The organism is Bradyrhizobium sp. KZN70725 (assembly GCF_055264925.1).
In genome coordinates this window covers 1-54,512 of sequence record NZ_JBUYWT010000017.1, presented here as the reverse complement: position 1 = coordinate 54,512, position 54,512 = coordinate 1, and the positions used below count along the sequence as shown (strand labels likewise).

Here is a 54,512-nt window from a genome sequence, read left to right as displayed (position 1 = left end):
TCATCCGGATGACGGCACGGGCGGGCGCCCCGAGGTGCCGCGGGGCGAGCTGCGCCGGATCCTGCTCAATTCGTTGCCCGAAGGCACGGTGCGGTGGGGACACAAGGTCATAGCGGCCTCACCGCTCGGCGGCGGGCGGCATGTATTGAGCTTTGCCGACGGCACGACGGTGACGACCGACCTTCTGGTCGGGGCCGACGGTGCCTGGTCGCGCGTGCGATCGCTTCTCTCCGCAGACAAGCCGACCTATGTCGGCACTTCGTTCATCGAGACATATCTGTTCGACGCCGATGTCCGTCACCGAGCGAGCGCGGAAGCGGTTGGCGGCGGCGCCATGTTCGCGCTGGCGCCGGGAAAGGGCATCGCCGCGCATCGTGAGCCGAACGGCGTGCTGCACACCTATGTGGCGCTGACCAAGCGTGAGGAATGGTTTGCCAACCTCGACTTCTCCAACCCTGCGAGCGCCCTCGCCCGCGTCGCCGAGGAATTCGATGGCTGGGCCCGGGCGCTGACCGCGCTGATCACCGATGGCGAGACGGCGCCGGTGCTGCGCCTCATCCATGCGCTTCCGGTCGCACATCAATGGGACCACGTGCCCGGCGTCACGCTGCTCGGCGATGCAGCGCATCTGATGGTTCCATCGGGCGAAGGCGCCAATCTCGCAATGTACGACGGTGCCGAACTCGGCGCGGCGATCGCTGCCAACCCAGGTGACGTCGAGGCCGCGCTCGCCGCCTATGAAAAGGACCTGTTTCCCCGCAGCGCGTCCGAAGCGGCTGATGCGGAGGAGCTCCTCGAGTTGTGCTACGGCGCTAACGCGCCGCAGAGCCTGATCGACTTTTTCGGCAGTCACCTCCCCGCCGAGAACCGTAGCGAGTAACGGAGAAGCCGCCGCGTACAGGGTCCCCGATCGAGCCGAGGGACGACACAGGAGCGAGCGCCACTACGCCTTCTTCTTCACGTCCTTGACGTTGGAGAAGGTGATGCCCTCGGCGCGCTCGCGGGTGTAGCCAAGATAGAACTCGTTCTTGGCCATGAACACGGGATCGCCGTCGACGTCGTCGGCGATGCCGGAATTGTTGGCGGAGATGAAGGCGTCAAGCTGCTTGCGGTCGTCGGACGAGATCCAGCGCGCCAGCGAAAATTCGCTGATCTCGAACTCGACCGGCAGCGAATATTCCGCATCGAGCCGCGCCTTCAACACATCGAGCTGCAGCGGGCCGACCACGCCGACCAGCGCGGGCGCGCCGTCGCGCGGGCGGAACACCTGCACGACGCCCTCCTCCGACATCTGCTGCAAGGCTTCCTTCAGCTTCTTCGCCTTCATCGCATCGGTCAGCCGGACGCGGCGGACGATTTCCGGCGCGAAGCTCGGTACGCCGACGAAGGTCAGATCCTCGCCCTCGGTCAGGGTGTCGCCTATCCTGAGCGTGCCGTGGTTGGGAATGCCGACGACGTCACCGGCAAAGGCCTCGTCGGCGACCGAGCGGTCCTGCGCGAAAAAGAACTGCGGGCTCGACAGGCTCATGTTTTTGCCGGTGCGTACCAGCTTGGCCTTCATGCCGCGGCTGAGCTTGCCCGAGCACAGCCGGGCGAAGGCGATGCGGTCACGGTGGTTCGGATCCATGTTGGCCTGGATCTTGAACACGAATGCGCTCATGCGCGGCTCCGATGCCTCGACCTTGCGCAAATCCGAGTCCTGCGCGCGCGGCGCCGGCGCGAACTTGCCGAGGCCTTCGAGCAAATCGCCGACGCCGAAATTGCGCAGCGCGCTGCCGAAATAGACCGGCGTCAGGTGGCCCTCGCGGAACGCCGCGAGCTCGAACGGCTTGCAGGCTTCCGAGGCCAGCGCGAGCTCGTCCTTGACCTCGGCGACGTCGAGATTGGGATTGCGCTTGCCGAGATCGGCGATGTCGATCTGCTCGGTGGCGCCGGTCTTGGCGCCGCCGCCCTCGAGTAGCCGCACGCCGCCATTGACGACGTCATAGGTGCCGAGGAAGTCGCGGCCACGGCCGACCGGCCAGGTCATCGGCGTCGTGTCGAGCGCCAGCGTCTTCTCGATCTCGTCCAGAAGCTCGAACGTGTCGCGGCTCTCGCGGTCCATCTTGTTAATGAAGGTGATGATCGGGATGTCACGCAGCCGGCACACCTCGAACAGCTTTCGCGTGCGCGCCTCGATGCCTTTCGCCGCGTCGATCACCATCACAGCGGAATCGACCGCGGTCAGCGTGCGATAGGTATCTTCCGAAAAGTCCTCGTGGCCCGGCGTGTCCAAGAGGTTGAACACGAGGTCGTTGAACTCGAAGGTCATCACCGAGGTGACGACCGAGATGCCGCGCTCGCGCTCGATCTTCATCCAGTCCGAGCGCGTGTTGCGCCGCTCGCCCTTGGCCTTGACCTGGCCCGCGAGATTGATGGCGCCCCCGAACAGCAGCAGCTTTTCCGTCAGCGTGGTCTTGCCGGCGTCCGGGTGCGAGATGATCGCGAAGGTACGCCGTCGCGCCACTTCCTCTGAAAGCGGCGAGCGGGACGGCGATTCGGCTGAAACTGAAATGTCGGACATGGCGGGGCATTTGGCAGGGAAAACGGGCGCAATCAAGGGCGTTTTGTCGCAATGCGGAACGCCCGCACCATCCCCATATGGGCACCGGAAGGACGACCTTCTCCTCACCATACCATTCGCGGGGACGACCCTGCCTTATCTGGAGGGTTCGTGATGGCTTGGACCATTCTGTTCACCGCTGGCCTGCTCGAGATCGGCTGGGCGATCGGGCTGAAATATACCGAAGGTTTCTCGCGGCTGGTGCCGTCGGTGCTGACGCTGGCGGCGATGGCCGGCAGCGTGATCCTGCTCGGCCTCGCGCTGAAGACGCTGCCGATTGGAACCGCCTATGCGGTCTGGACCGGGATCGGCGCGGTCGGCACCGCGGCGCTCGGCATCATCCTGCTCGGCGAACCCGCGACCGCGATGCGGCTTGCCAGCATCGGACTGATCGTTGCCGGCATCGTCGGGCTGAAGCTGGTCGGCTGATTACTCCTTTTTGGGACGCGTTTTCTTAACGCGAACCGGCTTCCACTTCGCTCGAAAACGCTACTTCAGAATCTGCACCGCCCAATAGCTCGCGGCTGCGACCGCGGCCGACGCCGGGATCGTGATCACCCAGGCGTAGACGATCGAGCTCGCCACATTCCAGCGCACGGCGGAAAGCCGCCGTGCGGCGCCGACGCCGACGATGGCGCCCGTGATGGTGTGCGTGGTCGATACGGGAACCCCGAGATAGGTCGCCATGAACAGCGTCACGGCGCCGCCGGTTTCGGCGCAGAAACCCTGCATCGGCGTCAGCTTGGTGATCCGCAGCCCCATGGTGCGGACGATCCGCCAGCCGCCCATCAGGGTACCCAGCGCCATCGCGCCCTGGCAGGCCAGCACCACCCAGAACGGAATTTCGAAGGTGTCGCCGAGATGGCCCTGCGAATAGAGCAGCACGGCGATGATGCCCATGGTCTTTTGCGCGTCGTTGCCGCCATGGCCGAGCGAATAGAGCGACGCCGAGGCGAATTGCAGGATGCGGAATGCGCGATCGACCGCGAACGGCGTCGAGCGCACCGAGAGCCAGGACACGATCGCGACCAGCACCAGCGCCAGCAGGAAGCCGACCAGCGGCGACAGCACGATCGCGAGCAAGGTCTTGGAGAGCCCGCTCCACACCGCCGCCGAAATCCCCGCCTTCGCCATGCCGGCGCCGACCAGGCCGCCGATCAGCGCGTGCGAGCTCGACGACGGAATGCCCAGCGCCCAGGTGATCACGTTCCAGACGATCGCGCCGACCAATGCTGCGAAGATCACGGTCGCATCCACCACCGACGGCTCGATGATCCCGGTGCCGATCGTGTTGGCAACGTGCAGGCCGAACACGAGGAACGCGACGAAGTTGAAGAACGCCGCCCAGACCACCGCATATTGCGGCCGCAGCACGCGGGTCGAGACGATGGTCGCGATCGAGTTCGCGGCATCGTGCAGGCCGTTCAGGAAGTCGAACAGCAGCGCGACCGCGATCAGGATGGTCAGAATCGGAAGACCCAGCGTGGCGTCCACGTGATGGCCCTGCCCTATTGTGCTTTGTTGAGCATGATCGCCGCGCAAACGCTTCGTGTTTGTCGCAGGGAAAACCGCATCACACTTTTCCGGATCATGCTCAGACTTGCTCGATCACGATCGAGTTGATCTCGTTCGCCACGTCGTCGAAACGGTCGGCCACTTTCTCGAGATGGTCGTAGATCTCCGCGCCGACGATGTAGTCCATCGTGTTGGCGTCGCGGTGCTTCAGGAACAGCTCCTTGAGCCCGATATCCTGGAGATCGTCGACCCGGCCCTCGAGCTTGGTCAGTTCCTCGGTGATCTGGGTCAGCATCGAGACGTTGTGGCCGATCGACTGCAACAGGGGCAGCGCGCGGCCGACCAGATTGGCGCATTCGACGATCAGGCCGCCCATCTCGCGCATCGGCGGCTCGAACTCGCGCACCTCGAACAGCATGACCGCCTTTGCGGTCGCCTGCATCTGGTCGACCGCGTCGTCCATCGAGGTGATCAGGTTCTTGATATCGCCACGATCGAACGGGGTGATGAAGGTGCGGCGAACCGCGGTCAGGACCTCGCGGGTGACGCTATCGGCGTCGTTCTCGAACTGATTGACGCGCTGGCAAAAGACCGGAGTCTCCTCCCCGCCCTTCAGCATGTCCTGCAACGCCAATGCGCATTGCACGGAGGTCCGGGCGTGTCGGGCGAACAGGTCGAAAAACCGCTCTTCCTTGGGCAGGAAGGCGCGAAACCAGCGCAGCATGTCTCAGTTCCATCATTCCGGGACAGCCCTTTTAGCGACTGTCACAGAACTGTCATAGAGCATCTGGCGGGGAAAGCATCGGGGTCGACCGCCCGAGCGGGCGGTCGTCCACCGCTATGTCGGCCGAAAGTCGCCGGGACCTGCCCTACAGCGACCGCCGCAACAAATGGGCCAGCTCACCGACCAGGCCACGCCGGAACAGCAGCACGCAGGCCACGAAGATCACGCCCTGGATCACCGTCACCCACTGGCCGAAACCGGCGAGATATTGCTGCATGGCGATGATCACGAAGGCGCCGACCACCGGGCCGAAGATGGTGCCGAGACCGCCGACCAGCGTCATCAGCACGATTTCACCGGACATCGACCAGTGCACGTCGGTGAGCGAGGCATTCTGCGCCACGAACACCTTCAGCGAGCCGGCAAAGCCCGCCAGCGTGCCCGACAGGATGAAGGCGAGCAGCTTGTACTGGTCGGTCTTGTAGCCAAGCGAAATCGCCCGCGGCTCGTTTTCGCGGATCGACTTCAGCACCTCGCCGAACGGCGAGTTGATGGTGCGGTAGATCAGCAGGAACCCGGCGAGGAAGCCGACCAGCACGACATAGTAAAGCACCAGCGGCTTCGAGAGATCGAAGATGCCGAGCAGGTGGCCTTGCGGAATGCCCTGGATGCCGTCTTCACCATGGGTGAACGGCGCCTGCAAATAGAGGAAGTAAAGCAGCTGCGACAGCGCCAGCGTGATCATCGAGAAATAGATGCCCTGCCGCTTGATCGAGATGTAGCCGGTGACCAGGCCGAGCAAGGCCGCGGCCGCGGTGCCGACCAGGATGCCGAGCTCCGGCGTCAGCCCCCACACCTTCAGCGCGTGGGCCGAGACGTAGCCGGCGGTGCCGAGGAACATCGCGTGGCCGAACGACAGCAGGCCGCCATAGCCGATCAGGAGGTTGAAGGCGCAGGCGAGCAGCGCGAAGCACAGCGCCTGCATGACGAAGAACGGATAGATCCCCGTCCACGGCACGATCGCCAGCAGCAGCGCCATCGCGGCGAATACGATCATCTCGTCGCGCATCGCGCGCGGCGTGATCGGAAGTGTATCGTCGGTCAATGCTGACATATCAAGCCGCCCGTCCCGTCAGTCCCGTTGGCTTCACCAGCAACACCACCACCATCAGGACAAACACCACGGTGTTGGAGGCCTCGGGATAAAAATACTTGGTCAGTCCCTCGATCACGCCTAGCGCGAAGCCGGTGATGATCGAGCCCATGATCGAGCCCATGCCGCCGATCACGACCACCGCGAACACCACAATGATGAGATCGGCGCCCATCAGCGGACGGACCTGGTTGATCGGCGCCGACAGCACGCCGGCAAGCGCGGCAAGACCGACGCCGAGCCCGTAGGTCAGCGTGATCATGCGCGGCACGTTGATGCCGAACGCGCGCACCAGCGTCGGGTTCTCGGTCGCGGCGCGCAGGTAGGCGCCGAGCTGCGTCTTCTCGATCAGGAACCAGGTCGCAAGGCACACCACGAGCGAGAAGATGACGACCCAGCCACGATAGATCGGCAGGAACATGAAGCCGAGATTGACGCCGCCCTTGAGCTGATCGGGGATCGAGTAAGGCAGGCCCGAGGAGCCGAAATAGTTCTGGAACACGCCCTGCACGATCAGCGCGATGCCGAAGGTCAGCAGCAATCCGTAGAGATGATCGAGGCCGGTCAGCCATTGCAGCATGGTCCGCTCGAGGATCATGCCGAAGATGCCGACCACGACGGGTGCGATGATCAGCGCCCACCAGTAATTGATGCCGCCCAGGTTGAGCAGGAAATACGCCACGAAGGCGCCCATCATGTAGAGCGCGCCATGCGCGAAATTGATGATGTTGAGCATGCCGAAGATGACGGCGAGCCCCAGACTGAGCAGCGCGTAGAACGAGCCGTTGATCAGTCCCACCAGAAGCTGTGCGTAGAGAGCCTGCATCGAATGAGCTTTCGCTAGATAGATGAAGCCCGCCGGCCACGCGCATGGCCGGCGGGCATGATCGTCACTTCTTCAGAAGCGCGCAGGCGCTCTTGTCGAGCGGCGTGAAGGCCTGGTTGCCCGGCACGGTGCCGACCAGCTTGTAGAAGTCCCACGGTCCCTTGGACTCCGAAGGCTTCTTCACTTCGAACAGGTAGGCGTCGTGGGTGACGCGGCCGTTGGGCTCGACCTCGCCCTTGCCGAACAGCGGATCGTCGGTCGGGATCGTCTTCATCTTCGCGACCACCTTGGCGCCGTCATGCGGATTGCCGCCGAGCGCTTCCAGCGCCTTGAAGTAATGCATGAGGCCCGCATAGACGCCGGCCTGCACCATGGTCGGCGGCGCGCTGTTCTTCATCCGCTCCGAGAAGCGCTTGGAGAAGGCGCGGGTCTTGTCGTTGAGGTCCCAGTAGAACGTCTCGGTGAAGTTGAGGCCCTGCGCAGTCTCGAGCCCGATCGCCTTGACGTCGGTGAGGAACAGCAGCAGCGCCGCGAGCTTCTGGCCGCCCTTGACGATGCCGAACTCGGCCGCCTGCTTGATCGAGTTGGTGGTGTCGCCGCCGGCATTGGCGAGACCGATGATCTTGGCCTTGGAGGCCTGCGCCTGCAGCAGGAAGGAGGAGAAGTCAGCGGTGTTGAGCGGATGCTTGACGCCGCCGACCACCTTGCCGCCATTGGCGGTGACGACGGATGTGGTGTCGCGCTCGAGCGCGGCGCCGAACGCGTAATCCGCGGTGAGGAAGAACCAGGTGTCCCCGCCCGCCTTCACCAGCGCCTGGCCGGTGGCGTGGGCGAGCATGTAGGTGTCGTAGGTCCAGTGCACGGTATTCGGCGAGCACTGCGCGTTGGTGAGATCCGAGGTGGCGGCGCCCGAATTGATGTAGACGCCGTTCTTTTCCTTCACGACGTTGTTGACCGCGAGCGCGACGCCGGAATTCGGCACGTCGACGATGGTGTCGACCTTGTCGACGTCGAACCACTGGCGGGCGATGGTGGTGCCGATATCGGGCTTGTTCTGGTGATCGCCGGAGATCAGGTCGATGGTCCAGCCCTTGGCCTTGAGGCCGGAGTCCTCGATCGCCATCTGCGCCGCCAGCGTCGAGCCGGGGCCGGCGAGATCCGCGTAGAGGCCGGACTGGTCCGACAGCGCGCCGATCTTGACCGTCTTGTCGAGCTTTTCCTGGGCGGAGGCGACGCTTGCGGCGGACAGCACCATCGCGGTGCCGAGCAAGAGCGCCGAAATCTTGTTCTTCATGTCGTATTCCCTCGTCCTAAATTTTCTGGTTCTGGCGATATCAGACGCCGAGATAGGTATGGAGCTTGTCCATGTTGGCCGACAGCTCCGAATTCGCGAAGCCGTCGATCACCTTGCCGTGCTCGACAATGTAATAGCGGTCCGCAACGGTCGAGGCGAAACGGAAATTCTGCTCGACCAACAGGATCGTGAATCCCTGCGACTTCAGGCGCGCAATGGTGTGCCCGATCTGCTGGATGATGACCGGCGCCAACCCTTCGGTCGGCTCGTCCAGCATCAGGAAGCGCGCGCCGGTGCGCAGGATGCGCGCAATCGCCAGCATCTGCTGCTCGCCGCCCGAGAGCTTGGTGCCCTGGCTGGTGAGGCGCTCCTTCAGGTTGGGAAACAGCGTGAAGATCTGGTCGAGCGGCAGGCCGCCCGGCCGCACCACCGGCGGCAGCAGCAGGTTCTCGCGCACGTCGAGGCTGGCGAAAATGCCGCGCTCCTCGGGACAGAATGCGATGCCGAGCCGCGCGATCCTGTCCGAGGTAGCGCGGATGATTTCCTGATTGTCGAAGCGGATCGAGCCGGAGCGCTTGTTGATGACGCCCATCACCGACTTCAACGTGGTGGTCTTGCCGGCGCCGTTGCGGCCGAGCAGCGTCACCACCTCGCCGGCCTTCACGTTGAAATTGATGCCGTGAAGGATGTGGGATTCGCCGTACCAGGCCTGCAGATCCTTGACCGTCAGCACGTCGGCGCCGGCCGCAGCGACGGGCTTCTCCGCCAGTTTTGCCTCAGCCATGACCCGCTCCCAGATAGGCTTCCTTCACGCGCTCGTCCTTGGAGAGGTCGGCGTAGTTGCCCTCCGCCAGCACCTGCCCGCGCGTCAGCACGGTGATGATGTCGGAGAGGTTGGCCACCACCGAGAGGTTATGTTCGACCATCAGGATGGTGTATTTCGCGGAGATCCGCTTGATCAGCGCCGCGATCTTGTCGATGTCCTCGTGGCCCATGCCGGCCATCGGCTCGTCGAGCAGCATCATCTCGGGGTCGAGCGCGAGCGTCGTTGCAATTTCAAGTGCGCGCTTGCGGCCGTACGGCATCTCGACCGCCGGCGTATTGGCGAATTCGCTCAAGCCGACGTCGTTCAGGAGCTCGTGGGCGCGCGGATTGAAGCGGTCGAGCACGCTTTTCGAGCGCCAGAAATCGAACGACGAACCGTGCTGCCGCTGCAGCGCCACGCGAACGTTCTCGAGCGCGGTCAGATGCGGAAATACCGCCGAAATCTGAAACGAACGGACCAGCCCGAGGCGCGCCACGTCGGCCGGCGGCATCGCGGTGATGTCGTGGCCCTTGTAGCGAATCTGGCCTGCCGACGGCTTCAGGAATTTGGTCAGCAGATTGAAACAGGTCGTCTTGCCGGCGCCGTTCGGCCCGATCAACGCATGGATACTGCCCCGACGCACTTTCAACGCGACGTCGCGAACGGCGAAGAAACCCGCGAATTCCTTGGTCAATCCGCTGGTTTCGAGGATGAACTCATCGGCCAAATAGATTCCCCCATACGCCATCGCTGCGAAGCCCCTCGCCCGCGTGGCCAGCTTTTTTCGTGTCCGACAGGCGTCCGATCCGTCTTGGAAACCGTCCGGGGCCCGTCGCCTCCGGGCCGGAATATGCCGTCATCTGCGGCAGTTACGCAAGGTGGAAAGCTGTGCAGTGCGGCATCAGCGTGACCGGTTCCGGTTGATCCTTAGTCGAATGGCATTTCCGTGCGCTTTGCGCCTCGGGAAAGCGGTCGTTAACGGTGTTTTGCTCCGGACTCCCACTTTCATAGAATATTTGCGCCTCTCGCCGAAGCTCCGGCCATTGCATGATGAACGGCTAGAGCCTTGCATTTCAAGCGCGCCAATTCTTCGGTCGTCAAATCGATCCCGCAACGTGATTTCCTCGGCACGTGGCTGCGACTTTATGCCCGCAGCCAAACCATCCCGCAGATCGATGAACTTGTCCCTGGCCGCATCCCGTCCGGGGATGTGCCTGAATTCGGCTAGCCGATGCAATTCCGAAGCGCCGATCCATCGATGGTCAAATCGATCACGCAGCGGGTGCTGCTGAACGCCTGGCTGCGCGGGCTGCGCCTGCCGGACGCGCTTCCTCTGTTGTGCGACTTCCATACCGAGGGCACCGCCGACGAGCGCGCCGACATGATGAGCTTTGACGTGGTCGGCAGTGGCGAGGCGGCACGTTTCCTGATTACGCAGGAAGGCGCGAGGCTGACGACGGCCTATGGCAACGAGCACATCGAGCCGCCGCTGCGCACCAACCGCTTTCTTGACGATGCGATCGGACCCGAGCGCTACGCAGGAGTGATCCTGTCATATCGTGCTTGCCTCGCGCTCAAGCGTCCAACCTATACGGTTGCGGAGGTCACGGACGCCGACGGCAAGGACGTGTCCTATGAGCGGCTGCTGCTGCCGTTCGGACGCGGCGACACCGTCGAGCACATCATCGGCTCCTACAAGGCGATCAGCATCGAAGGCGGCTTTCGGCTGCACAATCTGATGGGCGTGAAGGCGAAGTCGGTCCCGGTCGTCACCATCAGGGCGGTGATCGACCGCAGGTCCGTGCCCGCGGATCGTCCGGCAAGTCAGGATTCAGTCGAGCTGATCTAGACTCGTCACTTCTCGCGAAGCGGTCGCGGCATCGCTGGAAGCGCCTTAGCCCTTCTTGCGCGCCTTCGCCGGCACTTCCTTGGCGTAGATGTCCGGCTTGAAGCCGACCACGCGCTTGCCCCCGAGATCGAGCACCGGGCGCTTGATCATCGAGGGCTGCTCGGCCATCAGCGCCAGCGCCTTGCGCTCGTTCAGGCCTTCCTTGTCGGCATCGGGCAGCTTCTTGAAGGTGGTGCCGGCGCGATTGAGCAGTGTCTCCCAGCCGACCTCGTCGCTCCACTGCTTGAGCTTATCCTTGGCGATCCCGGCGGTCTTGTAGTCGTGGAAGTCGTAGGCGACGTCGTGATCGTCGAGCCAGGCCCGCGCCTTCTTCATGGTGTCGCAGTTCTTGATGCCGTAGATGGTGATGGTCAATGCCGTTCCCCGCATGCGATTGCGGCGGGAAATTAGCCTCGCGGCAATCCCGGCGCCAGATCGGAGCCATCAGGTCTCCACACCGATATTGCCGGCATTCAATGCGCATAGTGCGTGAAGACGAAATCGTGATCGCTGGCATGGGCCTCGTGGCAGGCGAAACAGGTCTCGTGCTGAGCGGCATCGACCGGCTTGCCGTCGACGAAGCGGCCGAACCCCCAGCCTCCGGTCGATGCATATTTGGCCGCGTCCTTGACCATGACCTGCACCGTGGTCGCCGGCCCCGCGATGAAGGCGCCGTTGAGGCCATCAACGGGCTTGCGCTTCCAGGCCAGCTTGACCAGCACGGTGCCGTCGGGGAAACGCGCGGCGCCGTCCTGATAGGCCTTCACGACGGTGGCGTTGCCGAGCACGCTGCGAAGCTCATCGAGCCCGGTCTCCTCGCCGACCGCGATCAGCTTCCAGTCGCGATAGCCGTCAGGGATTTTCACGCCGAAGATCGGCGATGCCGGTGCAGCATCATCGGCATGCCCGACGGCGAACGGCAATGACGCGCTGATGCAGGCTGCTGCGGTCGCGGCAGCTGCCCATTTCACAATTTGTCTCATGATCCCCGATCCGCTCCGTCTCAGACCTTGCTGACGTCGATGATGGCCTGGACGAAGGCCTGCGGCGCCTCCTGCGGCAGATTGTGGCCGATGCCGCCGGTCAGAAGCCGATGCTCATAGTGGCCGGAGAATTTCTTGGCATAGGCCGCGGGCTCCGGATGCGGCGCGCCGTTGGCATCGCCTTCCATCGTAATGGTCGGGATCGCGATGACGGGCGCCTGGGCGAGCGTCTTCTCGAACGCGTCGTACTTCGCCTCGCCCTCGGCGAGACCAAGCCGCCAGCGGTAATTGTGGATCACGATATCGACGTGATCAGGATTCTCGAAGGCCGCCGCGCTGCGGTCGTAGGTGGCGTCGTCGAACTTCCACTGCGGCGACGCCAGCTGCCAGATCAGCTTGTTGAAATCGTGCCGGTTCTTGGCATAGCCCTCGCGGCCGCGCTCGGTCGCGAAATAGAACTGGTACCACCATTGCAGCTCGGCCTTCGGCGGCAGCGGCATCTTGCCGGCCGCCTGGCTGCCGATCAGATAGCCGCTCACCGAGACCATGGCTTTACAGCGCTCGGGCCAGAGCACCGCCATGATGTTGGCGGTGCGCGCGCCCCAATCATAGCCGCCGAGCACGGCCTTCTCGATCTTCAACGCGTCCATCAGCGCGATGATGTCGGCTGAGACCGCGACCGGCTGGCCGCTGCGCATGGTGTCGCTGGAGAGGAAGCGCGTGGTGCCATAGCCGCGCAGATGCGGCACGATCACGCGGTAGCCGGCCTCGGCCAGCGCCGGCGCGACGTCGGCATAGCTGTGGATGTCGTAGGGCCAGCCGTGCAGCAGGATCACTGCGGGACCGGACGCAGGACCCATCTCGACATAGCCGGTATTAAGCACGCCGGCATTGATCTGCTTGACCGGATCGATCGTGGTGTGGGCGCCGGCCTTGATCGCAGGCAGCGCCGGCTTGGACTGAGCCTGAGCGGAACCGACAAACCCGAACCGGGAAGCGGCAAGGATCCCGCCGGCGATGCCAAGGAAGCGGCGGCGCTGCTGATTGATGGACTGCGACATGGCGATCTCCTTAAGTTCTGGTGTCGGGATTGAATATTGCAGAGACCGCCCCCGTCCGCTTTCAGAGGACGTGGATTTGTCCTTCAGAGCGTCGTGATTTTGGCTCCACCCAGCCTGTGCTAGGTTCCGCCACGAACTCAGCCGCCGGCCGCCGGACTCTTCGATTTGACTTACCATTTCAACGACTTGACCCTCGATTCCGAGCGCCGTGAGCTGCGCCGCGGCGATGCTCTGGTGGCCGTCGAGCCGCAGGTCTTCGACCTCATCGAGTTCCTGATCCGCGCCCGCGATCGGGTGGTCAGCCGCGACGAGGTGCTGGCCGCCGTCTGGCACGGCCGGATCGTCTCGGAAGCGACGCTGAGCAGCCGGATCAACGCCGCGCGGACGGCGATCGGCGACAATGGCGAGGAGCAGCGGCTGATCCGCACCCTGCCCCGCAAGGGTCTCCGCTTTGTCGGCGATGTCCGCGAGGTCACCGCGCACGATCGCCCTGTTGCAGACAATGCCAGCCCGCCGCGGCCGAGCGAGGGTCCGTCGATCGCGGTGCTGCCCTTCACCAATATGAGCGGCGATCCCGAGCAGGATTATTTCGCCGACGGCATCGCCGAGGACATCACCACCGCGCTGGCGCGTTGCAGCCGCCTCACGGTGATCGCGCGCAACTCCGCCTTCACCTACAAAGGCAAGGCGGTCGACATCCGCCAGGTCGGCCGCGATCTCGGCGTCGGCTATGTGCTCGAAGGCAGCGTCCGCCGCGGCGGCGATCGGTTGCGGATCACCGGGCAGTTGATCGACGCCAGCTCTGGCGCGCATCTGTGGGCCGACCGCTTCGACGGCGCGGCCGCCGACGTGTTCGACCTGCAGGACCGCATCACCGAGAACGTGGTCGGCGCGATCGAGCCGACCCTGCTCGTCGCGGAAGCCGAACGGCTGCGGGCAGCGCCGCCCGACAGGCTCGACGCCTACGACCTGCTGCTGCGCGCCTACAGCCTGCGTTACGAGTTCACGCCCGAGAGCATGGAAGCGGCGCTCGATTGCCTCGACCAGGCGCTGGCGCTCGACCCCGCCTACGCGCCCGCACTGGCGGCCTCCGCCTATTGTCATGCGATGCGCCATGTCCAGGGCTGGCTGAAGCTGAACGATGCCTACCGCGAACGCGCGGTCGCGCAGGCCTGGCGCGCGGTCGAGCTGGCGCCCGGTGACCCGCAGGTGTTGTGGATGGCGGCGTTCGCGATCTGGAACATGGCCGACGAGATTGAGCCTGCGCGCGACCTGTTCGAGCGGTCGCTTGCGATCAATCCGAACTCGGCGATGGCGCTCGTGCTCGGCGGCTGGATCGAGGCGATGCGCGGTAATCAGAAAGCCGGCCGCGCCATGATCGAGCGCGCGCAACGGCTGAACCCGCGCGACCCGCGCGGCTGGTTCGCCGCCGCGGCGCTGGCGATCTGCGCAGTGCTCGACCGAAATTTTGCCGAAGCAGTGATGTGGGCCGACAAGGCGCTGGCGCAGAACCGCCGCTTCGCGGTGGCGCTGCGCGTCCTGATCGTGGCGCTGGTCAGGACCGGCGACACCGCACGCGCGGCCCAGATCGCGCGCGAGCTGCTCAAGGTCGACCCGGAGTTCACGATCTCCGGCTTCCTGTCGCGGATTCCCTTTCCGGTGGAAGCGATGTCCGCGACCTATCGCGAGACGCTGAAGGCGGCCGGCGTCCCGGACTGATGCTGCTCTGGCGGCGCGACGTCATTCACCCGCTGGTCAGGCCAAGATACCTCCATCGACCACCAAGGCATGGCCGACCACAAAGCTTGCCGCCGAACCGCATAACCATAGAACAGCGGCAGCGATTTCTTCAGGTTCACCAAGGCGTCCGATCGGTTCGGCTGCTACGAACGCCTTGACCATCTCTGGATCGTTGTTCCTTGTTACCCGCTTCGCCATCGGAGTATTGCCGATAATGCCCGGGCATACTGCGTTGATACCGATGCCCTTCCCGGCATAATCGAGTGCGGAGGCGCGGGTGAGACCTATCACCCCGAATTTGCTGGCGGAATAGGCGGCGCGCCCTTTGGAGCCCCTCATCCCGCCGATCGACGAGCAGTTGACGATTGCGCCGCTTCCTTGTGCGGTCATGTGGCGAAGCTCCGCCTTCATGCAGTTCCACACACCGCGCAGATTGACATCGATGATGTTGTCAAACTCGGCATCTTCCGTTTCAACCAATGGCGCAGCATCGCAGTTGATGCCCGCATTGTTGAAAGCTGCATCGAGCTTCCCGTAAGTCTCGATCGCCTGCTCGATCATTGCGTTCACCTGGCCCCGATCCGTTACATCGCAGCCGACGGCAAGGACGTCATGACCCGCGGATCGCAGTTCAGCAGCGGCAGTTTCGAGCAACGCTGTGTTGCTGTCTGCAATGACCACGGACGCGCCTGCAACACCAAATGCCCTGGCTGTCGCCAGACCAATGCCACCAGCGGCGCCGGTAACAAGCGCAACCTTTCCTTCGAAGCTCTCTACCATTGCTGACCTTTCAAAATGCTGGATCTCGTCGAATAGGCGGCGCTGCTCAGAGTGACGGAATTGGCTTACTCAGCTTGCTCAGTGTCATCACACGCGCATGCGGGTGATCCAGTATTCCAGAGACGCCGATTGTTGAGCCGAGAGGCCGCGGCGTACAACCGCACCACGCGAAGCGTTGCGCCGACTCCGGCGGGAGAGCGCCTGCTCCGAAGCGTCGGGCCGAAATTTGAGGAAATGGACGCCGAGCTGTCGGCCCTTGGCGAGTTGCGGGAGAAACCGGCCGGCAACATCCGGATCACGGCGACCGAACACGCCGCCGAAGCGATCCTGCTGCCCGCCCTGGCGAAGATCCTGCCGAATTACCCGGACATCAGTGTCGAAGTCATTGTCGACTACGGCCTCGCGAACATCGTTGCGCAGCGATACGACGCCGGTATCCGACCTGGCGAGCTGGTCGCCAAAGACATGATTACCGTTCGCGTCGGACCGGATTTGCGGTCCGCGGTCGTGGGCGCTCCGTCATATTTTGCCAACCGAAAGAGGCCGCGCCCCCCCCAGGATCTGAACAGCCACAACTGCCTGAACCTGCGCCTGCCGACCCATGGCGGGCTCTACGCTTGGGAATTCGAGAAGGACGGGCGCGCGCTCAACGAGCGGGTCGACGGGCAGCTCGTCTTCAACGGCGCAGGCCCGCTCCTGCAAGCGGCGTTGAACGGCTTTGGCCTCGCATACCTGATGGAGCGTAACGTGCAGCCCTACGTCTCCGACGGACGGCTCGTTCGGGTACTGTCGGATTGGTGTCCTCCATTTTCCGGATACCACCTGTACTACCCTAGCCGTCGTCAACCTTCACCGGCATTCTCGCTGCTGGTTGAAGCTCTTCGGTATCGAGGGAAGTAGGCGGCACTCCCGCTTGCGGCCGTTCGGCGATCTCGGGAGATGACCGCTTTTTCGCCGCTGTGGGGGTTGAGCGCACATCAGCGCCAGCCGCTAATGAGTACACAGCCCGGGCAGTGGACTTGTAAGCGTGGAGCCACAGGCGGCTTGAAGCGAGCACTACAATCCCGGTGATCTCGCCGCCCAAGCCTTGGTGGCCTGGCAGCTTTCCATCGCTCGCGTGTAGGCAGGGCGTGCCGTCGTGCGGGCGAGATAGTCCCGCTCGGTAGGACCGGGGACGTAGTTGCCGGTTCGCATGCCGAGCAGAAGGGCGTAGCTCACCGAGATATCGGCAGCGGTGAATCGGTCGCCGGCGAGATAGGGGCAATCCGCGAGGCGGCGGATAACCAACCCCAGCCGGCTCTCGAAGGTCTCGAATGCCCAGCAGGTAACCCGGGCATCTCGCTCGGCTTCGGGCGCCAGTTGGCGACCGACAATGACGGCGTTCATCGGCCCGGCGAGCCCGGCCTCGCCCAGATGGAGAAATTGCAGATAGGACGCGAAGGCGGGATCGTCCGGAGCGACGGCAAGCGAACCTGAGCCGTGCCGGGCGAGCAGGTACTCGAGAATCGCGATCGATTCGACCATGATCGTCTCGCCGTCCTGCAGTACCGGAATGAAGCCGGCAGGGTTGATGGCGAGGAAATCGCGATCATTCTCGACTGCGAACAGATCGACCGGGCGCAGCCGATAAGCCAACCCTAGTTCCTCGAGCAGCCAGACAACACGGAAGCCACGACCTTCGCCATAGACGGTGAGCATAGTTAAGCGTTCCTGGATTGGGCTGGATGGACGAACTCGCTGAGGTGAGCCAGTCCCGCCACGGACTATCGATGGAGCATCATGCACGCAAGGCTTGGCGCATAGTCGTCATCCTACAGTGCGGGCCCTTCCCACTTCATGGGTTCACGACCTGGGCTGCGGCCGCGAACGAGACGCGTTCCCCTCTCCCGCCTGCGACGCAGTCAGTTGCAGAGGCCCGCAGATGCCATATGCGACAGCCTTGGGACGAGCGGATACCTGCGCAATTTCGGAATATTAGAAGAGTATCCCTGAGTTGCCCGACATGTCAAGTTGCCTGCTCGAATACCGGCCGCCGCCGGCTGCTTTGCATGGGGTTGTTTTCGATATTTTGGCAGCGCCCATCCGACGGCCCCTTAACTTCATATTGCTCTAGCCTGAGCCGCCCGGCTCCAGCGCCTCGCCGAGCTCGAGCGGATGCGCCATCGTCTCGTGCAGCGCCTGCTTGTCGAGCTCGCCTTCCGACAGGCTGATCACGACGCAGGCGACGCCGTTGCCGATCAGGTTGGTGAGCGCGCGGCACTCGCTCATGAACTTGTCGATGCCGACCAGGATCGCGATCGACTGGATCGGAATATCGGGCACGATCGACAGCGTTGCGGCGAGCGTGATGAAGCCGGCGCCGGTGACGCCGGACGCGCCCTTCGAGGTGATCATGGCGATGCCCAAAATGCCGAGCTCCTGCCAGATCGTCAGATGCGTGTTGGTGGCCTGCGCCAGGAACAGCGTCGCCAGCGTCATGTAGATGTTGGTGCCGTCGAGATTGAAGCTGTAGCCGGTCGGCACCACGAGGCCGACCACCGAGCGCGAGGCGCCGAGATGCTCCATCTTCTGGATCATCTGCGGCAGCACCGTCTCCGACGACGACGTGCCGAGCACGATCAGGAGCTCGTCCTTGATATAGGCGATGAAGCGGATGATCGAGAAGCCGGCGAGCCGCGCGATGGCGCCCAGCACGATCAGCACGAACAGGATGCTGGTGAGGTAGAAGGTCGCGATCAGCGCTGCCAGATTCAGCAGCGAGCCGAGGCCGTAGGCGCCGACCGTGAAGGCCATCGCGCCGAATGCGCCGAGCGGCGCGACGCGGACGATGATCCGGATGATGCCGAAGAACATCTTGGCGGCCGTGTCGATCGCTGACGCAATCGGCTCGCCGACCTTGCCCATGAGAGCGATGGCGAAGCCCGAGAGGATCGAGATCAGCAGCACCTGCAACAGGTCGCCGCGCGCGACCGCGCCGAGATAGCTGTCCGGAATGATCGCCATCAGATGGGCAACGATGCCCTGCTCTTTGGCCTGCGTGACGTAATTGGAGACCGATTTCGGATCGATCGTGGAAGGATCGATGTTGAAGCCGTGGCCGGGCTGTAGCAGCTCGCCGACCAGAAGACCGACCGCAAGCGCCACCGTCGACACCGCCTCGAAATAGATCAGGGTCTTCAACCCGACCCGGCCGACGCGCTTGAGGTCGCCCATCGAGGAGATGCCGTGCACCACGGTGCAGAAGATGACCGGCGCGATCATCATCTTGATCAGCGCGATGAAGCCGTCGCCCAGCGGCTTCAATTCCTTGCCGAGATTCGGATAGAAATATCCGATCAGGACACCTGCCACGATCGCGATCAGCACCTGGACGTAGAGGATCTTGTACCAGGGCTGATGACGGGGATGGGCAACGGGCTTGATGGCGGCTGTGGTCATGAGGTGCCCCGGCTGGGATGAACTCAACTGGTGATGCCATCTTGGCGGAGCCGCGCGCAAGCGACAATGCCCATTCGCACCGTCGCGAGCGCACACGAATCTGTCATAGACTGCGGCCGGCTCGCATCGGGAGGCTGGGAATGGAATTCACGGCATTGTTTCTCGCCATCACCATCGCCCTGCTGGTGGCCTGGCGTGGCCCGCGTCCCGTCGCGATCGGTCTGTTCGCGGTGATCCTGATCGCCTGCGTCGCGACCTTGCTGCACCACGCCACCGACCGTCTCACTTTGTCGTTCTGAGGCCGGCCATGAACGACACGCAGGCCGTCACCCTCAATGCCGTCGCGCTCTATGGGCTGGCGCTGGTACTGGCCGCCGCCTTTGCCGCGCAGCTGCTGCTCCACGAGCTGCCCTGCCCGCTCTGTCTGTTGCAGCGCATCCTGTTCGCCCTGCTGGCGATCGGGCCGATCCTCAATATCCGCTTCGGGCCACGGCCGAGTCATTATGCGTTGTCGCTGCTGACGGCCGTCCTTGGCGCCACGGTCTCGGCCCGGCAGGTGCTGCTGCACATCCTCCCCGGCGACGCCGGTTACGGGTCGGCGCTGCTCGGCTATCGTTATTATACGTGGGCGCTGATCGGATTTGTCGTCGCGATCGTGCTGCTCGCTGCGATGCTGCTGTTCGACCGCCAGTTCGAGCACCGCGCGGCGCCGGGCAGCTCGCCCGGCAGGTTCGCGCAAGGTGCGGTGTGGCTGGTGGTCGGGCTGACGGCACTGAATGTGTTCTCCACCCTGCTCGAGTGCGGCTTTGCCGCCTGTGCCGACAATCCCATCGTCTATGAGCTGCTGAAGTAGGTTGCTTAGGGACGCTTCGGAATGTTCAATCCGCGCTCCACCGCCGGCCGCTTGAGACCGCGCTCCAGCCAGGCCGCGACCTGCGTGAACTCGTCGAATTCGACGAGCTCGCGCGCACCGTAGAAGCCGATCAGATTGCGCACCCAGCCGAGCATCGAGATGTCGGCGATGCTGTATTCATCGTCCATGAACCACTGCCGTCCGGCGAGATGCGTCTCCATCACGCGGAGCAGGCGCTTCGACTCGGCGACGTAGCGCTGCAGCGGCCGCTTGTCCTCGTAATCCTTGCCGGCGAATTTGTGGAAGAACCCGACCTGGCCGAACATCGGTCCGAGGCCGCCCATCTGGAAATGTACCCACTGGATCGCCTGATAGCGGCGCGCCGCGTCCGCCGGCAGCAGCTTGCCGGTCTTGTCGGCGAGATATTGCAGGATAGCGCCGGATTCGAACAATGGCAGCGGCTTGCCGCCGGGGCCGTTGGGATCGACGATCGCCGGGATCTTGCCGTTCGGGTTCAGCGACAGGAACTCCGGCGTCTTCTGGTCATCCTTGTTGAAGTCGACGAGATGGACCTCGTAGGGCAGCCCGATCTCCTCGAGCATGATCGAGACCTTCACGCCGTTCGGCGTCGGCAGCGAATAGAGCTGCAGGCGGTCCGGATGCTGGGCGGGCCAGCGTTTTGTGATGGGAAAGGCAGACAAGTCGGTCATGTCGACATTCTTTTGCAGGGTTGTTGTTGGACGGCTAATGTACGGAGCTCAGTGAAAGCCGCAAGGTCTGCAACCGGCCATGAACGATCAACAGACGGGCGCAACGACAGGCGCAATGCTCGGCCTCTCCGACGACGAACTCGCAACGCACCCGACCGTGTTCGCCCCCGATGCGCTCGCCGGTCGGGTGGTCGTGGTGTCCGGCGGCGCCGGCGGCATCGGCCGCGCCATCGCATGGCTGTTCGCGCGGCTCGGCGCGCATGTCGTCGTCGCAGGCCGCAATGCCGGCAGGCTCGACGCACTGGTCGATCGTCTCGTCCATCGCGGGCTCAAGGCGTCCGCGCATGTCGCCGACATCAAGGATCCCGACGCGGTCGATGCAATGTTCGAGGCGCTGTGGACTGAGCACGGCCGCGTCGATCATCTCGTCAACAGCGCCGGTGGCCAGTTCCCGCAACCCGCGATCGACGTCTCGATCAAGGGCTGGAATGCGGTCATCAACACCAACCTCAACGGCACCTGGTACATGATGCAGGCCGCGGCGCAGCGCTGGCGCGACCGCAAGCATCCCGGCAGCATCGTCAACATCGTCGTGGTCACGACGCACGGCCTCTACGGCATTGCGCACTCGATCGCGGCACGCTCCGGTGTGATCGGCCTGTCGCGCGCGCTCGCGGTCGAATGGGCGCCGCTGAACATCCGCATCAACTGCATCGCGCCCGGCGCGATCGAGACCGAGGGCTGGAACGTCTACAGCGAAGCGGCGCGCGCCGCCTACCCGCGCTCCAATCCGATGATGCGCCCGGGCACGCCCTGGGACATTGCGGAGGCCGCCGTCTACCTCGCCGCGCCCTCCGGCAAGTTCATCACCGGCGAGACGCTGACCGTCGACGGCGGCGGCCAGCATTGGGGCGAGACCTGGACGACCGGCAAGCCCGACTATTTCAGAGGCGGCGAATAGCGCCCGCATGGCGGTCGCCCGACGCGCTTCCCTCACTTGCCGTCGTCGAAGCTGACGATGACGGCGGCGTTCGCGATCAGGATCGGGTCGTTGCCGAGATCGGACGGAATCTCGAGCCCGCCTGCGATCGCCTTCACGGTCTTGGTGCCATAAGGCAACTCCTTCGCGACCGCTGCGGTATCGACATCTTCGGGATTCGGCACGGCGATCGTGACGTCGACGAACATGTCGTTGGCGGTCTTGCCGAGCATGCGGAAGAAGCCGAGGCTGGAATGGCGGATGGCGTCCGAGACGGCCCGCTTGGCGGCCTTGGTGGCGTCGCGGCCGTGGACGTCGACGCCCATGCCCATTTCGGTGATACAGCGCACGCGTGTCATGAAGGTTCCTGTTGTCGTTGGCGTGAGAGACCTTCACTCCTTCGGCTCCTGCGCGCGCGGCGTCAAGCCGGGTCCGTCGCCTCGCTTACGCGCTTGTGATCGCCGCGCGCCAGCATCCATGCCGCAATACCGGCAAGGATCGCCGCAGCCACCACCATGATGCAGGCCGCGCCCCAGCCCCATGCCGAGACCACGGCGCCGACCGCGATTGGACCGGTGACCTGGCCGAAATTGCTGCCCGTCATCAACAGGCCCATCATGACAGGCACCATCGCCGCCGATGGCGCCGCGGCGGGTGCGGTTGCAAGCAACGTCGCCGGGATCAGGCCGCCGATCGCGGAGAACAAAAGGCACAGCCAGAATGCGCCCCAGCCGCCGAGCACCGGCAGGAAGATTCCAAGCGCGGACGCGCCCATCACGAATGCCGCCACGGCAATCAGCAGGTTGCGGCTGACGCCGCGCGCGAGCAGATGACCGGCGGCGAGATTGCCGACGATGTTGCCGGCCGCGGCCAACGCACTGAGCCCGCCGGCGCCTTGGCTGGACACGCCGAGCCGCTCGGTCAGCAGGATCGGCAGGAAGCTGAACAGCGCAAAGAACATCAGGCTGTAGAGCGCAAACAGCACCATCAGGAGCGCCGGGGTGCGGCGCCGCGCCAGCGCGGTGGCTTCCTGCATCAGGCCGCTCCGCGCCGGGCCGGTCCGCGATGCCACTTCAGGCACAATGACGCCGGCGAGCACGAACAGCACGGCGACAAAGGCAGCACTGGCCCACCAGATCGTGCGCCAGCCATCGAAGATCGGACCGGCGACCAGCGCCAGCGCGATCCCGAACGGCATCACGCAGCTCCACACCGCCATGGTGACGTCGCGCGCGCTGACATCGACGACACGATCCAGCAATGCAGGAGCCGCGACCATCACCAGCAGGAAGCCGAGCCCTTCCAGCAGGCGCGACGCCAATAGCACCGCTAGCTGTGGCGCGAGCGCGCCCGAGGCTGCCCCCAGCGTGATGGCCGCGAGCCCGCACAGCAGCACCTTGCGAGCACCAACCGCGGCAATCACCACGCCCGCCGGCACGCTGCCGACAAGCCCGAGGACCGCAAAGATGCCGGCGATCGTTCCGACCGCGGCAAGGTCGATGCCGAGGCTCTGTTGCAGCATCGAGGCGGCAATCGGAACCTTGCCGACCTGCAGCGCCGCGCCGATCCCGCAACCGATCACGATGGCGACCGTGGCCCATCGCTTCGCCTCGGTCTGCTGCATCACGGCCGTCTCGATCGTCATGCGTCCACTCCGCCCTGGGTCAGAGCACAGAGATAGCGTTTCCCGACCATCGACAGGAGTGATATGTTTTGCATCCGATTGATCGATTTCATAGATCATGCTCGACAACCTCACGCTCGATCAGATCCGCACCTTTGTCGCCATCGCCGAGCGCGGCAGCTTCCGCGCCGCCGCGGCCAAACTGGCGCGGGTGCAATCCGCGGTCAGCCATGCCATCGCCAACCTCGAGGCCGAACTCGGCCTGACGCTGTTCGACCGCTCCAGCCATCGCCCGGCGCTGACGGCCGAGGGCAAGGCACTGCTGGGCAACGCGCGCGACCTGCTGCTTCGTGTCGACGCGATGCGGGCGCGGGCACGCGGCCTGGGCGATGGCGTGGAATCGGAACTGTCGCTGGTGGTCGATACGCTGTTTCCGATCGCCGCCGTCGGCGCGGCGCTGACGGAAATGCGGGCGGCCTATCCGTCCGTCAGCGTGCGGCTCGCGGTCGAACCGATGGGCGGTCCGATCGCTGGCTTGACCGAACGGCGCAGCACGCTCGCGGTCACGGTCGGCGAGGATTTTCGCGATCCGCGTCTTGCGCTCGATGCGATCTGCGCGGTGCAGATCGTCGCCGTCGCCTCCGCCGGCCATCCGCTCGCGCGCCGCGGCCGCAAGAGCGTGGCGGATCTCGCCGATCATCTGCAGATCGTGCTGTCGGATCCGACCCCGCTGTCGGAGGGCCGCAGCTTCGGCGTGCTCTCGCCGCAGATCTGCCGGGTGAGCAATCAGGACACCAAGCACGCCATGATCCTGGCCGGGCTCGGCTGGGGCCGGCTGCCGCTCTGGCAGGTGGCGCGCGACCTGAAGGAGCGCCGCCTGGTGCGGGTCGAAACCGGCGCGCTCGGCCGCAACGCCGCGCTCGCGATGGAGGCCTATCTCGCCCACCGGCTCGATGAACCGCTGGGACCTGCGGCACGTGCATTTGCCGATGCATTGACGCGGATCGCTGCGGGCACGCATGCGCCGAAGATCAGGGCGAAGACGGCGAAGAAACACTGAGCCGCAGCTATCGCTCGCCCGGCCCTGTGGCGGCCGACCGCAAGCGCCTCAGTCCTCGATCTCGCCGCTGCGGATCGCAAGCCGGATGGCCTGCGCGGTCGTGGCGACGCCGAGCCGAAGCCGCGCACGCCGCAAATGGTTCTCGACCGTGCGTTCGGACAGGCCGAGCGATGCCGCGATGTCGGCCTGGCGTCGTCCCGCCGAAATCCAGCGCAACACCTCGCGCTCGCGCGGCGACAGGCTCGACGCACCGTTCGGCTCGTGCGCTTCCATCAGCCCGCGGGCGGCGCGGAAGGCCGCGGCGCCGATCATCGTCAGCGCCGCACGCGTCCGCGGCGACGCATCGATCCGCGTTCCAGCGAAGCTCATCGCGCCTTCGAGGCCGCTGCGCCCGAACACCGGAACCTGCAGCCCATGGAAACCGGGCCCGCGCGGCGTGCGCACCACGCGATACTTCTCGCCGCGCGCCGACATCACCTTGGTCCAGAAAAACGCCTGGTCCACATTGAGGAAATTGCGCGTCACCGGACAATGCCGGACATAGGTCTCGGCATCGACGGTCACGCCTTTGCCGAACCAGTCGCCTTCGACCCAGTAGATCCGGTCAACCAGGTCCTCGCGTGCCGGCGACGCCGAGAACATCACGAACCGGTCGTAGCCGAGCGGCACGCTCGCGGACCGCACCGCCGCCTGGATCGCGGGCAAGCTCTCGCTGCCCTCGATCGCAACCACGGCTTCGATGTAGCGGTCCATGCGGTGCCATCGTGTCGTGCGGAAGGCCGGTCGCGCGCGGCCGAGCGCGTTGAGGATTTTCCCTCAAGCGAGGTCGGCCTGCAAGGCGCGCGACATTGAGCCGCCACCGGCGGCGGGGCGAGGTTCGCCCGCCCGCAGGTTGAGCCGCCGTCCGCTCAACGCCCGCCGAGCGTATCGAGCAGAGCCTTTGCGGCTGCCTTGCCGACATTATTGGCGGCGAAGGGGCTGTCACCGGTGATCAGCTTGCGATCCTGATGGGTCTTGCCGGTGATGTCCTTGTTCAGGATCTCAACCCCGAGCGCCTGCAACTGTTCGCCGAACGCCCAGGTCAGCGCGCCCGGCATGTAGCCGATATCGGGCGTGGTCCGATCGATGGCGTCGGGAAATGCGCAGATCTTGTAGCCCTTGAAGGGATAGTCGCCCTTGGCTTCGCCGACCGCGGACGCCAGCAGCGCCGCCGGGCCATGGCAAAGCGAGATGATGTGCTTGTCGTTGTCGAGCGCCCATTTCAGGGCGGCCTTCACGTCGGTGCTTTCGGGCAAGCCGATCAGCGCACCATGGCCGCCGGGAATGAACACCGCGATGTAATCGGAATCCTTGCCGAGCTTGTTTTCGATCACGTCGGAGAGCTTCAGCGGCTGCTTCAGCCTGGCGAGATATTTCTGGTAGATGCTCTTGACCGCGTCGTCCTCCTTCGGAAACGCCCAGAGCTCGAATTTGACCGGATTGCCCGACACGGTCGCGATATCGAATTCGAAGCCCGCCTTGTCGAGGTGATACATCGGCAACAAGGTCTCGACGGGATGGTTGCCGGTCGAGAACATCGTGCCCTTCTGCAACAGCAGATAGCGCTCGTCCGCGGCGATCATCAGAATTTTCCAGCGGCCGCCTCTGTAGGCGTTGGGATAGTCAGCGCCGGAGAGATCCGACTTGGCCGAGGTGAATTGCCCAAGCGAGTAAGGCGACGGAAAGAAAGCATTGCTCTCCGCCGGATCGGGTACGGGACGCTTGTCCTGGGATTGCTCGGACATCGAGATATCCTCTCTCATCGTGTTGCGATCCGGCAAAGGTAAGCACGAGATCCGCGATGAGGAATGAGGGATTTCCCTCAACCCACTTTCCCGGGCATCCCTATCCCTGTTTCTGCAACACCGTGATGTGCAGGCGGCGGCGGATCTCCATGCCCTGGCGGCGATAGAGCGCGATCGCCGAGACGTTGCTGGTGAAGACGTGCAGGAATGGAATTTCGCCACGCGCCACGATCTGGCGGGCGACCGCCGACAGCAGCGCCTGCGCGTAGCCACGGCCGCGATGCTCCGGATGCACGCAGACGGCTGTCATCTCGGTGTAGTTCCCCGGCTTCATCCGTTCGCCGGTCATCGCGACCAGTTCGCCATTGATGCGGATGCCGAGAAAGCTGCCGAGCTCATGCGTCCGCACGCTGAACGGGCCGGGCTTTGTCAGCTCCGTCAACGCCATCATCGCAGGAACATCGGTAGCGCCGAGCGTGACGATCTCGACGCCGGGCGCAGAATGGTCCGCGGGCACGCCGATCATCTGCTCGCCGGTCTCGGCCAGCAGCACCTTGAACTGCGGCGGCACCGGGACAGGATCGGGCGTGAACAGCACCGCGATGTCAGGTCCCGACAGCAGTGCACCGAGCGCGGCAAAGCTCCTTGGCGACATGTCGACCATGTCGGCGAAGGGTGCGATCGCGAGCGGGAAGCGCCGCGCATCGGTGCCGCCTTCCGCCAGCTCGCGTTGTCTCGTGGTCAGCGCGCTCCAGATTGGGCGATCGAGCGGATGATTGGGCGGGACTTCGGACATGCGGCGCTTCGCTCCTGATTTTCCTCGAACAGAGCAAGAAGCGCCGGCAAAATCCAGCATGGCATGGTGCGGTTGCGGCTCACAATCCCGACAGCCGTCGATCAAGTGATGCCGTCCACCGGGTCAGGCCACCTTCAGGCAGAGCTCGGTGCCACCTTTGAGCGGCAGCGTGATCGACACGAAGCCGTTGTCGGGATCGCGCACGAACTCCAGGAAATCCGCCTCGGCATTGTCGTTCATGACGTAGCCGCCGACGCGCAGTTGCGGCGCCACGATCTCGATCACCTGGCGCGCCAGCGTCGGCCCCTTGTCGCCCGGCCAGCCGTCGATCAGGATGAAGTCGACGGGACTACCAAGATCGCGCAACGTCTTGCGCGCATCGCCCTCGCGGATGTCGGCGTAATCGGCAAGGCCGGCGTCCGCGAGATTGCGCTTCGCCGCTGCGACCTTAGCCGGCACGATCTCCGACCCGATCACGGTGCCGCCGCCATTGTCGCGCATCGCGGCGGCGAAATAGAGCGTCGACATTCCGACCGACGTCGCGAACTCGGCGACGCGCTGGGCGCGCAGGCCGCGGCACAACAGATAGATCAGCTCGCCCTGCTCCGGGTGGATCGAGAATCCCTGCTCGGCATAGTCGTGGGGGTCGCGGCTGCCGCTCTGCGTCGGATTGCCCCTCACGGGCGCCCGGCGGGTGGCCTGCAGGCGCTCGATGACGGCGGTGACGCGGGCATCACGGATCGCGCTGTGCGGTTCGGCGTTGTACATGAAAGGTCTCCTTTGCTGCGACGGCGTCATTGCTGCAGGATCTCAGCGGCCGCGCGGTCGAGGATCTTTGCGATCCGCCGCGCCTCCGCGGCATCGCAGCCGCGCTTCTGGCGCAGCGCGCTCTTCAGCGCGTGACGGGCGCGGTGCACCTCGTCGGACGCCTCGCCGTCGAGATCGCTCACGCCGGCGAAGGCTTCGCGCACCTCCTCCATGCGGCGGCCTATCCGCGACAGCGCCTCGAGGATGGTATCCGCGGTCGTGCGGTTCTCGCCGAGATACGCCCTGCCCTGCTCGGTGATGCTGTAGAGTTTGCGTGCCGCGTCCTGGGTGACGCTGGCATTGCCGATCTCCTTGAGGTATGTCAGCGCCGGATAGATCACGCCCGGGCTCGGGCTGTAGAAGCCGTCCGACCGCTCTTCGATCCTCTTGATCAACTCGTAGCCGTGCGCCGGCTGCTCGCCGAGCAGCGCCAGGATGACCAGTTGCAGATCCTGCGACGAAAGCCGCCGCGATCCCGGAAAATCACCGCCGCCACCCCGCCCGAAGAAGCCATGGCCGCCGCGGCCGAAGCGATGGCCGCCCCGGCCGTGCCGGCCCATGGCGAAGAACCCAAACCGGAAGCCGTCATCGTCCCGGTCGCGAAACATCGATCGTCTCATTTGCTCATTCCTTACTAAAAACATATCTTACGATATATCTACAGATGGAAAAGCGACTACCCACATTTTCGTGAGATTTCCGAAATGGGCGGCGACCAGAGCTGGCCAAGGATGGCCGGCTCGGCCCCGGGGGCTTGTCGACCCTCGCGCGGCTGGCCTATGGCTTTGAACGCCTTCCAGCCCTGCGACTCATGCGCCCCAAGACCTTCGAAGCCCATTGTCTGCGCCTGCCCGCCGCCACCAAGGTGGTGCAATGGGAAGGCACGTCGGTGTTCAAGGTCGGCGGCAAGATGTTCGCGCTGGCCGGCGGCTACATCGAGAGCACCGGCGGCTTCATGTTCAAGACCTCGAACATGGCCTACCAGCTGCTGATCGAGCAGGGCTTGGCGCGGCCCGCGCCATATCTGGCGCGCGCCACATGGGTGCAACTGGTGAGGAACGACTCCCTGCCCGACGCTGAGCTCAAGGCCTATCTCGGCCAGGCGCATGCGCTCATCGTCGAAAAGTTGACGCGGAAGTCGCGCAAGGCGCTCGGGCTCGATTGATCGGCCAAGCTGCGACGCTATTCAGCCACCCAGCGGCTTGTCGGAATCGCCCGACAGCAATTTCGGAAACAGCTCCTTGAAGGCGAACTTGTCGTCGCCCTTGGCGCGGTCGAAGCGCAGCACGACGTCGAACCGGCTGCCCTCCCATTTGGTCGGCGGGGTGCCCTTGCTGACCGGGATCAGCGGAAGGATATCGGAGATGATCGCCTTGTGCTCCCAGCACAGCAGCACGACGCCCTTCAGCGCCAGCACCGCAGGCACCAGCCTCGGCTCATCGCCCTTGCCAAAGCTTTCGTTCGGGGTCAGGCCGCGCCGTGCGGCAAGCGCCGAGATCGTCTCGGCCGGACGGCTCGACGGCGGCTGATTGGCCGTGGTGCCCGGTGTCGCGGCATAGATTGCATCGGGCTTGGCATAGTCACCGCCGGTGAGATCGGTGCCGAACAACGCGGTCCACGCGCCCGCACGCTCCCACCCACGGAGTACAAGCGACTCAGTGTCGGAGACGCCATCCGCGGTGAAACCGGGTCCCGGCCAGGAATCGCCCGGCTTCTCGGCATGACGGATGATGAAGAGCGTGAGCGCGTCCATGGGTGGCCTCTCGGGAGAAGATGTGTGGCAGGATCCGGCGTCGGCGACGTCGATCCTATCCCCGATACAGCCTCCGGTTGATGAACCGCATCACAGTTTGCGAAAACTCGCGCGGTACTGCGCCGGCGACACGCCGAGCCGCTCGGTGAACACGATCCTCATCCGGTCGGCCGAACCGAAGCCGCAGTCGAATGCAACCGCCTTCAGCGGCCGGTCTGAGCCCTCGAGCAGCCGGCGCGCGGCGTCGACCCGCGCCCGCTCGATGAATTCGTGCGGCGTGATTCCGGTCTCCTGCGCAAAGGCGCGGCCGAAATTGCGCACGCTCATGCCGACGGCTTCCGCCAGCGACTGCAGCGTGTGGCGCTCGCCGACATGCTGCATGACATGCGCCTGCGCGCGCGCAATCGGCGAATCCTCATCGACCGGCGCGGTGAGATAGGGACTGAATTGCGACTGCCCGCCCTGGCGCTGCGCCACCACGACCAGGCGCTTGGCCACCGCGACCGCAACCTGCGGCCCGTGCCGCTCGGCGACCAGCGCGAGCCCGAGATCGATCCCCGCGGTCACGCCGGCCGAGGTCATCAGATGTCCGTCGCGAATGTAGATGCGGTCGAAGATCACCTCGGCCGCGGGAAAGCGCGCCGCCAGCCGCTGCGCGTTCTGCCAATGCGTCGTCACCTTGCGGCCGTCGAGCAGCCCGGCATGGCCGAGCGCGAAGGCGCCGGTGCAAATCGAACCATAGAGCTCGGCGCGCGCGGGCGCCCCACGCAGCCACTGTGTCAGTTCGGGATCCGGCGCGGCATCGGGCAATGCCGGCCCGCCCGCCACCAGCAGGATATCGAACCTCTCTTGTGCCTCGGCGAAGCTGAGATCGGCCGATATCTTCATGCCGTTCGACGCGCGGAGCGGTTCGCAGTCGGCACCGACCATCACGGTCTCATAGCCATCGCCCGCTGGCACAAAGCCGTTCGTCTCCGCGAACACGTCGACGGGACCCGCGACATCGAGCGCCTGAACCCCTTCGTGAATCGCGATCGCGACCCTCTGAACCGCCATGCCTTCTCCCTGCCCGCTGGCGCGAAACGACGTCTGGTTGGCCCGATCCGGCGGCGCGCGATCGTTGCGGGATCGGGCCAAAACGGGCGACAAGCACCCCACGGATCGCGCCATCCGGCGATCCGCACACACCGCAGAGACAAGCGCCGGGCTCGCGTGTTCGCACGCCACGGCATCGTCTTGCCACATCGAGGAGCGTCTTGAAATGACCGAGATCATCGCCGGCATCCGCGTACCCGACAGCGCGATGGCCCGCGCCGCCACCCAGCTGGTATGGGATACCGAGGACGCCCTGCTCTACAATCACAGCCGCCGCGTGTTCTTCTGGGGCGCGCTGACCGGCAACCGCCGCAAGCTGAAATTCGATCCCGAACTGCTCTATATCGGCGCCATGTTCCACGACATGGGCCTCACCGCTGCTCACGCGAGCCCCGATCTGCGCTTCGAGGTCGACGGCGCCAACGCTGCACGCGACTTCCTCAAGGGCTATGGCGTTCCGGAGCGCGACATCGAGGATGTCTGGACCTCAATCGCCCTGCACACCACGCCTGGCGTCCCCGAGCATATGCGTCCGACCATTGCGCTGGTCACCGCCGGCGTCGAGATGGACGTGCTCGGCATCGCCTACGACGATTTCTCGCACGAGCACCGCGACCATGTCTGCGCGCACCATCCGCGCGAGGCGAATTTCAAGGAGAACATCATCGATCATTTCGCCGCCGGCACCATCAGGAAGCCGCTGACGACCTTCGGCAACGTCAAGGCCGACGTGCTGGCGCTGAAGGACATGAACTATAGCAGGACGAACTTCTGCTCGATCATCCTCGGCTCGAAATGGCCGACATGACGCGACGTCAATGGCGGTTGGCAGGACCGTGGTCGGGGCCGGGATCCCGACCGGCGGCCGCGTGGGAGAGCCGGCCCATGTAATGCGCCCAACCCTTGTCGTGGCTCTCGCACTGCGCGGCGTTCGGCAGGCCGCTATGGGTCATGCGGAGCAGCGTGCCGTTGTCCTGCTCCATCAGGTCGATCTCGATCAGGCTCGATCCCGGCGGCACTTCCTCGCTGCCCTCCCAGCCGAAGCTGTAGGCGAGACGATGCACCGGCACGACCTCGCGGAACGCTCCGCGCGCGGCGCGGCTGCGATCACTGCCGAGCCCCTTGAGGAAGTAGAGGCCCCCGGGATGCGTCTCGGTCGCGGCTTCCAGCCCCATCCAGCTTACGATCTTTTGCGGATCGGTCAGGAAGGCGAACACGGTTGCAGCCGGGGCTGCGATCTGGATCTCGCGTTGAACGATGAAGGCTTCAGTCATCGATCCATGCTCCATTGACAGTCGGCGCTCAGGGATAATTCGTGACAAGGGTGGTGCGTCAACCCCATGATACAAGGGTGGTGCGTCAACCCCATGATGGTGTGATGCAATTGTCCTCGACGTTGAGCTGGCTGGTCGACGCCGCCGCCGAGACCGCGGGCGCCAACCGGTTGTTGGCGGACCTCGGTAGCCACCTTATCACGGATGGCCTGCCGCTTGCCGGCGGCGCTCTGACGCTCGAGGTTCCGCACCCCCTGATTGCAAGACGAACCTGGCTGTGGCGTGCCGACAATGGCGAGGTCATCGAAGCGCTCGGATTCGCGCCGGAACAACCTTTTGCGATGCCCGATATGGTGGGATCCGGCGACGCCGGCCGGCGCTGGCTCGGAACTCTCGCGCCCGGCCCGATCCACGAGGGCACGATTGGAACGCGGCCGGACGGCCCGACCCTCGGTTGGATCGGGACACGCGCCTTCACGCCTGCCGAGGCGGATCAATTGCGCGAGGCGGCGCGGTTCATGGCCGCGCCGCTCGCCGCGCTCGCGGCGCGCGCGACACTGACGGCGGCGCTGGAGGCGTATCTCGGCCGGCGCAGCGCCGCGCGCGTTCTGGCATCGCCATTGCGGCGCAATACCGGCGAAACCATCCGGGCGGCACTGCTGTTTGCCGACCTCCGCGGCTTCACCGCGCTGTCGGAAAGCCATCCGCCTGCCGAGGTGATCGCGGCGCTCGATGCCTGGTTCGACCGCATCGCGGGCGCCATCCACGCCTTCGGCGGCGAGGTGTTGAAATTCATCGGCGACGGCCTGCTTGCGATCTTTCCGGTCACGACCAGCGCGCGCAGCGCATCCGAGGCGGCATTGCGCGCGGTGTCGGCGGCGCGCGTCGGCATGGCGCATCTCGATGCAGAGCGACGCAAGCAGGGCTTGCCGCCGTTGCCATTCGGCGCGGCGCTGCATCTTGGCGAGGTGCACTGGGGCAATATCGGCGCCGCCGACCGCCTCGACTTCACCGCGATCGGCGCCGCGGTCAATCTGGTGAGCCGGCTCGAAGGGCTCTGCAAGCCGCTCGAGCAGACCGTGCTGGTTTCGGGCGCCCTCGCCGCCGAGACCGAGACGCCGCTGGTCGCGCTCGGCAGTCATGAATTGCGCGGCATTGCGCGGCCATGCGCGGTCTTCACTTTGCCGGAGACTTGAACCGGTCATCTGAACAGGCGCAGCCATGGCGCCAGATGAAATGCGCTCATCAGCGCGTACATCGGGACCATGCCCTGCAATGACAGCGGTCCCTGCATCGCGCCGCAGATCATGTCGGCCGGCGCCATCGCGGCAATCAGCGCCATCACGGCGAAGGTCGGCGCCGCCGCCAGCGACAGAAAGCGCGCCACGATGGGCCCGCGTCCGCTGAGCCGCCCCCTCACCCAATCTTCTCGTGTTTCGAAACCGGTCATCGTTCGATCTCTCTGGAGATGATCCATGTCGTCATGTGCTAGGTTAGGACCGGGCCTCGGAGGGTGAGAGTGACAAGTGTGTCGGGATTCGAATGGATTCGTTGATCATAGCTGCGGCGCGCGCGCTCGCGGCGGGTGATCCCCTCGGCGCACTGAAACGGGTGGCCCTGCGCGACGATGCGCCGGCGCTGGCGCTGCGCGGCATCGCGATGGCCCGGCTCGGCGATTTCGCCCGCGCCAAGGAGCTGCTGCGGCGCGCAGGCCGCGCCTTCGGCCCGCGCGAAGCGGTCGCGCGGGCACGTTGCGTGGTGGCGGAGGCCGAGATCGCGCTGGTGTCGCGCGACCTTTCCTTTCCCGGCAAGAGCCTCGCCGCGGCGCGCGCAACGCTCGCGGCACGAGGCGATGCACTCAATGCCGCCCATGCCGGCTATCTCGAAATCCGCCGCCTGATGCTGATCGGGAGCCTCGATGCGGCCGAGCGCATGCTTGCTGGCCTCGACCCGGCACCGTTCCCGCCGGCGCTGCGGGTCGGCCATGAACTGGTCGTCGCCGGAATCGCGATGCGGCGGCTGCAGACCAAGCCGGCACGCGATGCGTTGGCCCTCGCAAGGGAAGCCGCGCGCCGCGCCGGCATCGCCGAGCTCGCGGCCGAGGTCGAGAGTACCGCGCGCCTGCTCGCCACGCCCGCGGCGCGCCTGATCGCGCGCGGTAGCGAGCGGCCCCTCCTGCTCGAGGAGGTCGAAGCCCTGATGGCGTCGAAGGCGCTCGTCGTCGATGCCTGCCGCTACGTCGTGCGCGATATCGGCACGACGGTCTCGCTGACCCGGCGGCCAGTGCTGTTCGCGCTTGCCCGCGCGCTGGGCGAAGCGTGGCCGCAGGACGTGTCGCGCGGCACGCTGATCGCGCGGGCGTTTCGCGGCAAGCATGCCGATGAATCACACCGGGCGCGGCTGCGGGTCGAGATCGGACGGCTGCGCCGGGCGCTGCGGCCGCTGGCCGATCTCAGCGCGACACCGGACGGCTTTGTGCTCCAGCCGCATGGCCGGCGCGAGGTGACCGTGCTGGCGCTGCCGGTCGAGGAGGAGCATGCCGCGGTGCTGGCTTTTCTCGCCGACGGCGAGGCCTGGTCGAGCTCGGCGCTGTCGGTCGCACTAGGGGCGAGCCAGCGCACCGTGCAGCGTGCGCTCGACGCGCTGGCCGCCACCGGCAAGGTGCAATCGGTCGGCCGCGCCCGCGCCCGGCGCTGGATGACGCCGCCGGTGCCGGGATTCACGACGACGTTGTTACTCCCTGCCCCGCTGCCGAACGGCTAGCATCGGGGCGCAATCGGAAGCGTTTTCGAGCGAAGCGGATACCGGTTCGCGTGAAGAAAACGCGTCAAAGCAGGATTCTGGAGCCTCGATTCTGATTCAATCAGAATTGAAGCTCCAGGCGACAGGAGCGCACATGAAAAAGGCCACGGCCGAGATCATCCGGGAATACGGTCCCTTCGACGGCGTCGAGAACGTCGGCGGCGTCAGCTTCGACGGCGAGCAGGTCTGGTTCGCGGCCGGCGATCGCCTGGTCGCCTTCGATCCCGACAGCGGCAACACCACCCGCACCCTCGAGATCGCGGCTCATGCCGGCACCGCCTTCGACGGCAAGCACTCTATCAGATCGCCGAGGACCGCATTCTGAAGATCGAGCCGAACAGCGGGCGCGTGATATCCACCATCCCCTCACCCGGCGGCGGCCGCGACTCGGGCCTCGCCTGGGCGGAGGGCTCGCTGTGGGTCGGCCAGTATCGCGACCGCACCATCGTTCAGATCGATCCGGAAACCGGCAAGGTTCTGCGCACCATCGAAAGCAACCGGTTCGTCACCGGCGTCTCCTGGGTCGATGGCGAACTCTGGCACGGCACCTGGGAAGGCGATGAAAGCGACGTGCGGCGCATCGACCCGCAGACCGGCGAAGTCATGGAAAAGCTGGAGATGCCGCAGGGCGTGTTCGTCTCTGGCCTCGAGTCCGACGGCGCCGACCGCTTCTTCTGCGGAAGCGGCTCCGCCAACAACAAGGTGCGTGCCATCCGGCGACCGAAGCGCAGCCGCACGTGAAGCGATTTGCGATCACCTTTCGGCCAGTGAAAGAATAGAGCGGATCACCTGGCGCTTCTCGTCCGACAAACCCGCGAGCAGCGCCTCGTCGAGATGCTGTTCTCGGATGAGCCGTGCGAAGACAAGCGGGAGCTGCGAGTATCGATAGTCGAACATCTCATCGAGCTCCCTCCTTCGCTGGTGCAGATACTCGCCAACTTCCCACATCTCCGACGGCGTCGCTGCCGCAACGGCCCTGCTCTTGAATTCGACCATCACCTTGGCGAGTGCGCACTCCACCGCCGAATCATAGGCCTTGCGCGCAATCTTCTTCTCGGCCGGGGACCATTGGAGATCACGGTACATAGTGGGCTCTCGTGCGCCTGACGTCGTGCCAACAGTCATGGCATTCAGCCGTAGACGCCCGACCGATGCAATGACACCACAACGTTGCCCCTTTTGCCCGCCGCTCGGCAAGACCAATGCGTCGGTCCGAGCGGCGCGCTGCATGACGGAGTTAAAACCTCATGCCGGCGCAGGCACCGCCGTGGGCCGCGCCGCCGGCATCGGGCGGAAGGTCATCATGATCAGGAACGCGCCGATGCCGACCGCCCAGGAGCCGACATAGAGCCACGTGTAGCTCGCGAAGGTGTCGTAGATCAGCCCACCGGCGAGCGGTCCGGTCGCCATGCCGAGGCTGCCGGCCATCGCGGTGCCGCCGATCACCGTACCCATCATCCGCAGCGGAAAATTCTCGCGGATCAGCACGGAATACAGCGGCATGGTGCCGGCATAGATGAAGCCGAAGATCGCGGCGACCGCGTAGAATGCGGCGAGCTCGCGCACGAAGACGTAGCCGAGCGCGCCGAACGCCTGCGCCAGCAATCCGAGCACCAGCACGCGCTTGGCGCCAAAGCGGTCGCCGAGCAGGCCGAAGGCGATGCGGCCGCCCATCCCGGCGAGCCCTTCGACGCTGTAGATCGTCACCGCAGCAACCATCGGAATGCCGCAGGTGACCGCGTAACTCACGGTATGGATGATCGGGCCCGAATGGGTCGCGCAGCAGAAGAAATTGGTCGCGATCAGGATGATGAATTGCGGCGAGCGCAGCGCCTGCGCCAGCGACATCGGCGGTTCGCCGTTTTCGGAGACCGCTTCAGCGTGGTCGCCCTGCAGCGCCGGCGGGCGGCGCACCAGGAATGAGACCGGGATCATGATCGCGCCGACCACGCCCGAGACGATCAGCATCGCGGTGCGCCAGTCGTGGTGGGAGATCAGCCAGGCCGCAAGCGGCGACATCGTCATCGGCGCCATGCCCATGCCGGCCGACACCAGCGAAACGGCGAGGCTTCGATGGGTGTCGAACCAGCCGGTGACGCAGGCCATCATCGGCGCGAAGATCGCCGCCGTTGCCGCGCCGACCACCGCGCCGAACACGAACTGAAAGGCCAGCAGCGATGTTGTCTGGCTGGCCAGCGCGAGGCTTGCCGCCAGCACGACCGATCCGGTCAGCACCACCGGAAGCGGCCCGAAGCGGTCGGACAGCGTGCCCCAGATCATGCTGGTGAAGGCCATCGCGAGAAAGCCGATCGTCATCGCGCTGGAAATGCCGGTCACCGACCAGCCGGTCTCGCGCGCCATGGGCTGGAGGAACACCGGCAGCGAAAACATGCCGCCGATCGCGACGCAGCCGAGCAGGCCGCCGGCCGCGACGATCACCCAGCGGTAGGTCGAATTGCTCATTCCGGAACTCCCATGCAGTTCGTTCTGGCTGCAAGACGAACGGACCGGAGCGGAACCGACAGCCGGCGTGCCCGCCAGCTCACTTTTTTGCGAGCATGGCGTCTGGCGCGGCTACCGAGATATTCCAGCTGGTCAGCGGCCAGCCAGACTGCACCCCGGCTCCGGCGCGATCTCACCGAGCGCGCGGATCTGCACAAGCTTGGAACCTTGTGTCTTGGCAATGAACATGTTCATCGCCGCGTGATGATCCTGGCCGAGCGTGACAGGGCCGGTCGGCGACGGAACGGTGAGACCCGCCATCGCGTCGATGATCGCCTCCTTGTCGAGCTTGCCGGCCTTCTCGGCCGCCGCCTTGAGCGCGATCAGCGTGTTGTAATGCGTCATCACATAGTTCGACACCGCGACACCCGGCTCCGCGGCGGCGCGGGCCTTCGCGACGAATGCCTTGACGGCAGGATCCTCGCTCGCCGCGACCGCCGGCACCACGGTCACCATGTTCTGCCCCTTGCCGCGGAAGATGCCGAGGTCGACTTCCGACAATCCAAGAAAAGCGACGGTGATGTCCTTCAACAGCCCAGCCTCGTCGGCCTGCCGGATGAAATCCATCCCGTCGCCCTTCAGCGCGAACAGCAGCACCTTGGCCTTGCTCGCCGCGATCTCCTTGATCAGCGGAGAGAAGTCGGTCTCCGTCCCCAGCGTGTATTTGGTCTCGACCACCTTGCCGCCGAGCTTCTCGATCAAGGGCTGCGCGATGCCGAACATCTGATGCGGCCAGACCCGGTCGGCGCCGAGCAGGAAGTAGGTGTTGCCGAAGGTTTGCGTCATGTAGGGCAGCAGCTGGCCGAGCTCCTGGTTCGGCACCGCGCCGAACGAAAGCAGATAGCGGCTGCATTTGCCGCCCTCGTAATTGGTGGCATACAGCAGCGGCGTCTTCGAGCTCTCGGCAATCGGCACCAGCGCATTCAGGTTGCGCGAGGTGATCGGACCGACCACCGCCAGCACGCCGTCCTTGTCGACCAGCGAACGCATGGCGTCAGCGGCCGCCTCCGGCCGCGTCTTGTCGTCGGCATATATGATTTCGACCGGCCGGCCGAGAATGCCGCCGGCCGCGTTGATGTCCTTGGCGGCGAGATCGAGCCCGAGCCGCGCCTGCTGGCCGTAGAGCTCGACACCGCCGGAAAACGGCAGCACCGCGCCGACGCGGATCGGTTCGCCGGGTTCAGCGGCGCGCGAAGGCTGAAGCAGCGCACCGCAGAGCAGAAGCGCGAGCGTCGTGCAGATGATCGAGCGTGATGCCATATACGTCGTCCCTTCAAGCTTGATACAACCATGCTTGATCGAGGTTATCGGCGTGGCACTGAAGAATTCGTCAAGCGCCCCCCATTTGCGTCACATTCGAGGCTATGCTCATTCCGCGCGTCGAGACATTTCCGCGCGCCTTCTTCCCCAAGATTTCTGGCCTATCCGGCAACCCGCATCCGCGGAGTGCCGGCCCACGCCTTGTCATGATCGATGAAAGGACCCCCTTTGCAAAACCGCTTCGTCCTGATCTCCGGCTGCTCCGGCGCCGGAAAATCGACGCTGCTGGCCGATCTGCGTGCGCGCGGCTATCCGGTCGTCGAGGAGCCCGGCCGCCGTATCATCGCCCATGAGCTCGCGTCCGGCGGCAAGGCGCTGCCGTGGGTCGATGCGGCAGCATTCCTGCATCGCGCCATTGACGTCGCACTGAAAGATATGGAGATGGCCAAAGCCCATTCCGGATGGGTGTTCTTCGATCGCGGCCTCGTCGACGCGGCGTCGGCGCTGCAGGCGTTGACAGGCGAGCCGGTGCTGCACCCGACCTGCTCCATCCATCGCTACCACGGTCGTGTGTTCATGACGCCGCCATGGCCCGAGATCTACCTCACCGATTCGGAGCGGCGGCACGGCTTCGAAGCAGCCACGGCGGAGCATCGGCGGCTGATGGAGACGCTTCCGACGCTCGGCTACGACGTGATCCACCTGCCGAAGCTATCGCCGTCCGCGCGCGCCGATTTCGTGCTGGCGACGCTCGGCGGCGGCATCCTGACTGAGGCCTGATCAGGCCGTCACTCCGCGGCCTCACGCTGCGGAACGCCCTGCTCGACATCGAGCTGCAAGATGTCGTTGAAGCGATTGAACGCGCCGCACAGCGCGATCCGCCAGGTCAGCTCGACGATCTGCGCTTCCGAGAAATGTTCGCGCAGCCGTGCGAATATCTCGTCGCGGGTCTTGTTCCAGTTGTTGGTTACGGCGATCGCATATTCGACCACAAGCTTGTCGAGCGCATCGAGCTCGGGATGATCCTGATAGTCGAGCAGCCGTTCGGCGCCCGCTTCCGAAACTCCCTGGATCGCGAGCTTCGGCGCATGGTGCGACACGCAATAATCGCACTTGTTGAGCAGCGACACCGTTACCAGCGCGAGCTCGAGATGCCGCTTCGAGACCACCGCCTCGTCGGCGAGATCGACCAGCAGCGACCACATGTGCTTGAAGATCGGCGGGCGCTGCGCCATGACGCCGGCCTGGTTCTCGAACGCGCCATAGGTGGTCATCTTGTCCCACAGCGGCTTGAGCTCGCTCGGCAGGTCGTTCCTGGTCTTGATTGACACGCGTGACATGGATTGCCTCGGATCGGAAATTGAACCAATGCAGCCTGCCCCGCTTCGCCTGATACTGCAAGCCGCAGGGCGGCATGGCAGGCGTCACGCTGGCCGCAACCCGCGGCGCGGTCCGGCAAGCGGAGCAACCGTCGGCTCAGAACGACGTCCCGCCTCCGAACCGGAACTCCTGCACGATGTCGTACTTGCCCTTCGTGATCGGCACGGCGTAATCGAACCGCAGCGGGCCGAACGGCGAGGCCCAGATCAGGCCGACGCCGACCGAGGTTCGTACCACGTTCCCGTCGTCGTATTGAAGGCCGCATTTGCAAGCAGCCGTATTCACCTCGCCGGTTGCGGCCCACGACGTCGGGCCTTGATAACCCCACAGCGAGCCGGCATCCGCATAGACAGCCCCCTTCAGCCCAACCTCGGAGGGCAGGAACCAGAACGGCATCTGCAGCTCCATCGACGCACCCCAGTATTTGGTGCCGCCGAGCGCATCCCCGACCGCGCCAAGGCTCGCATAGGTGATGTCGCGCGGGCCGATGCCGTTGGTGGCAAAGCCGCGCACCAGATTCGGCCCCATCTGGAAATGGTCCAGCATGCGCAGATCATTGTCGCCGACCTTGGTGAGCAGGCCGCCCTGCAGGTGGATCAGTCCGATCAGGTCGGACACCAGCGGCGTGTAGTATTTCGCGTCGACCGCGCTCTTCAGATACGTCACGTCGCCGCCGACGCCGGCAAAGTCCTGCTTGAAGTCGATCAGCAGGCCATCGGTCGGGTTCTTGTTGTTGTCGACGGTGTTGTAGCTCAGGGTGTAGCCGATCTGCGAGGTCCAGGTCGCCCCTGCGGCCAGCTCCTTGCGCACCGGCAAGGTGGATTCGCCGTCGCCGTAGCAGCCATATCCATACAGCCCCGACGAGACCGAGTTGGTGGGATCGACGCCGCCGAGCACACTCTGGATGTAGGCAGGCGTCGGATTGAACGCGAGCAACGGGTTGGACGGATTGTTGTTGCAGTTCGCGTAGGCGCTATCGAGCGAGATTTCCTGCTGATAGAGCGAGTATCGCAACTGGAGGGTCAGGTCTTCGCGCAAGGCCAGGCCGAGCCGCGGCGAGAACCCGATCGTCTTCACGCCATAGGTCGTGTAGTCCGTCGGCAATTGCTCCTTGTAATACGCATCGAGCCCGAGAGCGACGCGATAGTCGAGCAAATACGGTTCGACAAAGGACAGCGACAGGCCGCGCGAGTACTGGCCGTAGCTGACCGTTGCCTTGGCAAACAGGCCACGGCCGAGCAGATTTCGCTCCGAGATGCTGACCTCGGCGAGCGCGCCGTCCGTCGTGGAATAACCGCCAGACACGGAGAAGTCGCCGGTCGACTTTTCCTCCAGGTTGACGATCAGAACGACGCGATCGCTCGTCGAGCCGGGCTCGGTGGTGATCTTGACCGTCTTGAAATAGTCGAGATTCTTCAGCCGCCGCTCGGCGCGATCGACCAGCGCACGGTTATATGCATCGCCCTCGGAGAGATCGAACTCGCGCCGGATCACGTAGTCTCGGGTGCGGTCGTTGCCGCGAATGTCGATCCGCTCGATATAGGTGCGCGGCCCCTCCTCCACGCGAAACATGATTCCCACCGTGTGGGCCTCGAAATTCCGTGCGCCGTCCGGACGGACCACCGCGAAGGCGTAACCGCGGCGTGACGCTTCGATCTGCATGTCCTCGACCGACTTCTCGACCGCCTCGACATTGTAGAGCGAGCCTTCGCCGACGCGCGACAATGAACGCAGCGTCGTCGGATCGAAGCCCGCAATGTTCGAGCGGAAACTGACCGTCGCAACGCGGTACTGCTGCCCCTCATCGATCTTGAACATCACCTGAAAGCCCTTGCGCTCCGGATCATACTCGGCGAGCGCTGCCACGATTTGGACGTCCGCGTAGCCGTGCTTCAGATAGAAGCGGCGGATCAGGTCACGGTCGGCCTCGACCCGATCCGGGTCGTAGATGTCGGCATTGCCGAGAAAGCTCAGGAAGTTTGTCTCATGGGTCTTGATCACGTCTTTCAGGCGCGCCGCCGAAAAACTGTTATTGCCCATGAACGCGATGGTCTTGATGCCGGTCTTCGCTCCCTCGTCGACGGTGAAGACGAGATCGACGCGATTGTTCGAGCGCTCGATGATTTCCGGCGTAACGTGCACGTCGTAGCGGCCTGAGCGCCGATAGATCTCGGCGATCCGCAGTGCATCGGACTGCACCATCGGCCGCGACAGGGTGCCCCGCGGCTTGGACTGCATTTCGGCCGAGAGCTGCTCGTCCTTGATCTTTTTGTTGCCCTCGAACGCGACGCGCTCGATCACTGGATTCTCGATCACGGAAACGACGATCCTGCCGCCCGCCTGATTGATCATGACGTTCTGGAACAACCCGGTCCCGACCAGTTCCTTGAGGGCGTCGTCGATGGCAGCTTGATCGAGATGGCCGCCGGGCCCCGGCCTGAAATAGGAGCGGATGGTCTCCGCCTCTACCCTCCGGTTGCCTTCGACCGTGATCGCATCAAGCGATTGGGCCGCCGCCGGAGCCAACAATGGCCATATCACCGGCGCCCCCGGAATCGAAAAGCCCGACAGCACGATCGCCGCGACAAAGCCCCGCCACGTGTTCATTCCACACCTCGCGAACAAGCCCCCCGTTGTGTCGGGATGGTGATGGCTGCGGTGTGGCTGCAGGATTGCGGAATTATTTCCAGTGGTTTGGGACTGTTAGCGCGACGCGACGCAGCCAGCATCGCGAATTGTTTCGGGCTGCGAGCGACGCTTACAGTTCAGAAACACTATGCTTACGAAAAGGCGCAATGCCGCCCACAAGCGACGCCTATGCTGGTCGATTGGTGGCTGAGCGCGCACCAGATCGCGCACAACATGACTTTGACAGGACCTAGTCGCTGACCATGCTTGCACACACTCCAAAGATCCTGATCGTCGAAGACGATCTGCCGACCAGAGACCTGATTGCCCGCTACCTGCGCGACCAATCCTGCCTGGTGGCCACGGCCTCGAATGGCAGGGAAATGGATCGTTACCTCGCCGGGCATTCGCTCGATCTCGTCATCCTCGATCTGATGCTGCCCGGAGAGGATGGATTGACCCTGTGTCGCCGCCTGCGCTGCGACTCGACGATCCCGATCATCATGCTCACGGCGAAAGGCGAGGACCTCGACCGGATCCTCGGGCTCGAGATGGGCGCGGATGATTATCTCGCCAAACCGTTCAATCCGCGTGAGCTGCTGGCGCGGATCAACGCGGTGCTGCGCCGCCAGGCCCAGGCCGGCCTTGCCGGGCGCTCGGGCCAAAGCGCCGCGCGCCTGCGCTTCCAGGACTGGACCATCGATCTTCGCCTGCGCGAACTGCGCGATCCCGACGGCGCCCAGGTCCCGTTGACCAGCGCGGAGTTCGACCTGCTGCAGGTGTTCTGCGAGCGACCCGGCCGGATCCTCACGCGCGATGGCCTCTTGACCATGACGCGCAGCCGGCCGGCCAGTCCATTCGGGCGCAGCATCGACGTCTTGGTCAGCCGGCTTCGCCGCAAGCTCGATACGAGCGAAGGATCGTCGGTGATCCGGACGGTACGCACCGGCGGCTACATCTTCACACCGCATGTGGAGGACGCATGAGCTGGACCCGCAGGATTGCCGCGCTTTTCAGCTTCCACCGGATCAGTGGCCAGATCGCCGCGCTCATCCTGCTGTCGCTGGTGCTCATCCATGCGCTGATCGGGCTTTATTTCGTCAGCCAGAAGCCGAGATCGTTCGCGGACAGGCCGATCCATCAGTTCCAGCTGGTTGCCAAGCTTCTGGCCGAGGCCCCTGCGGCCGATCGCGCAACGCTGTTGCGCGCGGCCGATCGAGCCTTTCCTCGCCTGCACCTCACATTGCGCGACGCAGGTCCGGGCTCGTCTGACGGTGCTTCGTCAGAGCCGCCCGGCGTCGACGATATCGACGAGTTTTCCTCGAAGACCGCGCCGGCGGCGGCTCGGTTGCCGGACGGAGCCCTGTTCGAAGCGACGATCGGCCCGACGAAAATGCCGCCCTTCTTCGGCGGATTCTGGGTCAGCACATTCCTGTTCCTGTTCGTCAGCGTCACGCTGCTCGGCGTGTGGGCCGGCCGCGCGCTCAGCGCGCCGCTGTCCGCGTTCGCCCGCGCCGCCGAGAATTTCAGCATCAGCCAGGCGGCCGCGCCGCTGCCGGAGACCGGCCCGGAGGAAATCCGCGCCGCAGCAGTCGCGCTCAATCGCATGCGCGAACGCATCACCACGTTGATGAATGACCGCACGCGCATGCTCGCCGCCATCAGTCACGACCTGCGCACGCCGATCACCCGGTTGCGGCTCAGGTCCGAATATATCGAAAACGATGCCCAGCGCGCGGAGACCCTGCACGACCTCGATCAGATGCAGGCGATGCTGGAATCCGTGCTGTCATTCCTGAGCGGCGGCAGCGCGGCGAAGCCGACGCTTGTGAACGTCGCTGCGCTGCTGCAGACGATCTGCGAGCAATTCTCCGATTGCGGTCACGTCGTGCGCTACCAGGGCCCGAACAGGGCTTCGCTCCTGATCCGCCCGAGCGAGATCAGCCGCACCGTGACCAACCTGGTGGAGAACGCCCTGAGGTTCGGTAGCGAAGTCGATATCCGGCTGACCGCGTCAGCCGATCAGGCCACCATCGATGTCTCGGACGACGGTCCGGGGATTCCAGAGCACCGCCGGGCCGAAATGCTGAAGCCGTTCGTCCGCGGAGACGAGGCCCGCACCATGGACGAGACAAGCGGCTTCGGACTTGGCCTTTCGATCGCGCAGGCCATGGTGTGCGGGCATGGCGGCCAGCTGTCGCTGCACGACAACACGCGGCACGGCCTTCTTGTTCGCATCAAATTGCCGGGGCCCGTGCACCCTGGATCGGATCGAAGTGGGACGAGCGCGTCGCGACCCGCAGTTCCTGAGCTCGTTGGCTAGAGCAAATTCAGGATCGGGTTTGGCCCGCAGGATCATCCCTTCCTCGGATCGGCGCGTGTGTTGCGCAGCAGATTGTCGCGCAGCCTCGCGACGGTCTTCTGCACGACGGGAAATTCGTCTCCGAGCCCGGTGGCTTCGACCAGGGACACATTGATGTCCTTGTCGAGCAGGCGCCGGCCTGCCGCCGTCAGGCTCACGCGAACCTGCCGCTCATCGGCGGGATCTCTGACGCGGCTGATATAGCCGCTCTGCTCCAGCTTCTTGAGGATCGGCGTCAGCGTGTTGGATTCCAGAAACAGCTTTTCGCCGAGCGCGCTGACGGTCTGCTCGTCCGCCTCCGACAGCGCCACCATGGCGATGTATTGGGTGTAGGTCAGGCCGACCGCATCCAGGATCGGCTTGTAGGCGCGGCCGAAGGCCAGATTGGCCGAATAGACCGCAAAGCACAGAAAATTCGAGAGTTTTCGGCCCTTGGTCTCGGCCTTGGAGGTGCGGGTCACGGGCGTCTCCGGAGTTTGTGATGTCGCGATCCATATAAATCGTATCCGATTAAATCGGAAGTGCTTGACACGATCAAGCCTGAAGCCTATCTCGACACGCACACGATTAGATCGGACACGATCTATATTCATCCCAAAGGAGCTCGCCATGACCGCCAATGCAAAGGTTCTCGTCACTGGAAAGACCCACGTCACCGCCGGCCCGAACGGCGCCGCCCGCTCGCGCGACGGCTTCCTCGACGTCAAGCTGCCGCAGCCGCACCCCGCCGCGGAAAACCTGTTCGGGGCCGCCTGGTCGGCCTGCTACATCGGCGCGATCCAGCTCGCCGCCGGTCAGCGCAAGGTCAAGCTCGCGAGCGAGCCCGAGGTCGACGCCGAGATCGATCTGAACCAGGCCGGCAGCGCCTTCTTCCTGAGCGCCCGCCTCAACGTCCACGTCCCCGGCGTCGAGCGCGAGGTCGCGCAGGAGCTGATCGAAGCCGCGCACGGCATCTGCCCCTACTCCAAGGCGGTCCACGGCAACATCGATGTCACGACCACCCTCGTCTGAAACGAGCACATGACGATCTCCGACGCGGGCCGGCCGCTTGCCGGCTCGCGGTCGGGCAAGTCCAGAAGACTGGAGTTCAAGATGACCAGCAAGCTGATGAAGGCAACGCGCCTGCTCGCAAGGACGGCCTTGTTCACCGCAAGCCTCCTGACCATACCGAGCGCACAGGCGCAGCAACCGGCCGGTTTCACGCGAACCGACCTGCAGCGCCACGACCTCAGCGTCGGCGGACGTGAAGCCGTGCAGGTGCGCGTCGACATCGCGCCGGGCAAGGGCTTCGGCCGCCACACGCATCCGGGCGAAGAAATCATCTACGTGCTCGCCGGCCCCCTCGAATACGACGTCGACGGCAGGCCGCCGGCGAGGCTGAAGGCCGGCGACGTGCTGTTCATTCCCGCCGGCACGGTCCATGCGGCGAGGAATGTCGGCGACGTCACCGCCAGCGAGCTTGCGACTTACATCGTCGAGAAGGACAAGCCGCTGCTGACCCTCGTGAAGTGACCGGTACCGCCTGCCCGCCCCGGCGCCTGGGCAGGCACGGCGACATCGTGTTCACTTCGTGCCGCGAGCCTCGGTCTGCCGCACCGGCCGCGCATTGAAGATCAGGAAGCTGAGCGCGGCCATGATCCACACCCCGACGCCGCCATAGAGCATCACCCAGCCGAAGCCGCTCGCGAGTGCCTGATGCACGACCGGGCCGGTCAGCTCCGGCGCGGCTGCGACGTCGCCGGCCGCGACCCGCTCGCCGATCGCGCGAAGTTGCGCGCCGTCCAGCGCCGGTAGCACCGCCTTCAGATGCGCCAACACGCCGCTTGCCAGGATGAAGCCCATCAGCGCGATGTTGACCGAAAGCGAAACCATCCGCGCGCTCATGTCGATGCCCGAGGCCATGCCGGCGCGGTCGCTCGAGACCGAGCCGGTCGTCGTGTTGGTGACCGGCGTGTTGGTGATGCCGAGGCCAATTCCGGCGAGCAGGCAGCCGGGCAGCATCGTCAGCCAGTCCGGCTGCGCGGCGGCGCTGGCGAATTTCATCAGCATGAATCCGGCGCCGATCGTGAACAGCCCCACCGGAATGATCAGTCCGGGCTGATAGCGCAGCGACAGTCGTTCGGCGAACGGCGGCATCACCAGCGTCGGCAGCGTGTAGGCCAACAAGGCAAGTCCCGCGGACACGCTGTCATAGCCGAGGCCTGCATGAAACCAGATCGGCAGATAGATCATGAAAGGCCAGTAGCTGAGGTTCATCGCCGCCGAGCCGACGATCGAACCGGAGAAAGCCGGGATCCGAAAGACAGAGAAGTCGAACATCGGCCGCCGGCTGATTCTCTCGGCAACCAGGAACGCGGCGAAGCTCGCCGCGGAGACGCCGAGGATCGCAAGCCCCTTCAAGCTGACGAAGCCGAGATCCGGCCCCTGCGTGATGTAGAAGGCGAGGCAGAACACCGCGACCGACATCGTCACGATACCGGCGACGTCGAGGCTGCTGGCCTTTGGGTCCCTCGATTCATGCACACCGCCGACCGTGAGCACGAACGCCGCGGCCGCGAACAGCACGTGGACGAGGAACACCCACTCCCAACTCAGCACCGCGACAACGGCGCCGCCGATGATCGGGCCGAAGCCGAGGCCGATGCCGAAGATGACGCCCCACCAGCCCCAGGCGACGGCGCGCACCCGGCCGCCCTGGAATTCGTGCGAGAGCACGGCGATCTGGCAGATCAAGAGCGCGCCGCCGCTGAGGCCCTGCAGGAACCGGGCGAAGATCAGCATTTCGACGCTCGAGGCAATGCCGCAGATCAGCGAGGTGATGCCGAACGCCGCGATCGCGACCAGGAAGATGCGCTTGCGTCCATAGCGGTCCGCGACCGTCCCGATCGCCATCAGCACCGTGGTGACCGCGATCGTGTAGGCGTTCATGATCCATTGCAGCGCCTTGAAGTCGGCATGCAGCACTCGCTCCAGCGTCGGCAGGATCGCGGGGATGCTGGAAATCTCCAATCCGAACATCAGGCAAGCAAGGCATACGGCAGACAGCACGACAGCGCCGCGGCGGCTCAGTTCAGTAGACATGATCAGGCCTTTTGTTGTGGCAAGCCAACGGCATACCGCACGCTGTTGCCAGGGTGCTGGCAGCAGCCTCGGTCGATCGACTCACGATGTATTGAGGCAGCAGCGGCAGGAATCGGGTGGCCACGGCGCTTCACAACGCAAAGCTAGTCATGGCTTGAGCATTGGTGAATTGGATGACTAGATATTTCAGAGACAACAAATCCGGATGACTGACATGACCACGCTCGACGTCGACACCGTGAAGACATTCGTGACCATCGCCGACCTCAAGAGCTTTACGCGCGCCGCTGAAACACTCGGCACCACGCAGGGCGCGATCAGCGTCAAGTTGAAGCGGCTGGAAAGCCAGCTCGGCCACAGGCTGATCGAACGGACACCGCGCCGGGTGCGCCTGTCGGCGGAGGGCGCAGCTTTCCTCGCCCCGGCGCAGGAATTGCTCGGCGCGCATGATCGCGCCGTCGCGGCGTTGTCGCCCGTGCGCCCGCGTCGCTTCTCGCTCGGCATTGCCACCCATGTCGGAGGCGCGGAGGTTCCGACCTTGCTGGCGCGGCTGCATGCGCACGACCCGGCGCTCACCATCGAAGTCCGGCTCGAGGATTCCCGCGACCTGCTCGACGCCTTCGATCGCGGCGAGATCGATGCCGCCATCATCCGCCGCGAGGACGACCGCCGCGACGGCGAAATGCTGGCGACGGATCACTATGGCTGGTTCGCCACGCCGGACTTCGTCCATCGCGCGGGCGAGCCGCTGCGGCTCGCCGCCTCCTCGCCGTCCTGCGGCGTGCTCAACATCGCGACGCGCGCGCTGGCGGCGGCTAGCATCCCGTGGACGGAAACTTTCCTCGGCTGCGGGTCCTTTGCCGTCGCCGATGCGGTCGCCGCAGGCCTCGCTACGTCGGTATTCTCGCGCCGGCTCGCCCCGGCCGGGACGATCGAGGTCAGCGGGCGGCTCGGCCTGCCTGCCCTGCCGCCGTCCGAGATCATGCTGCTGTCGGCGCTGTCAGATGCAAAATCACGCGCGGTGCTGAAGACGATCGTTGGTGCCTTTCGCGAGCATCATCGGATGCCTGCCAATCGCGCGGCAGAGGAAATCCATACCGTCACGGAAGTTGTCGGCTCCTGAACGATCTGTGCGCCGGCCCTCTAGTGTGCTGAATGCGAAGTTCGTGCGATTTCGCGGCACTTTCACGAACTTCGCATTCATAAAGCACACTAGAATCATCAGTTTGCTAGTGTCCTTATCGAATCCGAAGTTCGCTCCGAAGGTGCGGCAAATGATGCGAACTTCGGATTCGGGACACTAGCGGCGCGCGCTTCCGGCGCGCTTTCCCTCGAACAGCGCACGCTCCGAGGCGAGCGCCCTGGCGAGAAACTCGAGCGTCGCGCGGATGCGCGCGGTGCGCTTGAGATCGTCATGGGTCAATAGCCACAGCGCCGAGCGCGGCTCCGCGAGTGCTTTCGGCGTCAGGCGGCGCAGCGTGGGCGCGAGATCGCCGACATAGCAGGGCAGCAGGGCAAGCCCCAGTCCCGCCGCAGCGGCATCGCGCAGCGCCGGAAGCGCATCGACCCTGCAGGTGGTCCGCGCCGAACGCAGGTTCTCGCGCATCCAGCTGGCGATAACGGTCCCCGCCAGCGCATCGTCGAGCCCGATCCAGTCGTGCACCGACAAATCCCTGTCGACGCGGCGGGCGAGATAGGCGCGTGATCCGTAGACCGCATGGGCAATATCGGCAATGCGCCGTCCGACCAGCAGTTCGGATGGCGCCGGTGTCGGCCGGATCGCGATCTCGGCCTCGCGGCGCGTCAGGTTCGCCATCGCATTCGAGATGATGATCTCCGGCTGGATCTCCGGATGCGCGGCGCGCATCGCCGGCAGATGCCGCATCAGCACCGCGCCGAGCGTGTCCGTCGTCGTGATCCGCACCGGCCCCGACGGCCTGAGGTCCTGCCCCGCCAGCTTGCGCTCGAGCGCAAGCACTTCGTCCTCGAGCCGGGCTGCCGACGCCGCCGCGATCTCGCCCGCCGGCGTCGGCGCGTAGCCGTCGCGGAAGCGCTCGAACAGCCGCGTTCCGCTCGCATCCTCGATCGTGCCGAGGCGACGAAACACGGTGGAATGCGTGACGCCGAGCCGGCGCGCCGCCCCCGAGAGGCTGCCTTCCCGCGCGACCGCGAGGACAAGCCGAAGGTCGTTCCAGTCGATGACGCTGTGCATTTTTGCAAACTCACTTCGCAGTGCTGGATAATATCTTATCACAAACGGACAGGCCATCTTCCCGGACGTTCAACCGACGGACACCCCTCGTGAGGGCGCCGTCGATTGCCGAGAGGAGCTGGCAGGTGACGAGCGAGACCACCGAGACGTTGCAATTGCACGCCGCGCGGCCGGCGACGATCGACCCGCGGCGATGGCTGGCGCTGCCGGTGCTGCTCACCGGCGCCTTCCTGCCGATCCTCGATTTCAATGTCGTCAACCTGGCGCTGCCGGTCATTCGCGACAATCTCGGCGCCAGCCCGAGCGAGGTGCAGTTCGTGATCTCGGCCTATGCTGCGACCTACGCCGTCTTCCTGATCACCGGCGGCAGGCTCGGCGATCTCCTGGGGCGGCGGCAGATGTTTTTGATCGGCGTCGCTGGCTTCACGATCGCATCCGTGTTGTGCGGCATCGCGTGGTCACCGGCCATGCTGGTCGCCGGACGGGTCCTGCAGGGCCTCACCGCCACCGTGATGGCGCCGCAGGTGCTTGCCTCGATCCGCGTGCTGTTTCCGGCGGCCGAACAGGGCCGCGCGCTCGGCTTCTATGGCGCGACCTTCGGCCTTGCTAATATCTGCGGCCAGCTACTGGGCGGCGTCCTCGTCTCGGCGCAACCGTTCGGACTGGCCTGGCAGGCGATCTTCCTGATCAACGTGCCGATCGGCCTCGCCGCCTTCGTCGGCGGCCTGCTGTACCTCGCCGACTCGCGCGCCGCGCACGCGCAGCGGCTCGACGTCGGCGGCGTCATCCTGCTGTCGCTCACGCTCGGCCTTCTGGTCTATCCGCTGATCGAGGGCCGGGAATCCGGCTGGCCTATCTGGATCGTCGCGATGCTGCTGGCATCTCCGCTGATGCTCGCCGCCTTCGTCCGCTTCGAGGCGCGGCTCGAAGCCCGTGGCGGCGATCCGCTGGTCGCGCCGCATCTGCTGCGCAACAGCGATTTCGTGATCGGGCTGGTGATGGCGCTCGCCTTCTACATGCTGTCGTCGTTCTATTTGACCTTCGCGGTCTACCTGCAAAATGGCCTGCACCAATCTCCGCTGGAAGCCGGCCTTGCCACCCTGCCCTTTGCCGCCGGCTTCTTCGTCAGCTCGCTGGTATCATCGCTGGTGATGCAATGGCTCGGTGCCCGCACGCTGACGCTGGGCTTTGCGCTCCAGGTTGTCGGCTTCGGTGTCGTGATGCTGTCGGTCGGCGGCGCGCTTCCGCAAAGCCTCGAATTCGGCCTGATCTGCGGCGGGCTCGGCTTCGGCACCGTGATGCCCTCGGTGATCAAGGCCGTGATCGGCAGCATCGATCCGCGCCATGCCGGGCTGGCGTCGGGCATGATGATCTCGACCTTCCAGATCGGCGCGGCACTCGGCGTCGCGATTATCGGCGGCGTCTTCTACAGCCTGCTCGGGCCGCATCCGCTGGCCGATGACTACGCGCACGCCTTCACGATCGCGCTCGGCTGCAATGTCGCGCTGCTGGCGCTCGGCGGCTGGCTGTCGCTGTGGCTGCCGCGCGAGTCGGCGGCGGGTTGAGATCGACACCGCCGACGCGGCTATTGCTTCGCGGCCGCGAGCGGCGGCGGAAACAGCAGCTTGAGCAGGATGGCGGCAAGCAGCGTCACCAGGGCGAGACCGGTGGAGAGATAGAGCGCGCTCGCATCGCCGAACCGGTCGATCACGATTGCATAGATCAGCGGCGCCGCCGCCGGCAGGATGAAGCTCGGGACAATGAGCCGGCCGACCAGCGTGCCATAGCTGCGATGATCGAACAGGATGAGCGGCAGCGTTCCCCTGGTGATGGTCAGAATGCCGTTGCAGGCGCCGTAGAGCAGCGCAAACGCGATCCCCATCTCCCGCGCTGATCCGCTGAACAGGCCGGCGATGAAGGAGAGCGGCATGATCATGCAGGCCATCAGGTTGAGCGCGAGCGGATCGAGCCGGACGCCGAACAGGACTTCGCAGAGACGCGCGGCGGATTGCCCGATCCCCCGCAGCGTTGCGATCCAGACCGCAACGGTGACGGTGAGCCCGAGGCCGGTGAGCACCGCGATCATGTGCGCGGACATGCCGGCGTTCAGGAAGTTCGCGCCGGTCATGATTACGGCATAGAGCCCGCTCGCCGCTGCAAGCTGCCGCCGCCCCACCGCGCGCGGTTGCCTCGATGCCACCGCAGCAGCGCCCGGCACGCCGGCAAATCGCTGGTTCGGAATCAGCAGATGCAGCGGGATCGTCAATAGCGCAATGCCGGCATAGGCCAGCACCGCGCTGCGCCAGCCGAAATGGTCCGATAGCGTATGGCCGAGCGGCCAGAACACGGTGGCGGCCAAGCCACCAAGCAAGGTGATCCCGGACATCGCACGGCGCGCCTCCGGCCCGCCGATCCGGGCCAGCGCCGCGAAGGCCGCATCGTACAGCGTCAGCCGCATGCCGAGGCCAAGAACGATCCAGGATGCGAAATAGCTGCCGATCTGGTGCGAGAGCGCGAGACCCGCGCAGCCGAGCGCGTTGATCACCGCCCCCGCGACCATGACCTGCCGGCCGCCGCTTTTGTCCACCCACCTGCCCGCAAGGGGCGACGTCACGCCCATCACCAAGAGCGCCGCGGCAAATCCGCCGTAGACGATGTCGCGGCTCCAGCCGAGATCCGCGGCGATCTGCTCGCCGAACCCGCCGATCAGATAGTAGGTCGCGCCCCACGAGATCAGTTGAGCCAGCCCGAGGGCAATCACGACCCGGCGTGCGATCACCGGGCCGTTTCCCTGTCTGACGGAAGCGTGGAAGCGCCCGGCCCCAGCGGCCGCTGCATCAGCACGGTGTCGACCCATTGCCCGAGCTTGAAGCCCACCGACCTCAGCGTCCCCACCATCTCGAAGCCCATGCGACGGTGCAGCGCGATCGATCCGGCGTTGCCGCTGTTACCGATCACGGCGATCATTTGCCGCCAGGGTCCCGCCTCCGACCGTTCGATCAGCGCCCGCAGCAGCGCCGCACCGACGCGGCGGCCACGCAGGGCTTCCGACACGTAGACCGAGTCTTCAATGGTGTTGCGATAGGCCGGCCGCGGCCGGTACGCTGTCGCGTAGGAGTAGCCGGCCACCCGTCCGTCGATATCGGCCACGATATATGGCAGCCCAGCGGCCAGCACGGCGGCACGGCGCTCGAGCATCTCGTCGAGTGTCGGCGGCACTTCCTCGAAGGTCGCCAGCCCGTTGAGCACGTGGTGCGCGTAGATGCGCTGCACCTCCGCCATGTCGACCTCTGTGGCGTCGCGGATCACGGTGTCTTCGTTGTCTCTCATCCTTGCCTCGTCTTGCGGCATCATGCCCGTGCTTCGACGGCGCGTCGGTGCACGCTGCGGGCACCACGGGCTCATCTCGACATCGCTGCGCGACAGTCCGACATCCGCCAGCAGGCGATCATCGAGCTCGCGCAGCGCCTGCCGGCGGCGGATGCGCGAATGCGGCGAGACCGCAAGATAGCGCCCCAGCTCGACGATGACACCGCCAATGGACTTGAGGGCGGACAATGCCTGCTCCCGGTCTGCCGAAGCCGTCGCTTGCCGGACTATGCGCCTCGGCGTTATATAAGTGAAGCTTTGACAGCTTATGCACGGCATAAGAGATACTTTGATGAAAAACCTCAACCTCGATTATCTCGAAAGCTTCGCAGTCGTGATCGACTGCGGCAGCTTCTCGGCGGCAGCCGAGCGGCTGCAACTCACGCAGCCCGCGGTGAGCCTGCAGGTGCGCCAGCTCGAGCGCAGCCTGAATGCGACGTTGATCGAGCGGGTCGGACGCAAGGCCAGACCGACCGCCGCCGGCGTCGCGCTGCTCTCCCATGCGCATCAGATCAATGCGGCGGTGGCGTCGGCGGTCGACGCCGTTGCACAGCAAACGACCGGAACGGCAGGCCGCGTGCGGCTCGGCACCGGTGCGACCGCCTGCATCTTCCTGCTGCCGCCGATCCTGAAGGAGCTGCGCGCCGCGCTGCCCTCGCTGGAGATCACCGTCACGACCGGCAACACCGCGGAGATCGCCCGGGCGGTCGAGGACAACACCATCGACATCGCGCTTGTCACGCTGCCGGTGTCGGGGCGCAGCTTCGAGATCACGCCGGTCGTGAACGACGAGTTCGTGCTGATCGCGCCCCGCGACATGCCACTGCCGGCGCGGATCACGCCGGAGGTGCTTGCGACCAGGCCGGTGCTGCTGTTCGAGCCGGGCGGCAACACCAGGCGCACCGCGGACGAATGGCTGGCCCGCGGCGGCGTGTCCTTGAAGCCGTTGATGTCGCTCGGCAGCGTCGAGGCGATCAAGGAGATGGTGCGCGCCGGGCTGGGCTGTGCGGTGCTGCCCGGCATGGCCGTCCCCGCCAGGACCAAGCAGCGCGACCTGGTCGTCCGGTCGCTGTCACCAAAGCTCTACCGCCGGCTCGCGGTGGTGATCCGCCGCGACAAGCGCCTCGATCGCGGGCTGCGGCAGACCTTGTCAGCGCTGAAGGCACTCTCGGCCAAGGACAATGGCCGCTAGGTGGTGTGGACTCTAAGGATTCCCTTTTAGGAGCAAATCAGATTCAAGGCTGCTTTTGGGGAGGCCGCTTTGGGTGTGATGGACCGTTTGGTATTGAGCGACGCGGCGTGGGAGCGGATGGCGCCGTTGATCATAGGGCGGCCCGATCAGAAGGGCTCGACCGGGCGCGACAACCGAATG

At 65.1% G+C, this 54,512-nt stretch carries 57 protein-coding genes and 3 pseudogenes (1 of these 60 running past the window's edge); 24 read left to right on the top strand and 36 right to left on the bottom strand.

The annotated features are described in order from the left end of the window. On the top strand, positions 1-880 hold the 3' portion of the coding sequence (locus ACZBJS_RS18375) for an FAD-dependent oxidoreductase (RefSeq protein ID WP_456785639.1). Its footprint begins 266 nt before the window's first position; only the last 880 of its 1,146 coding nucleotides appear in the window; its start codon lies beyond the left edge, outside the window; it ends in the stop codon at positions 878-880. Between the two features lie 63 nt (positions 881-943). Here the strand turns inward: ACZBJS_RS18375 and ACZBJS_RS18370 are convergent, their stop codons facing one another. Next, positions 944-2,563, bottom strand: a complete 1,620-nt coding sequence (locus tag ACZBJS_RS18370) for a peptide chain release factor 3 (RefSeq protein ID WP_028335130.1) — start codon at positions 2,561-2,563, stop codon at positions 944-946. 153 nt (positions 2,564-2,716) lie between these two features. On the opposite strand from ACZBJS_RS18370, the gene sugE reads away from it, so the two are divergent. Next, positions 2,717-3,031, top strand: coding sequence for a quaternary ammonium compound efflux SMR transporter SugE (gene sugE / locus ACZBJS_RS18365; RefSeq protein WP_016839884.1), 315 nt, complete (start codon positions 2,717-2,719; stop codon positions 3,029-3,031). A gap of 60 nt (positions 3,032-3,091) precedes the next feature. Here sugE and ACZBJS_RS18360 read toward each other — a convergent pair whose 3' ends face one another. The 7 genes from ACZBJS_RS18360 to ACZBJS_RS18330 all read right to left on the bottom strand — a co-directional run bounded on the left by ACZBJS_RS18360 (position 3,092) and on the right by ACZBJS_RS18330 (position 9,646). After that, positions 3,092-4,096, bottom strand: coding sequence for an inorganic phosphate transporter (locus tag ACZBJS_RS18360; protein ID WP_141342303.1), 1,005 nt, complete (start codon positions 4,094-4,096; stop codon positions 3,092-3,094). 100 nt (positions 4,097-4,196) lie between these two features. Next, a complete protein-coding gene (locus ACZBJS_RS18355; RefSeq protein WP_057019846.1) occupies positions 4,197-4,841 on the bottom strand; it encodes a DUF47 domain-containing protein in 645 nt (214 codons plus the stop codon). Between the two features lie 145 nt (positions 4,842-4,986). Further along, positions 4,987-5,955, bottom strand: coding sequence for a branched-chain amino acid ABC transporter permease (locus tag ACZBJS_RS18350; RefSeq protein WP_057019845.1), 969 nt, complete (start codon positions 5,953-5,955; stop codon positions 4,987-4,989). A gap of 1 nt (position 5,956) precedes the next feature. Continuing rightward, positions 5,957-6,820 carry a branched-chain amino acid ABC transporter permease gene (locus ACZBJS_RS18345; protein ID WP_016839880.1) on the bottom strand — a complete coding sequence of 288 codons (864 nt, stop codon included), beginning with the start codon at positions 6,818-6,820 and terminating at the stop codon, positions 5,957-5,959. Positions 6,821-6,884: 64 nt separating this feature from the next. Beyond that, positions 6,885-8,114 (bottom strand): ABC transporter substrate-binding protein, encoded by a 1,230-nt coding sequence (locus ACZBJS_RS18340; RefSeq protein WP_141342302.1) that lies wholly within the window; start codon positions 8,112-8,114, stop codon positions 6,885-6,887. A gap of 40 nt (positions 8,115-8,154) precedes the next feature. Beyond that, positions 8,155-8,898 carry an ABC transporter ATP-binding protein gene (locus tag ACZBJS_RS18335; RefSeq protein ID WP_038383662.1) on the bottom strand — a complete coding sequence of 248 codons (744 nt, stop codon included), beginning with the start codon at positions 8,896-8,898 and terminating at the stop codon, positions 8,155-8,157. Further along, on the bottom strand, positions 8,891-9,646 hold the full coding sequence (locus tag ACZBJS_RS18330; protein ID WP_016839877.1) for an ABC transporter ATP-binding protein: 756 nt from the start codon (positions 9,644-9,646) through the stop codon (positions 8,891-8,893). Before ACZBJS_RS18330 ends, ACZBJS_RS18335 begins: the two co-directional genes overlap by 8 nt. Before the next feature lie 339 nt (positions 9,647-9,985). Between ACZBJS_RS18330 and ACZBJS_RS18325 the strand changes: the two genes are divergently transcribed. Together ACZBJS_RS18325 and ACZBJS_RS18320 are read left to right on the top strand one after the other, a co-directional pair. Then, positions 9,986-10,147: a hypothetical protein gene (locus ACZBJS_RS18325; protein WP_159109470.1), complete on the top strand. Its 162-nt coding sequence runs from the start codon at positions 9,986-9,988 to the stop codon at positions 10,145-10,147. Between the two features lie 30 nt (positions 10,148-10,177). Further along, a complete protein-coding gene (locus ACZBJS_RS18320) occupies positions 10,178-10,768 on the top strand; it encodes a hypothetical protein (RefSeq protein WP_246786709.1) in 591 nt (196 codons plus the stop codon). Positions 10,769-10,813: 45 nt separating this feature from the next. On the opposite strand, the gene ACZBJS_RS18315 is transcribed toward ACZBJS_RS18320, so the two are convergent. The 3 genes from ACZBJS_RS18315 to ACZBJS_RS18305 all read right to left on the bottom strand — a co-directional run bounded on the left by ACZBJS_RS18315 (position 10,814) and on the right by ACZBJS_RS18305 (position 12,851). Beyond that, positions 10,814-11,182: an ArsC family reductase gene (locus tag ACZBJS_RS18315; protein WP_141342299.1), complete on the bottom strand. Its 369-nt coding sequence runs from the start codon at positions 11,180-11,182 to the stop codon at positions 10,814-10,816. 98 nt (positions 11,183-11,280) lie between these two features. Continuing rightward, positions 11,281-11,790 carry a cytochrome P460 family protein gene (locus ACZBJS_RS18310; protein WP_463438960.1) on the bottom strand — a complete coding sequence of 170 codons (510 nt, stop codon included), beginning with the start codon at positions 11,788-11,790 and terminating at the stop codon, positions 11,281-11,283. A 20-nt stretch (positions 11,791-11,810) separates the two neighbouring features. Then, positions 11,811-12,851, bottom strand: a complete 1,041-nt coding sequence (locus tag ACZBJS_RS18305; RefSeq protein WP_463438959.1) for an alpha/beta fold hydrolase — start codon at positions 12,849-12,851, stop codon at positions 11,811-11,813. Between the two features lie 165 nt (positions 12,852-13,016). Between ACZBJS_RS18305 and ACZBJS_RS18300 the strand changes: the two genes are divergently transcribed. Further along, positions 13,017-14,570, top strand: coding sequence for a winged helix-turn-helix domain-containing protein (locus ACZBJS_RS18300; protein WP_141342296.1), 1,554 nt, complete (start codon positions 13,017-13,019; stop codon positions 14,568-14,570). A gap of 36 nt (positions 14,571-14,606) precedes the next feature. Here the strand turns inward: ACZBJS_RS18300 and ACZBJS_RS18295 are convergent, their stop codons facing one another. Further along, the gene (locus ACZBJS_RS18295; protein ID WP_463438958.1) at positions 14,607-15,371 is read right to left on the bottom strand and encodes an SDR family NAD(P)-dependent oxidoreductase; all 765 of its coding nucleotides are present in this window, start codon (positions 15,369-15,371) and stop codon (positions 14,607-14,609) included. A gap of 156 nt (positions 15,372-15,527) precedes the next feature. On the opposite strand from ACZBJS_RS18295, the pseudogene ACZBJS_RS18290 reads away from it, so the two are divergent. Beyond that, positions 15,528-16,271, top strand: a pseudogene (locus tag ACZBJS_RS18290) (LysR substrate-binding domain-containing protein); the annotation flags it as partial. Between the two features lie 156 nt (positions 16,272-16,427). On the opposite strand, the gene ACZBJS_RS18285 reads toward ACZBJS_RS18290, so the two are convergent. Together ACZBJS_RS18285 and ACZBJS_RS18280 are read right to left on the bottom strand one after the other, a co-directional pair. Next, complete coding sequence (locus ACZBJS_RS18285) at positions 16,428-17,069, bottom strand: glutathione S-transferase family protein (protein WP_168855626.1); 642 nt, start codon at positions 17,067-17,069, stop codon at positions 16,428-16,430. Between the two features lie 411 nt (positions 17,070-17,480). Further along, the gene (locus tag ACZBJS_RS18280; protein ID WP_076831866.1) at positions 17,481-18,809 is read right to left on the bottom strand and encodes a dicarboxylate/amino acid:cation symporter; all 1,329 of its coding nucleotides are present in this window, start codon (positions 18,807-18,809) and stop codon (positions 17,481-17,483) included. Positions 18,810-18,949: 140 nt separating this feature from the next. On the opposite strand from ACZBJS_RS18280, the gene ACZBJS_RS18275 reads away from it, so the two are divergent. Together ACZBJS_RS18275 and ACZBJS_RS18270 are read left to right on the top strand one after the other, a co-directional pair. Further along, on the top strand, positions 18,950-19,108 hold the full coding sequence (locus ACZBJS_RS18275; protein ID WP_168855627.1) for a DUF5993 family protein: 159 nt from the start codon (positions 18,950-18,952) through the stop codon (positions 19,106-19,108). A gap of 8 nt (positions 19,109-19,116) precedes the next feature. After that, a complete protein-coding gene (locus ACZBJS_RS18270; RefSeq protein WP_463438957.1) occupies positions 19,117-19,662 on the top strand; it encodes a disulfide bond formation protein B in 546 nt (181 codons plus the stop codon). A 5-nt stretch (positions 19,663-19,667) separates the two neighbouring features. On the opposite strand, the gene ACZBJS_RS18265 is transcribed toward ACZBJS_RS18270, so the two are convergent. Further along, positions 19,668-20,372, bottom strand: coding sequence for a glutathione S-transferase family protein (locus ACZBJS_RS18265; RefSeq protein ID WP_463438956.1), 705 nt, complete (start codon positions 20,370-20,372; stop codon positions 19,668-19,670). 79 nt (positions 20,373-20,451) lie between these two features. Here ACZBJS_RS18265 and ACZBJS_RS18260 point away from each other — a divergent pair, with 79 nt between their 5' ends. After that, complete coding sequence (locus ACZBJS_RS18260; RefSeq protein ID WP_141342291.1) at positions 20,452-21,333, top strand: SDR family oxidoreductase; 882 nt, start codon at positions 20,452-20,454, stop codon at positions 21,331-21,333. A 32-nt stretch (positions 21,334-21,365) separates the two neighbouring features. Here the strand turns inward: ACZBJS_RS18260 and ACZBJS_RS18255 are convergent, their stop codons facing one another. Both ACZBJS_RS18255 and ACZBJS_RS18250 read right to left on the bottom strand, forming a co-directional pair. After that, positions 21,366-21,710, bottom strand: a complete 345-nt coding sequence (locus ACZBJS_RS18255; protein ID WP_026192671.1) for a Lin0512 family protein — start codon at positions 21,708-21,710, stop codon at positions 21,366-21,368. A gap of 62 nt (positions 21,711-21,772) precedes the next feature. After that, positions 21,773-22,996 (bottom strand): MFS transporter, encoded by a 1,224-nt coding sequence (locus tag ACZBJS_RS18250; protein ID WP_463438955.1) that lies wholly within the window; start codon positions 22,994-22,996, stop codon positions 21,773-21,775. 97 nt (positions 22,997-23,093) lie between these two features. Here ACZBJS_RS18250 and ACZBJS_RS18245 point away from each other — a divergent pair, with 97 nt between their 5' ends. Beyond that, positions 23,094-24,035 (top strand): LysR family transcriptional regulator, encoded by a 942-nt coding sequence (locus ACZBJS_RS18245; RefSeq protein ID WP_456784709.1) that lies wholly within the window; start codon positions 23,094-23,096, stop codon positions 24,033-24,035. 48 nt (positions 24,036-24,083) lie between these two features. Here ACZBJS_RS18245 and ACZBJS_RS18240 read toward each other — a convergent pair whose 3' ends face one another. The 5 genes from ACZBJS_RS18240 to ACZBJS_RS18220 all read right to left on the bottom strand — a co-directional run bounded on the left by ACZBJS_RS18240 (position 24,084) and on the right by ACZBJS_RS18220 (position 28,042). Next, complete coding sequence (locus tag ACZBJS_RS18240; RefSeq protein WP_463438954.1) at positions 24,084-24,788, bottom strand: PA1136 family autoinducer-binding transcriptional regulator; 705 nt, start codon at positions 24,786-24,788, stop codon at positions 24,084-24,086. A gap of 155 nt (positions 24,789-24,943) precedes the next feature. Further along, positions 24,944-25,819 (bottom strand): glyoxalase III HchA, encoded by an 876-nt coding sequence (gene hchA / locus ACZBJS_RS18235; RefSeq protein WP_463438953.1) that lies wholly within the window; start codon positions 25,817-25,819, stop codon positions 24,944-24,946. A gap of 100 nt (positions 25,820-25,919) precedes the next feature. Next, a complete protein-coding gene (locus tag ACZBJS_RS18230; RefSeq protein ID WP_057019827.1) occupies positions 25,920-26,615 on the bottom strand; it encodes a GNAT family N-acetyltransferase in 696 nt (231 codons plus the stop codon). 123 nt (positions 26,616-26,738) lie between these two features. Then, positions 26,739-27,383 (bottom strand): O-methyltransferase, encoded by a 645-nt coding sequence (locus ACZBJS_RS18225; RefSeq protein ID WP_463438952.1) that lies wholly within the window; start codon positions 27,381-27,383, stop codon positions 26,739-26,741. 26 nt (positions 27,384-27,409) lie between these two features. Next, a complete protein-coding gene (locus ACZBJS_RS18220; protein WP_463438951.1) occupies positions 27,410-28,042 on the bottom strand; it encodes a PadR family transcriptional regulator in 633 nt (210 codons plus the stop codon). A gap of 191 nt (positions 28,043-28,233) precedes the next feature. On the opposite strand from ACZBJS_RS18220, the gene ACZBJS_RS18215 reads away from it, so the two are divergent. Further along, the gene (locus ACZBJS_RS18215) at positions 28,234-28,587 is read left to right on the top strand and encodes an MmcQ/YjbR family DNA-binding protein (protein ID WP_253608966.1); all 354 of its coding nucleotides are present in this window, start codon (positions 28,234-28,236) and stop codon (positions 28,585-28,587) included. Between the two features lie 21 nt (positions 28,588-28,608). Here the strand turns inward: ACZBJS_RS18215 and ACZBJS_RS18210 are convergent, their stop codons facing one another. Then, on the bottom strand, positions 28,609-29,175 hold the full coding sequence (locus ACZBJS_RS18210) for a hypothetical protein (RefSeq protein ID WP_018271230.1): 567 nt from the start codon (positions 29,173-29,175) through the stop codon (positions 28,609-28,611). 90 nt (positions 29,176-29,265) lie between these two features. Beyond that, a complete protein-coding gene (locus ACZBJS_RS18205; RefSeq protein WP_463438950.1) occupies positions 29,266-30,231 on the bottom strand; it encodes a GlxA family transcriptional regulator in 966 nt (321 codons plus the stop codon). A gap of 205 nt (positions 30,232-30,436) precedes the next feature. Here ACZBJS_RS18205 and ACZBJS_RS18200 point away from each other — a divergent pair, with 205 nt between their 5' ends. Then, positions 30,437-31,078 carry an HD domain-containing protein gene (locus ACZBJS_RS18200; protein WP_316396195.1) on the top strand — a complete coding sequence of 214 codons (642 nt, stop codon included), beginning with the start codon at positions 30,437-30,439 and terminating at the stop codon, positions 31,076-31,078. Between the two features lie 7 nt (positions 31,079-31,085). On the opposite strand, the gene ACZBJS_RS18195 is transcribed toward ACZBJS_RS18200, so the two are convergent. Then, a complete protein-coding gene (locus ACZBJS_RS18195) occupies positions 31,086-31,544 on the bottom strand; it encodes an SRPBCC family protein (RefSeq protein ID WP_057019819.1) in 459 nt (152 codons plus the stop codon). A gap of 104 nt (positions 31,545-31,648) precedes the next feature. On the opposite strand from ACZBJS_RS18195, the gene ACZBJS_RS18190 reads away from it, so the two are divergent. Beyond that, a complete protein-coding gene (locus ACZBJS_RS18190) occupies positions 31,649-32,740 on the top strand; it encodes an adenylate/guanylate cyclase domain-containing protein (RefSeq protein ID WP_229193509.1) in 1,092 nt (363 codons plus the stop codon). 5 nt (positions 32,741-32,745) lie between these two features. Here ACZBJS_RS18190 and ACZBJS_RS18185 read toward each other — a convergent pair whose 3' ends face one another. After that, on the bottom strand, positions 32,746-32,994 hold the full coding sequence (locus tag ACZBJS_RS18185; protein ID WP_225159130.1) for a hypothetical protein: 249 nt from the start codon (positions 32,992-32,994) through the stop codon (positions 32,746-32,748). A 92-nt stretch (positions 32,995-33,086) separates the two neighbouring features. Between ACZBJS_RS18185 and ACZBJS_RS18180 the strand changes: the two genes are divergently transcribed. Both ACZBJS_RS18180 and ACZBJS_RS18175 read left to right on the top strand, forming a co-directional pair. After that, positions 33,087-34,307, top strand: a complete 1,221-nt coding sequence (locus ACZBJS_RS18180; protein WP_316396196.1) for a helix-turn-helix domain-containing protein — start codon at positions 33,087-33,089, stop codon at positions 34,305-34,307. A gap of 133 nt (positions 34,308-34,440) precedes the next feature. After that, positions 34,441-35,087: pseudogene (locus ACZBJS_RS18175) on the top strand (Vgb family protein). A 12-nt stretch (positions 35,088-35,099) separates the two neighbouring features. Here ACZBJS_RS18175 and ACZBJS_RS18170 read toward each other — a convergent pair. The 3 genes from ACZBJS_RS18170 to ACZBJS_RS18160 form a co-directional block, all read right to left on the bottom strand. Next, the gene (locus ACZBJS_RS18170; protein WP_057020048.1) at positions 35,100-35,432 is read right to left on the bottom strand and encodes a hypothetical protein; all 333 of its coding nucleotides are present in this window, start codon (positions 35,430-35,432) and stop codon (positions 35,100-35,102) included. 159 nt (positions 35,433-35,591) lie between these two features. After that, on the bottom strand, positions 35,592-36,809 hold the full coding sequence (locus ACZBJS_RS18165; RefSeq protein WP_141342056.1) for an MFS transporter: 1,218 nt from the start codon (positions 36,807-36,809) through the stop codon (positions 35,592-35,594). A gap of 132 nt (positions 36,810-36,941) precedes the next feature. Further along, positions 36,942-38,108 carry an ABC transporter substrate-binding protein gene (locus tag ACZBJS_RS18160; RefSeq protein WP_463438949.1) on the bottom strand — a complete coding sequence of 389 codons (1,167 nt, stop codon included), beginning with the start codon at positions 38,106-38,108 and terminating at the stop codon, positions 36,942-36,944. Between the two features lie 213 nt (positions 38,109-38,321). On the opposite strand from ACZBJS_RS18160, the gene ACZBJS_RS18155 reads away from it, so the two are divergent. Then, on the top strand, positions 38,322-38,888 hold the full coding sequence (locus tag ACZBJS_RS18155) for an AAA family ATPase (RefSeq protein WP_456835134.1): 567 nt from the start codon (positions 38,322-38,324) through the stop codon (positions 38,886-38,888). Between the two features lie 8 nt (positions 38,889-38,896). On the opposite strand, the gene ACZBJS_RS18150 is transcribed toward ACZBJS_RS18155, so the two are convergent. Together ACZBJS_RS18150 and bamA are read right to left on the bottom strand one after the other, a co-directional pair. Then, positions 38,897-39,448, bottom strand: a complete 552-nt coding sequence (locus ACZBJS_RS18150) for a carboxymuconolactone decarboxylase family protein (protein WP_057019813.1) — start codon at positions 39,446-39,448, stop codon at positions 38,897-38,899. Between the two features lie 136 nt (positions 39,449-39,584). Then, on the bottom strand, positions 39,585-42,095 hold the full coding sequence (bamA, locus tag ACZBJS_RS18145; protein WP_463438948.1) for an outer membrane protein assembly factor BamA: 2,511 nt from the start codon (positions 42,093-42,095) through the stop codon (positions 39,585-39,587). A gap of 284 nt (positions 42,096-42,379) precedes the next feature. On the opposite strand from bamA, the gene ACZBJS_RS18140 reads away from it, so the two are divergent. Beyond that, on the top strand, positions 42,380-43,102 hold the full coding sequence (locus ACZBJS_RS18140) for a response regulator (RefSeq protein WP_463438947.1): 723 nt from the start codon (positions 42,380-42,382) through the stop codon (positions 43,100-43,102). Next, entirely contained in the window at positions 43,099-44,439 is a 1,341-nt protein-coding gene (locus ACZBJS_RS18135; RefSeq protein ID WP_076831815.1) for an ATP-binding protein, read from the top strand. Before ACZBJS_RS18140 ends, ACZBJS_RS18135 begins: the two co-directional genes overlap by 4 nt. Before the next feature lie 32 nt (positions 44,440-44,471). Here ACZBJS_RS18135 and ACZBJS_RS18130 read toward each other — a convergent pair whose 3' ends face one another. Then, positions 44,472-44,939, bottom strand: coding sequence for a MarR family winged helix-turn-helix transcriptional regulator (locus ACZBJS_RS18130; RefSeq protein WP_057019810.1), 468 nt, complete (start codon positions 44,937-44,939; stop codon positions 44,472-44,474). A gap of 148 nt (positions 44,940-45,087) precedes the next feature. Here ACZBJS_RS18130 and ACZBJS_RS18125 point away from each other — a divergent pair, with 148 nt between their 5' ends. Both ACZBJS_RS18125 and ACZBJS_RS18120 read left to right on the top strand, forming a co-directional pair. Beyond that, the gene (locus ACZBJS_RS18125) at positions 45,088-45,489 is read left to right on the top strand and encodes an Ohr family peroxiredoxin (RefSeq protein ID WP_463438946.1); all 402 of its coding nucleotides are present in this window, start codon (positions 45,088-45,090) and stop codon (positions 45,487-45,489) included. A 96-nt stretch (positions 45,490-45,585) separates the two neighbouring features. Further along, positions 45,586-45,990 (top strand): cupin domain-containing protein, encoded by a 405-nt coding sequence (locus tag ACZBJS_RS18120; protein WP_456835874.1) that lies wholly within the window; start codon positions 45,586-45,588, stop codon positions 45,988-45,990. Between the two features lie 51 nt (positions 45,991-46,041). On the opposite strand, the gene ACZBJS_RS18115 is transcribed toward ACZBJS_RS18120, so the two are convergent. Further along, the gene (locus ACZBJS_RS18115; RefSeq protein ID WP_463438945.1) at positions 46,042-47,559 is read right to left on the bottom strand and encodes an MFS transporter; all 1,518 of its coding nucleotides are present in this window, start codon (positions 47,557-47,559) and stop codon (positions 46,042-46,044) included. Between the two features lie 214 nt (positions 47,560-47,773). Between ACZBJS_RS18115 and ACZBJS_RS18110 the strand changes: the two genes are divergently transcribed. Further along, entirely contained in the window at positions 47,774-48,682 is a 909-nt protein-coding gene (locus ACZBJS_RS18110) for a LysR family transcriptional regulator (protein ID WP_253639927.1), read from the top strand. A 177-nt stretch (positions 48,683-48,859) separates the two neighbouring features. Here the strand turns inward: ACZBJS_RS18110 and ACZBJS_RS18105 are convergent, their stop codons facing one another. Next, the gene (locus tag ACZBJS_RS18105; protein WP_456835139.1) at positions 48,860-49,771 is read right to left on the bottom strand and encodes a LysR family transcriptional regulator; all 912 of its coding nucleotides are present in this window, start codon (positions 49,769-49,771) and stop codon (positions 48,860-48,862) included. Between the two features lie 125 nt (positions 49,772-49,896). Here ACZBJS_RS18105 and ACZBJS_RS18100 point away from each other — a divergent pair, with 125 nt between their 5' ends. Further along, positions 49,897-51,336, top strand: coding sequence for an MFS transporter (locus tag ACZBJS_RS18100; protein ID WP_463438944.1), 1,440 nt, complete (start codon positions 49,897-49,899; stop codon positions 51,334-51,336). A 20-nt stretch (positions 51,337-51,356) separates the two neighbouring features. Here the strand turns inward: ACZBJS_RS18100 and ACZBJS_RS18095 are convergent, their stop codons facing one another. Both ACZBJS_RS18095 and ACZBJS_RS18090 read right to left on the bottom strand, forming a co-directional pair. After that, complete coding sequence (locus ACZBJS_RS18095) at positions 51,357-52,550, bottom strand: MFS transporter (protein ID WP_141342083.1); 1,194 nt, start codon at positions 52,548-52,550, stop codon at positions 51,357-51,359. After that, positions 52,547-53,329, bottom strand: coding sequence for a GNAT family N-acetyltransferase (locus ACZBJS_RS18090; RefSeq protein WP_141342085.1), 783 nt, complete (start codon positions 53,327-53,329; stop codon positions 52,547-52,549). Before ACZBJS_RS18090 ends, ACZBJS_RS18095 begins: the two co-directional genes overlap by 4 nt. Positions 53,330-53,432: 103 nt before the next feature. On the opposite strand from ACZBJS_RS18090, the gene ACZBJS_RS18085 reads away from it, so the two are divergent. Further along, positions 53,433-54,332, top strand: coding sequence for a LysR family transcriptional regulator (locus tag ACZBJS_RS18085; protein ID WP_141342088.1), 900 nt, complete (start codon positions 53,433-53,435; stop codon positions 54,330-54,332). A gap of 78 nt (positions 54,333-54,410) precedes the next feature. Next, positions 54,411-54,512 (top strand): annotated as a pseudogene (locus ACZBJS_RS18080) (IS5/IS1182 family transposase); the annotation flags it as partial.

Coding starts and splice junctions, on each gene's coding strand:
- ACZBJS_RS18210 (WP_018271230.1), bottom strand. CDS start 29,175: ATGGACGCGCTCACGCTCTTCATCATCCGTCATGCCGAGAAGCCGGGC.
- ACZBJS_RS18110 (WP_253639927.1), top strand. CDS start 47,774: ATGACCACGCTCGACGTCGACACCGTGAAGACATTCGTGACCATCGCC.
- ACZBJS_RS18265 (WP_463438956.1), bottom strand. CDS start 20,372: ATGACCGACTTGTCTGCCTTTCCCATCACAAAACGCTGGCCCGCCCAG.
- ACZBJS_RS18185 (WP_225159130.1), bottom strand. CDS start 32,994: ATGACCGGTTTCGAAACACGAGAAGATTGGGTGAGGGGGCGGCTCAGC.
- ACZBJS_RS18260 (WP_141342291.1), top strand. CDS start 20,452: ATGAACGATCAACAGACGGGCGCAACGACAGGCGCAATGCTCGGCCTC.
- ACZBJS_RS18085 (WP_141342088.1), top strand. CDS start 53,433: ATGAAAAACCTCAACCTCGATTATCTCGAAAGCTTCGCAGTCGTGATC.
- ACZBJS_RS18355 (WP_057019846.1), bottom strand. CDS start 4,841: ATGCTGCGCTGGTTTCGCGCCTTCCTGCCCAAGGAAGAGCGGTTTTTC.
- ACZBJS_RS18240 (WP_463438954.1), bottom strand. CDS start 24,788: ATGGACCGCTACATCGAAGCCGTGGTTGCGATCGAGGGCAGCGAGAGC.
- ACZBJS_RS18295 (WP_463438958.1), bottom strand. CDS start 15,371: ATGGTAGAGAGCTTCGAAGGAAAGGTTGCGCTTGTTACCGGCGCCGCT.
- ACZBJS_RS18340 (WP_141342302.1), bottom strand. CDS start 8,114: ATGAAGAACAAGATTTCGGCGCTCTTGCTCGGCACCGCGATGGTGCTG.
- ACZBJS_RS18310 (WP_463438960.1), bottom strand. CDS start 11,790: ATGAGACAAATTGTGAAATGGGCAGCTGCCGCGACCGCAGCAGCCTGC.
- ACZBJS_RS18335 (WP_038383662.1), bottom strand. CDS start 8,898: ATGGCTGAGGCAAAACTGGCGGAGAAGCCCGTCGCTGCGGCCGGCGCC.
- ACZBJS_RS18120 (WP_456835874.1), top strand. CDS start 45,586: ATGAAGGCAACGCGCCTGCTCGCAAGGACGGCCTTGTTCACCGCAAGC.
- ACZBJS_RS18350 (WP_057019845.1), bottom strand. CDS start 5,955: ATGTCAGCATTGACCGACGATACACTTCCGATCACGCCGCGCGCGATG.
- ACZBJS_RS18225 (WP_463438952.1), bottom strand. CDS start 27,383: ATGTACAACGCCGAACCGCACAGCGCGATCCGTGATGCCCGCGTCACC.
- ACZBJS_RS18140 (WP_463438947.1), top strand. CDS start 42,380: ATGCTTGCACACACTCCAAAGATCCTGATCGTCGAAGACGATCTGCCG.
- ACZBJS_RS18155 (WP_456835134.1), top strand. CDS start 38,322: ATGAAAGGACCCCCTTTGCAAAACCGCTTCGTCCTGATCTCCGGCTGC.
- ACZBJS_RS18255 (WP_026192671.1), bottom strand. CDS start 21,710: ATGACACGCGTGCGCTGTATCACCGAAATGGGCATGGGCGTCGACGTC.
- ACZBJS_RS18115 (WP_463438945.1), bottom strand. CDS start 47,559: ATGTCTACTGAACTGAGCCGCCGCGGCGCTGTCGTGCTGTCTGCCGTA.
- ACZBJS_RS18150 (WP_057019813.1), bottom strand. CDS start 39,448: ATGTCACGCGTGTCAATCAAGACCAGGAACGACCTGCCGAGCGAGCTC.
- ACZBJS_RS18135 (WP_076831815.1), top strand. CDS start 43,099: ATGAGCTGGACCCGCAGGATTGCCGCGCTTTTCAGCTTCCACCGGATC.
- ACZBJS_RS18345 (WP_016839880.1), bottom strand. CDS start 6,820: ATGCAGGCTCTCTACGCACAGCTTCTGGTGGGACTGATCAACGGCTCG.
- bamA (WP_463438948.1), bottom strand. CDS start 42,095: ATGAACACGTGGCGGGGCTTTGTCGCGGCGATCGTGCTGTCGGGCTTT.
- ACZBJS_RS18105 (WP_456835139.1), bottom strand. CDS start 49,771: ATGCACAGCGTCATCGACTGGAACGACCTTCGGCTTGTCCTCGCGGTC.
- ACZBJS_RS18190 (WP_229193509.1), top strand. CDS start 31,649: ATGCAATTGTCCTCGACGTTGAGCTGGCTGGTCGACGCCGCCGCCGAG.
- ACZBJS_RS18305 (WP_463438959.1), bottom strand. CDS start 12,851: ATGTCGCAGTCCATCAATCAGCAGCGCCGCCGCTTCCTTGGCATCGCC.
- ACZBJS_RS18230 (WP_057019827.1), bottom strand. CDS start 26,615: ATGTCCGAAGTCCCGCCCAATCATCCGCTCGATCGCCCAATCTGGAGC.
- hchA (WP_463438953.1), bottom strand. CDS start 25,819: ATGTCCGAGCAATCCCAGGACAAGCGTCCCGTACCCGATCCGGCGGAG.
- ACZBJS_RS18200 (WP_316396195.1), top strand. CDS start 30,437: ATGACCGAGATCATCGCCGGCATCCGCGTACCCGACAGCGCGATGGCC.
- ACZBJS_RS18370 (WP_028335130.1), bottom strand. CDS start 2,563: ATGTCCGACATTTCAGTTTCAGCCGAATCGCCGTCCCGCTCGCCGCTT.
- ACZBJS_RS18270 (WP_463438957.1), top strand. CDS start 19,117: ATGAACGACACGCAGGCCGTCACCCTCAATGCCGTCGCGCTCTATGGG.
- ACZBJS_RS18245 (WP_456784709.1), top strand. CDS start 23,094: ATGCTCGACAACCTCACGCTCGATCAGATCCGCACCTTTGTCGCCATC.
- ACZBJS_RS18215 (WP_253608966.1), top strand. CDS start 28,234: ATGCGCCCCAAGACCTTCGAAGCCCATTGTCTGCGCCTGCCCGCCGCC.
- ACZBJS_RS18165 (WP_141342056.1), bottom strand. CDS start 36,809: ATGAGCAATTCGACCTACCGCTGGGTGATCGTCGCGGCCGGCGGCCTG.
- ACZBJS_RS18280 (WP_076831866.1), bottom strand. CDS start 18,809: ATGACCACAGCCGCCATCAAGCCCGTTGCCCATCCCCGTCATCAGCCC.
- ACZBJS_RS18125 (WP_463438946.1), top strand. CDS start 45,088: ATGACCGCCAATGCAAAGGTTCTCGTCACTGGAAAGACCCACGTCACC.
- ACZBJS_RS18275 (WP_168855627.1), top strand. CDS start 18,950: ATGGAATTCACGGCATTGTTTCTCGCCATCACCATCGCCCTGCTGGTG.
- ACZBJS_RS18160 (WP_463438949.1), bottom strand. CDS start 38,108: ATGGCATCACGCTCGATCATCTGCACGACGCTCGCGCTTCTGCTCTGC.
- ACZBJS_RS18195 (WP_057019819.1), bottom strand. CDS start 31,544: ATGACTGAAGCCTTCATCGTTCAACGCGAGATCCAGATCGCAGCCCCG.
- ACZBJS_RS18220 (WP_463438951.1), bottom strand. CDS start 28,042: ATGAGACGATCGATGTTTCGCGACCGGGACGATGACGGCTTCCGGTTT.
- ACZBJS_RS18170 (WP_057020048.1), bottom strand. CDS start 35,432: ATGTACCGTGATCTCCAATGGTCCCCGGCCGAGAAGAAGATTGCGCGC.
- ACZBJS_RS18320 (WP_246786709.1), top strand. CDS start 10,178: ATGGTCAAATCGATCACGCAGCGGGTGCTGCTGAACGCCTGGCTGCGC.
- ACZBJS_RS18205 (WP_463438950.1), bottom strand. CDS start 30,231: ATGGCGGTTCAGAGGGTCGCGATCGCGATTCACGAAGGGGTTCAGGCG.
- ACZBJS_RS18250 (WP_463438955.1), bottom strand. CDS start 22,996: ATGACGATCGAGACGGCCGTGATGCAGCAGACCGAGGCGAAGCGATGG.
- sugE (WP_016839884.1), top strand. CDS start 2,717: ATGGCTTGGACCATTCTGTTCACCGCTGGCCTGCTCGAGATCGGCTGG.
- ACZBJS_RS18285 (WP_168855626.1), bottom strand. CDS start 17,069: ATGCTCACCGTCTATGGCGAAGGTCGTGGCTTCCGTGTTGTCTGGCTG.
- ACZBJS_RS18180 (WP_316396196.1), top strand. CDS start 33,087: ATGGATTCGTTGATCATAGCTGCGGCGCGCGCGCTCGCGGCGGGTGAT.